Source organism: Vibrio viridaestus, from assembly GCF_003856525.1.
GTDB lineage: Bacteria > Pseudomonadota > Gammaproteobacteria > Enterobacterales > Vibrionaceae > Vibrio > Vibrio viridaestus.
Genome location: NZ_RJVQ01000009.1, coordinates 1 through 57,671, shown reverse-complemented (window position 1 = coordinate 57,671; position 57,671 = coordinate 1). Strand labels below are relative to the sequence as shown.

Annotated in this window: 57 protein-coding genes and 1 pseudogene (1 of these 58 running past the window's edge); 43 read left to right on the top strand and 15 right to left on the bottom strand. The window is 40.7% G+C overall.

The window, feature by feature from the left end; translation table 11 throughout:
- Positions 1-785: the 3' portion of a GGDEF domain-containing protein gene (locus EES38_RS17140; RefSeq protein WP_124938444.1), read on the top strand. Its footprint begins 499 nt before the window's first position; the window shows 785 of its 1,284 coding nt (coding positions 500-1,284); the start codon falls outside the window, past its left edge; the stop codon is at positions 783-785.
- A gap of 30 nt (positions 786-815) precedes the next feature.
- Here the strand turns inward: EES38_RS17140 and EES38_RS17135 are convergent, their stop codons facing one another.
- The 3 genes from EES38_RS17135 to EES38_RS17125 all read right to left on the bottom strand — a co-directional run bounded on the left by EES38_RS17135 (position 816) and on the right by EES38_RS17125 (position 4,302).
- Positions 816-2,354: a methyl-accepting chemotaxis protein gene (locus EES38_RS17135; RefSeq protein ID WP_124938443.1), complete on the bottom strand. Its 1,539-nt coding sequence runs from the start codon at positions 2,352-2,354 to the stop codon at positions 816-818.
- 205 nt (positions 2,355-2,559) lie between these two features.
- Positions 2,560-3,339 carry an EAL domain-containing protein gene (locus EES38_RS17130; RefSeq protein ID WP_124938442.1) on the bottom strand — a complete coding sequence of 260 codons (780 nt, stop codon included), beginning with the start codon at positions 3,337-3,339 and terminating at the stop codon, positions 2,560-2,562.
- Between the two features lie 327 nt (positions 3,340-3,666).
- Complete coding sequence (locus EES38_RS17125; RefSeq protein WP_124938441.1) at positions 3,667-4,302, bottom strand: hypothetical protein; 636 nt, start codon at positions 4,300-4,302, stop codon at positions 3,667-3,669.
- Positions 4,303-4,558: 256 nt separating this feature from the next.
- Between EES38_RS17125 and EES38_RS17120 the strand changes: the two genes are divergently transcribed.
- Positions 4,559-5,098 (top strand): cytochrome b, encoded by a 540-nt coding sequence (locus EES38_RS17120; protein ID WP_124938440.1) that lies wholly within the window; start codon positions 4,559-4,561, stop codon positions 5,096-5,098.
- On the top strand, positions 5,095-5,664 hold the full coding sequence (locus tag EES38_RS17115) for a YceI family protein (protein ID WP_124938439.1): 570 nt from the start codon (positions 5,095-5,097) through the stop codon (positions 5,662-5,664). The genes EES38_RS17120 and EES38_RS17115 overlap by 4 nt, the downstream gene beginning before the upstream one ends.
- 137 nt (positions 5,665-5,801) lie before the next feature.
- On the opposite strand, the pseudogene focA reads toward EES38_RS17115, so the two are convergent.
- A pseudogene (gene focA, locus EES38_RS17110) lies at positions 5,802-6,650 on the bottom strand (formate transporter FocA); the annotation flags it as partial.
- Positions 6,651-6,834: 184 nt separating this feature from the next.
- Here focA and EES38_RS17105 point away from each other — a divergent pair.
- The gene (locus tag EES38_RS17105; protein WP_124938437.1) at positions 6,835-7,740 is read left to right on the top strand and encodes a LysR substrate-binding domain-containing protein; all 906 of its coding nucleotides are present in this window, start codon (positions 6,835-6,837) and stop codon (positions 7,738-7,740) included.
- Positions 7,741-7,747: 7 nt separating this feature from the next.
- Here EES38_RS17105 and EES38_RS17100 read toward each other — a convergent pair whose 3' ends face one another.
- Entirely contained in the window at positions 7,748-9,385 is a 1,638-nt protein-coding gene (locus tag EES38_RS17100; RefSeq protein ID WP_124938436.1) for an ATP-dependent endonuclease, read from the bottom strand.
- A gap of 224 nt (positions 9,386-9,609) precedes the next feature.
- On the opposite strand from EES38_RS17100, the gene EES38_RS17095 reads away from it, so the two are divergent.
- The 4 genes from EES38_RS17095 (at position 9,610) to EES38_RS17080 (ending at position 14,994) form a co-directional block, all read left to right on the top strand.
- Positions 9,610-11,343, top strand: a complete 1,734-nt coding sequence (locus EES38_RS17095; protein ID WP_124938435.1) for a bifunctional metallophosphatase/5'-nucleotidase — start codon at positions 9,610-9,612, stop codon at positions 11,341-11,343.
- Positions 11,344-11,617: 274 nt separating this feature from the next.
- Positions 11,618-12,862 carry a sensor domain-containing diguanylate cyclase gene (locus EES38_RS17090; RefSeq protein WP_166434299.1) on the top strand — a complete coding sequence of 415 codons (1,245 nt, stop codon included), beginning with the start codon at positions 11,618-11,620 and terminating at the stop codon, positions 12,860-12,862.
- 106 nt (positions 12,863-12,968) lie between these two features.
- Positions 12,969-14,609 carry a SulP family inorganic anion transporter gene (locus EES38_RS17085; RefSeq protein ID WP_124938433.1) on the top strand — a complete coding sequence of 547 codons (1,641 nt, stop codon included), beginning with the start codon at positions 12,969-12,971 and terminating at the stop codon, positions 14,607-14,609.
- A 37-nt stretch (positions 14,610-14,646) separates the two neighbouring features.
- Positions 14,647-14,994 carry an ATP-binding cassette domain-containing protein gene (locus tag EES38_RS17080; protein ID WP_124938432.1) on the top strand — a complete coding sequence of 116 codons (348 nt, stop codon included), beginning with the start codon at positions 14,647-14,649 and terminating at the stop codon, positions 14,992-14,994.
- Positions 14,995-15,028: 34 nt separating this feature from the next.
- Here the strand turns inward: EES38_RS17080 and EES38_RS17075 are convergent, their stop codons facing one another.
- Positions 15,029-16,066, bottom strand: a complete 1,038-nt coding sequence (locus tag EES38_RS17075) for an oxidoreductase (RefSeq protein ID WP_124938431.1) — start codon at positions 16,064-16,066, stop codon at positions 15,029-15,031.
- Between the two features lie 144 nt (positions 16,067-16,210).
- Entirely contained in the window at positions 16,211-17,158 is a 948-nt protein-coding gene (locus tag EES38_RS17070; RefSeq protein ID WP_124938430.1) for a DMT family transporter, read from the bottom strand.
- A gap of 134 nt (positions 17,159-17,292) precedes the next feature.
- Between EES38_RS17070 and EES38_RS17065 the strand changes: the two genes are divergently transcribed.
- Positions 17,293-17,781, top strand: a complete 489-nt coding sequence (locus tag EES38_RS17065) for an Lrp/AsnC family transcriptional regulator (RefSeq protein WP_124938429.1) — start codon at positions 17,293-17,295, stop codon at positions 17,779-17,781.
- Between the two features lie 42 nt (positions 17,782-17,823).
- Here EES38_RS17065 and EES38_RS17060 read toward each other — a convergent pair whose 3' ends face one another.
- Positions 17,824-18,645, bottom strand: a complete 822-nt coding sequence (locus EES38_RS17060; protein WP_124938428.1) for a shikimate 5-dehydrogenase — start codon at positions 18,643-18,645, stop codon at positions 17,824-17,826.
- 278 nt (positions 18,646-18,923) lie between these two features.
- Here EES38_RS17060 and EES38_RS17055 point away from each other — a divergent pair, with 278 nt between their 5' ends.
- Entirely contained in the window at positions 18,924-19,727 is an 804-nt protein-coding gene (locus EES38_RS17055; RefSeq protein ID WP_124938427.1) for a DUF5718 family protein, read from the top strand.
- Between the two features lie 43 nt (positions 19,728-19,770).
- Here EES38_RS17055 and EES38_RS17050 read toward each other — a convergent pair whose 3' ends face one another.
- On the bottom strand, positions 19,771-21,000 hold the full coding sequence (locus tag EES38_RS17050) for an aminotransferase class V-fold PLP-dependent enzyme (RefSeq protein ID WP_124938426.1): 1,230 nt from the start codon (positions 20,998-21,000) through the stop codon (positions 19,771-19,773).
- 189 nt (positions 21,001-21,189) lie between these two features.
- Here EES38_RS17050 and EES38_RS17045 point away from each other — a divergent pair, with 189 nt between their 5' ends.
- From EES38_RS17045 to EES38_RS17035, 3 genes are read left to right on the top strand one after another with little or no spacing between them, the layout of a single operon-like run.
- Entirely contained in the window at positions 21,190-21,405 is a 216-nt protein-coding gene (locus EES38_RS17045; protein WP_124938425.1) for a DUF4177 domain-containing protein, read from the top strand.
- A complete protein-coding gene (gene yidD / locus EES38_RS17040; protein WP_124938424.1) occupies positions 21,405-21,629 on the top strand; it encodes a membrane protein insertion efficiency factor YidD in 225 nt (74 codons plus the stop codon). The genes EES38_RS17045 and yidD overlap by 1 nt, the downstream gene beginning before the upstream one ends.
- Entirely contained in the window at positions 21,626-22,015 is a 390-nt protein-coding gene (locus EES38_RS17035) for a hypothetical protein (protein WP_124938423.1), read from the top strand. The genes yidD and EES38_RS17035 overlap by 4 nt, the downstream gene beginning before the upstream one ends.
- Before the next feature lie 5 nt (positions 22,016-22,020).
- Here the strand turns inward: EES38_RS17035 and EES38_RS17030 are convergent, their stop codons facing one another.
- Complete coding sequence (locus tag EES38_RS17030; RefSeq protein ID WP_124938422.1) at positions 22,021-23,187, bottom strand: MFS transporter; 1,167 nt, start codon at positions 23,185-23,187, stop codon at positions 22,021-22,023.
- A 446-nt stretch (positions 23,188-23,633) separates the two neighbouring features.
- On the opposite strand from EES38_RS17030, the gene EES38_RS17025 reads away from it, so the two are divergent.
- The 4 genes from EES38_RS17025 to EES38_RS17010 all read left to right on the top strand — a co-directional run bounded on the left by EES38_RS17025 (position 23,634) and on the right by EES38_RS17010 (position 26,588).
- Positions 23,634-24,122: a TIGR00645 family protein gene (locus tag EES38_RS17025; RefSeq protein ID WP_124938421.1), complete on the top strand. Its 489-nt coding sequence runs from the start codon at positions 23,634-23,636 to the stop codon at positions 24,120-24,122.
- Between the two features lie 98 nt (positions 24,123-24,220).
- Entirely contained in the window at positions 24,221-25,111 is an 891-nt protein-coding gene (locus EES38_RS17020; RefSeq protein WP_208020474.1) for a DUF3825 domain-containing protein, read from the top strand.
- 201 nt (positions 25,112-25,312) lie between these two features.
- Positions 25,313-25,642, top strand: a complete 330-nt coding sequence (locus EES38_RS17015; protein ID WP_208020473.1) for a hypothetical protein — start codon at positions 25,313-25,315, stop codon at positions 25,640-25,642.
- A gap of 88 nt (positions 25,643-25,730) precedes the next feature.
- Entirely contained in the window at positions 25,731-26,588 is an 858-nt protein-coding gene (locus tag EES38_RS17010) for an SDR family oxidoreductase (protein ID WP_124938419.1), read from the top strand.
- A 52-nt stretch (positions 26,589-26,640) separates the two neighbouring features.
- Here EES38_RS17010 and EES38_RS17005 read toward each other — a convergent pair whose 3' ends face one another.
- On the bottom strand, positions 26,641-27,048 hold the full coding sequence (locus EES38_RS17005) for a winged helix-turn-helix transcriptional regulator (protein WP_124938418.1): 408 nt from the start codon (positions 27,046-27,048) through the stop codon (positions 26,641-26,643).
- Positions 27,049-27,189: 141 nt separating this feature from the next.
- Here EES38_RS17005 and EES38_RS17000 point away from each other — a divergent pair, with 141 nt between their 5' ends.
- The 14 genes from EES38_RS17000 (at position 27,190) to EES38_RS16935 (ending at position 40,765) form a co-directional block, all read left to right on the top strand.
- The gene (locus EES38_RS17000) at positions 27,190-27,867 is read left to right on the top strand and encodes an NAD-dependent epimerase/dehydratase family protein (RefSeq protein ID WP_166434298.1); all 678 of its coding nucleotides are present in this window, start codon (positions 27,190-27,192) and stop codon (positions 27,865-27,867) included.
- A 514-nt stretch (positions 27,868-28,381) separates the two neighbouring features.
- Positions 28,382-29,155 carry an ABC transporter substrate-binding protein gene (locus EES38_RS16995; RefSeq protein WP_124938416.1) on the top strand — a complete coding sequence of 258 codons (774 nt, stop codon included), beginning with the start codon at positions 28,382-28,384 and terminating at the stop codon, positions 29,153-29,155.
- 55 nt (positions 29,156-29,210) lie between these two features.
- Entirely contained in the window at positions 29,211-29,897 is a 687-nt protein-coding gene (locus tag EES38_RS16990) for an ABC transporter permease (RefSeq protein WP_124938415.1), read from the top strand.
- Positions 29,891-30,613: an ABC transporter permease gene (locus EES38_RS16985; RefSeq protein ID WP_124938414.1), complete on the top strand. Its 723-nt coding sequence runs from the start codon at positions 29,891-29,893 to the stop codon at positions 30,611-30,613. Before EES38_RS16990 ends, EES38_RS16985 begins: the two co-directional genes overlap by 7 nt.
- Positions 30,614-30,624: 11 nt before the next feature.
- Positions 30,625-31,398, top strand: coding sequence for a histidine ABC transporter ATP-binding protein HisP (gene hisP / locus EES38_RS16980; protein WP_124938413.1), 774 nt, complete (start codon positions 30,625-30,627; stop codon positions 31,396-31,398).
- A gap of 2 nt (positions 31,399-31,400) precedes the next feature.
- Positions 31,401-32,375, top strand: a complete 975-nt coding sequence (locus EES38_RS16975) for a GlxA family transcriptional regulator (RefSeq protein ID WP_124938412.1) — start codon at positions 31,401-31,403, stop codon at positions 32,373-32,375.
- Positions 32,376-32,470: 95 nt separating this feature from the next.
- On the top strand, positions 32,471-33,691 hold the full coding sequence (locus EES38_RS16970; RefSeq protein ID WP_439333272.1) for a bifunctional succinylornithine transaminase/acetylornithine transaminase: 1,221 nt from the start codon (positions 32,471-32,473) through the stop codon (positions 33,689-33,691).
- A gap of 2 nt (positions 33,692-33,693) precedes the next feature.
- The gene (locus tag EES38_RS16965) at positions 33,694-34,707 is read left to right on the top strand and encodes an arginine N-succinyltransferase (RefSeq protein WP_124938410.1); all 1,014 of its coding nucleotides are present in this window, start codon (positions 33,694-33,696) and stop codon (positions 34,705-34,707) included.
- 28 nt (positions 34,708-34,735) lie between these two features.
- Positions 34,736-35,773, top strand: coding sequence for an arginine N-succinyltransferase (gene astA / locus EES38_RS16960; protein ID WP_124938409.1), 1,038 nt, complete (start codon positions 34,736-34,738; stop codon positions 35,771-35,773).
- Positions 35,766-37,235 (top strand): succinylglutamate-semialdehyde dehydrogenase, encoded by a 1,470-nt coding sequence (astD, locus tag EES38_RS16955; protein ID WP_124938408.1) that lies wholly within the window; start codon positions 35,766-35,768, stop codon positions 37,233-37,235. Before astA ends, astD begins: the two co-directional genes overlap by 8 nt.
- Positions 37,236-37,254: 19 nt before the next feature.
- Positions 37,255-38,595 (top strand): N-succinylarginine dihydrolase, encoded by a 1,341-nt coding sequence (gene astB, locus EES38_RS16950; protein WP_124938512.1) that lies wholly within the window; start codon positions 37,255-37,257, stop codon positions 38,593-38,595.
- Positions 38,596-38,608: 13 nt separating this feature from the next.
- Positions 38,609-39,619, top strand: coding sequence for a succinylglutamate desuccinylase (astE, locus tag EES38_RS16945; protein ID WP_124938407.1), 1,011 nt, complete (start codon positions 38,609-38,611; stop codon positions 39,617-39,619).
- Between the two features lie 70 nt (positions 39,620-39,689).
- The gene (locus EES38_RS16940; RefSeq protein ID WP_124938406.1) at positions 39,690-40,025 is read left to right on the top strand and encodes a DUF4144 family protein; all 336 of its coding nucleotides are present in this window, start codon (positions 39,690-39,692) and stop codon (positions 40,023-40,025) included.
- Between the two features lie 182 nt (positions 40,026-40,207).
- A complete protein-coding gene (locus EES38_RS16935; protein WP_124938405.1) occupies positions 40,208-40,765 on the top strand; it encodes a DJ-1/PfpI family protein in 558 nt (185 codons plus the stop codon).
- Between the two features lie 44 nt (positions 40,766-40,809).
- On the opposite strand, the gene EES38_RS16930 is transcribed toward EES38_RS16935, so the two are convergent.
- Complete coding sequence (locus tag EES38_RS16930) at positions 40,810-41,505, bottom strand: pirin family protein (protein WP_124938404.1); 696 nt, start codon at positions 41,503-41,505, stop codon at positions 40,810-40,812.
- Positions 41,506-41,733: 228 nt separating this feature from the next.
- Between EES38_RS16930 and EES38_RS16925 the strand changes: the two genes are divergently transcribed.
- Together EES38_RS16925 and EES38_RS16920 are read left to right on the top strand one after the other, a co-directional pair.
- Positions 41,734-42,273, top strand: a complete 540-nt coding sequence (locus EES38_RS16925) for an NUDIX hydrolase (protein ID WP_124938403.1) — start codon at positions 41,734-41,736, stop codon at positions 42,271-42,273.
- 236 nt (positions 42,274-42,509) lie between these two features.
- Positions 42,510-43,694, top strand: a complete 1,185-nt coding sequence (locus EES38_RS16920) for a class I SAM-dependent methyltransferase (RefSeq protein ID WP_124938402.1) — start codon at positions 42,510-42,512, stop codon at positions 43,692-43,694.
- A 58-nt stretch (positions 43,695-43,752) separates the two neighbouring features.
- Here EES38_RS16920 and EES38_RS16915 read toward each other — a convergent pair whose 3' ends face one another.
- Positions 43,753-44,142, bottom strand: a complete 390-nt coding sequence (locus EES38_RS16915) for a hypothetical protein (protein ID WP_243694220.1) — start codon at positions 44,140-44,142, stop codon at positions 43,753-43,755.
- Positions 44,143-44,233: 91 nt separating this feature from the next.
- Entirely contained in the window at positions 44,234-45,400 is a 1,167-nt protein-coding gene (locus EES38_RS16910) for an aminotransferase-like domain-containing protein (protein WP_124938401.1), read from the bottom strand.
- Between the two features lie 123 nt (positions 45,401-45,523).
- On the opposite strand from EES38_RS16910, the gene EES38_RS16905 reads away from it, so the two are divergent.
- Positions 45,524-46,402: an AraC family transcriptional regulator gene (locus EES38_RS16905; protein WP_124938400.1), complete on the top strand. Its 879-nt coding sequence runs from the start codon at positions 45,524-45,526 to the stop codon at positions 46,400-46,402.
- Between the two features lie 249 nt (positions 46,403-46,651).
- On the opposite strand, the gene EES38_RS16900 is transcribed toward EES38_RS16905, so the two are convergent.
- Positions 46,652-47,881 (bottom strand): GGDEF domain-containing protein, encoded by a 1,230-nt coding sequence (locus tag EES38_RS16900; RefSeq protein ID WP_124938399.1) that lies wholly within the window; start codon positions 47,879-47,881, stop codon positions 46,652-46,654.
- A 230-nt stretch (positions 47,882-48,111) separates the two neighbouring features.
- On the opposite strand from EES38_RS16900, the gene EES38_RS16895 reads away from it, so the two are divergent.
- The 9 genes from EES38_RS16895 (at position 48,112) to EES38_RS16855 (ending at position 56,546) form a co-directional block, all read left to right on the top strand.
- The gene (locus EES38_RS16895; RefSeq protein ID WP_124938398.1) at positions 48,112-48,486 is read left to right on the top strand and encodes a late competence development ComFB family protein; all 375 of its coding nucleotides are present in this window, start codon (positions 48,112-48,114) and stop codon (positions 48,484-48,486) included.
- Positions 48,487-48,504: 18 nt separating this feature from the next.
- Positions 48,505-48,792 (top strand): HlyU family transcriptional regulator, encoded by a 288-nt coding sequence (locus tag EES38_RS16890; protein ID WP_124938397.1) that lies wholly within the window; start codon positions 48,505-48,507, stop codon positions 48,790-48,792.
- 299 nt (positions 48,793-49,091) lie between these two features.
- Positions 49,092-50,627 carry a Re/Si-specific NAD(P)(+) transhydrogenase subunit alpha gene (gene pntA, locus EES38_RS16885; RefSeq protein ID WP_124938396.1) on the top strand — a complete coding sequence of 512 codons (1,536 nt, stop codon included), beginning with the start codon at positions 49,092-49,094 and terminating at the stop codon, positions 50,625-50,627.
- A gap of 11 nt (positions 50,628-50,638) precedes the next feature.
- Complete coding sequence (gene pntB / locus EES38_RS16880; protein ID WP_124938395.1) at positions 50,639-52,015, top strand: Re/Si-specific NAD(P)(+) transhydrogenase subunit beta; 1,377 nt, start codon at positions 50,639-50,641, stop codon at positions 52,013-52,015.
- 165 nt (positions 52,016-52,180) lie between these two features.
- A complete protein-coding gene (gene vxrA, locus EES38_RS16875; protein ID WP_124938394.1) occupies positions 52,181-53,626 on the top strand; it encodes a sensor histidine kinase VxrA in 1,446 nt (481 codons plus the stop codon).
- Positions 53,601-54,263 (top strand): response regulator transcription factor VxrB, encoded by a 663-nt coding sequence (vxrB, locus tag EES38_RS16870; RefSeq protein ID WP_124938393.1) that lies wholly within the window; start codon positions 53,601-53,603, stop codon positions 54,261-54,263. The genes vxrA and vxrB overlap by 26 nt, the downstream gene beginning before the upstream one ends.
- 8 nt (positions 54,264-54,271) lie before the next feature.
- On the top strand, positions 54,272-55,150 hold the full coding sequence (locus EES38_RS16865; RefSeq protein ID WP_124938392.1) for a DUF2861 family protein: 879 nt from the start codon (positions 54,272-54,274) through the stop codon (positions 55,148-55,150).
- 60 nt (positions 55,151-55,210) lie between these two features.
- On the top strand, positions 55,211-56,359 hold the full coding sequence (locus EES38_RS16860) for a conjugal transfer protein TraF (protein ID WP_124938391.1): 1,149 nt from the start codon (positions 55,211-55,213) through the stop codon (positions 56,357-56,359).
- Between the two features lie 43 nt (positions 56,360-56,402).
- The gene (locus tag EES38_RS16855) at positions 56,403-56,546 is read left to right on the top strand and encodes a YoaH family protein (RefSeq protein ID WP_124938390.1); all 144 of its coding nucleotides are present in this window, start codon (positions 56,403-56,405) and stop codon (positions 56,544-56,546) included.
- Positions 56,547-57,671 lie beyond the last annotated feature (1,125 nt).

Sequence of the window (57,671 nt, the reverse complement as noted above, 5' to 3'; positions counted from 1 at the left end):
TGGGTATCAAACTTGTGGTATTTACTCTGGTGGTATTTATAGTTAGCTGGCTAATTTACGTTAGATTTTTGCGCGGTTCAAAGACGCTCAAATACGCATTTTTTAATTTGGCCCGCGGTCGGTTTGATCATGAAATTAGTGCGACAGGTAAGCTCGATAGCGAATTTATGTCATTGATTCATATGTGTAATCAAATGCGAGAGTCAATTACCAAGATAACGGTTAAAAGAGATGAGCTTCAATCGGCGGTAGACAAACAAACCGAAGAGCTTCTTAGCCAGCGAGAGGAACTTTTCCACCTCGCTAATCATGATGATTTAACCAGTTTATTGAATCGGCGAGCTTTTGAACTAAAGAGCAAGCAACTACTGTCTAATGTTGTAGAAGAGAACCATCAACTTGCTGTTTTGTTTGTGGACATAGATGAGTTTAAAGCGATCAATGATACCTACGGACACGACGCGGGTGACGAAGTCATCCGTGTAGTGGCTACTAGGCTTCTTGAGCAATGCAGGCATTGTAATTGTGTCGGGCGGCTTGGTGGTGATGAATTTGTAGCTTGTGTCGATTTGAATGAAGTCGATGGGGTCTTTGAACAAAAGCTGATGGCACTGAAGAGCCGCTTAGAACAAGATGTGTTATTTGAAGATATCTCGATAGAGGTTCGTGTGAGTATAGGCATCGCTCTTTACCCTGAGCACGGCCAATCCATTGAAGAGTTGATAAAAATTGCTGACAAGAGTATGTATAGCGAAAAAAAGTTAATTAGAAATGCCCTCAGCTAACACTATTAACTTCCAAGGGCATTTCGGTAACTATTTAAATGAACGACTCAATGAAGATAGATTAGCTGACCTTTCTTGAATATCGCCAGACAGCGAAGATACCAGTTTTGCCCCTCGTAAGTTGTCTTGAGATGCATCCCGAATTGAAGACAAGTTGACATTAATTTCCTTAGCGACTGCAGACTGCTGTTCAGTGGCCGTTGAAATTTGCATAGACGCATCGGATATCGTCAACATAATATCTTGTAGCTGATTAATAGATTGCGTTATTTCTTCGGCATTTTCGACCGCGACTTTAGCGGATGACTGTCCTTTTTCCATCGTTGATACTAGCTTGGTTAGCGCGGTAGATACTTGTCCCATAGTTTCTTGAATGTTTTCCGTTGTTGTATGGGTTCTTTGGCTTAAGGCTCTCACTTCGTCTGCCACCACGGCAAATCCGCGTCCTTGTTCGCCAGCTCTCGCAGCTTCTATTGCAGCATTTAGTGCCAACAAGTTGGTTTGCTCCGCGATTCCTTGGATTTCGTTCATTAAAGAGCCAACAGAGTCGAGCTTCGTTGATAGTGCTAAGGTTGACTGCGTAGATTCATCGACATCATGTACTAACGATTCGATCTTGCTTCTGGCAGAATTCATCTGTTTGACAGAGTTGTCACACTGTACTGAAGCTTTGCTTACTTGGTCTGAACTGGTTGCACTATTTTTTGCAACTTCATCGATAGTCGCGACCATTTCTTCCATTGCTGTGGCGACGCTTTCAAGTTCAATCGCTTCTTGCTCCACATTTTTCATAGAGTTCATGGCTTCAGTATCCAAAGCTTGAGCTTTCGTTTTCATTACTTGTGCACTGTCAATCACTCTACCCAAAATCGTTTTGACTTTGCCATCGTAAATTTTCATATGGAAGTCAGCGATATCTGTTGGATCTTGGTTATACACGTAACGAGAAACACTATCGTACTGTGATTTCATTTTTTGTTCCTGAACTGGCTTTTTAAACAGCTCAACCCAGAATACAAGAATTGCCAGCAGTGGAGTTAATACATAAAAGTAGGGTGAAATATGAGTGGCGCCCAAGCCTGCAACAACTGAGAGCAAAATAAATACCGCAATTTTGAAAGGAACAGTCTTTAATGAAGCGAACCTATCAACCTTTGCACCTCGATTTATTGCTGCGTAAAATGCCTCAGCACGTTCGCGAACTTCTTTACTTAATTTCCGTCGAACAGATTGATAGCCGATCAGTTGGCCATTTTCATAAATTGGAGTGACGTAGGCATCAACCCAGTAATAGCGGCCGTCTTTACATCGATTTTTTACGGCACCACGCCAGTTTTCACCTCGTTTGAGATGATCCCACATATCTTTGAAGGCTGCGCTGGGCATATCTGGATGGCGAACAATATTGTGATTTTTATTGGTAAGTTCTTCTAAAGTAAAACCGGCAATGTCACAAAATTTTTCGTTTGCGTAACTTATTACTCCCCTTAAATCCGTTGTTGAGACAAGTTCCTCATTTTCACCAAAAGTAACTTCTTCATCAATAACTGACTGGTTTCGCTTTCCCATTTTTTATATTCCGCTCTAACGTCGTTGATTATATTATTCAGAGTGCATAAGCCTCTAAAAGAAAGATAGGTTACGTAGCGGCTGAATGTGAAAAAAATTTATGTAGAATATGCCAAACTTGTGCGCAACTGCTCGAATATTAATCATGAAGCATGATAAGTGGGGATTTATCAATCAGTTTAGCTTGCAACAATCGTTGAATAGACTAGTGAAGGGAATTAATAAATTGAGGAGTTCCTAAATAAAATCCTTGGTGCATATCGATATCAAGTTCACTCATTGCTTTAAATTGAGCTTCGCTTTCTATTCCTTCTATGACTGTTAGGGCGTTTTTGTGTTTGGCAAATGCTAAACCTTGTAAAAGTGGAATTTGATTACCCGCCATGTAAGCGGTCAGCAATGAACGGTCCATTTTGATGATATCGGGTAGAAGAATATTGACGCGCTCTTTTGTTGAAGCATGGGAACCAAAATCATCGACTGCAATACGGAATCCACTGCGTGCTAACTCTTTAGTCGATGAAAACAAAAGTTGTTCGTTATCATATTCAATTTCCATTATTTCTAATACGACTAAATTACGGTCAATTTCTAATTGGGCTAAACGGTCGGATAATGAGCCGTCAAAATAGACAGATGTCTCTAAAAGATGGCTAGAGTTGGGAAGTACGTTGAGAAACAATTTTAGATTCTTAAAGTGCGATATTGAGTAATTACGAATGTGAATCGAGCGACTCAAATGCTCAACATTACTTTTATCTAGATCGCTGACGAATTTTGAATGGAAAAATTCCTCAGGATTGATTGCGCTATTTTGCGCGTTATTAATTCTAACTAACGCTTCAACGCCAACAATCTTCTGCTCGCGCGAGAATATCGGTTGAAACACGCTTCTTAGTGTCAGATGCTTGTAATGAGCAATAAAACCTCCATCCTGGAGCTTTATGATTGCATCATCTAGAACTGAATTTTTTTTAAATTTCATCTGCTGCACTTTTTCCTCACGAAATACTTTTCTGGAGGGCTTTGTTATACTCATTTAATAATATTGACAATTATCTGACATTGTCAATATTTTGAACTAAGCTTTTTAGTATAAATTTACTCGATATGAGACCTTAGCTCAGATAACTATTGCTAGGAGATGTGAAATAAAAAAATCATTTGAGAAAATAGATGAAATCATTGATTAAATATTAATCAATATATCTATCAATAAAGCTATAGTTATTTAATAGTTAAATATTAAAATGAAAATAACCTGATTATTTGGACAACTTTAAAGGTATTTTTGACTAATCGTTCAAATTAATTATGCCCATTGTAGAACAGCGTACAGATGAACGTATTTTTTAAAACTTAGATTGTCTCTATTTCGAAGTAAAGGGTGTGAATATTTTATAAAACAGGGAGATGCCTGAAAATATTCATCTAAAGATTGAGTGAGTTGAGAATCACATTCTTTCAAAGTAATACCTTGGGAAAGATAGTCCTCAATATGATCCGGTAAAGATCCCATCCACCAGTGAAGTAAGTTCCTACTCTGAGTCTGACGATTAATCCAATGATCGGATACTAACAGTAACAAATCGTTAGGTTGAATCGCATAACCATATTCTTCTCGCCATATCGCGATTTTTTTGAGTATTTGATTACGGTATGTTTGACTTGCATTAACGAAATGATGAGTAATAACCCAAACGGTACCAATATCTGAAGTAACGCGATAGTGGGGCGCTTTATCACCATTTCTGTTGATATCGAGTGGTTGGTAATCACATCCGTGTCCGAACTCAATAAGTGTACGAGCCATACGTCTGGCCAGAGCAAGCCCTAAATGGTGCTCTGTCATTCCCTGATTATGAATTGCAGGATAGTGTTTATCGCAAAGTTGACGAAAATCCACTTGAAACTCATTCACACTCTGGACCAATACATCCAATAACAACGTCTAGCACTCCTGCAAAAATTTTTTACTTTTTGTATTTTACCTGACTAAATTCTGATTATGTGTGAATTGTTTAATGCTTGTAAATATTAATAATCTGAATTCGGTTCAATATCTATGCAAAACCTTCAAAAATTTTGAATAAGATCGTCAAATTAGAATACTATTCCTTTATGTGATAATGATAAATACTTGTATCCATAATACTTATATATCCATGGATGCACTTTGGCATCAATAGAGAAAGGAGTCAGTCATGGGACAAGCAGTTACCACGTATAATAGAACAGCCCGGATCATTCACTGGCTGACTGCGATTTTTGTTATTGGCATGTTTGCTGTTGGTTTGTGGATGGTTGATTTGTCCTATTACAGCCAGTGGTATCACACGGCCCCTCATTGGCATAAATCAATCGGCATTCTGTTAACGTTTTTAACTATCTTCCGTGTTATTTGGAAGCTGAAAACATCATCACCAAAGGTTGAAGGCAAGCGATACGAACAGATACTTGCGCATGCTGTACACCACTTTATCTATGTGGATCTGTTTTTAATTTTTGTGTCAGGGTATCTCATTTCGACTGAGGACGGTCGTCCAATCGAGGTATTTAACTGGTTCAATATTCCTGGAGCAGGTCAACTATTCCAAGAGCAGGCTGATATTGCGGGTGTTATACATACGTATGCAGCATGGACTCTGATCATCATGGTTTCATTACATGCTTTAGCTGCGTTAAAGCATCACTTTATTTCCAAGGACAACACCCTCAATAAAATGTTAGGAGTTACAAAATGAAGAAGTCTCTTTTAGTCTTAGGCCTAGCTCTGGCTTCAGCGACCCCATTTGCAGCAAGTGCTGCAGATTATGTTATCGATACTCAAGGTGCTCACGCATCAATTAACTTTAAAGTAAGTCACTTGGGTTATAGCTACACCATCGGTCGTTTTAATACGTTTGAGGGCACATTCTCTTACGATCCTGAAGCAATAGATTCATCGAAGGTTTCTGTTAAGGTTGATACAACCAGTTTAGATTCAAACCATGCTGAACGTGATAAGCACTTGAGAAGTGCCGATTTCATCGATGCAAGTAAATACCCTACAGCGACATTTGTCAGTAAAAAAGTAGAAGACAAGGGTGACGGTGATATCGCGATTACTGGTGATTTAACTCTTCATGGCAAAACTAAGCCTGTTACAATCGATGCTGAATTTATCGGCGCTGGTGATGACCCATGGGGCGGTAAGCGTGCAGGTTTCCAAGGTGAAACAACGTTGAATCTTGCTGATTTTGACATTAAAGCAATGGGACTTGTCGACAAAGTCGAAATGCATTTGTATGTTGAAGGTATTCAGCAATAATAAAAATTGAATACAAAAAGGCGCCCGCAGCATCAGTGTTGCGGGCGCCTTTATTTTATCTATCAAGATGTTGATTAATGTTCAGTAACGGACGAACCTTCGGCTGGTTTTTCATCATGATGAGGTTTGTTTTTATATGGAAGACTAAACACACACCAGTTAGACATACCGACTAAAATAGCTCCGCCAACAATGTTACCTAGAGTGACAGGAATGAGGTTCTTAAAGATAAAGTTAGCAATCGTTAGGTCAGCATAATGGGCAGCGTCGACACCAACAGTGGACCAGAAGGTCTCCGGTGCAAAAGCATGGATTGTAATGCCGAGTGGTATCATAAACATATTAGCAACACAGTGCTCAAAACCTGAAGATACAAATAGCGCGACCGGAAGAATAGTCATAAATGCTTTCGTAAATGCATTGTGTGAACTGAATGTTAACCATACAGCGAGACAAACTAATAAATTACACAAAATACCCAGAGTAAAAGCTTCGATAAAAGTGTGGTGTAGCTTATGTTGTGCAATATTTAACGCGTTTAATCCCCATTGTCCGCCTCCTGTCTGGTACAAACCGGCACCAGTCACTAGGAGCAGGAGAAGCATCGCACCTAAGAAGTTACCGAAGTATACTTTGCCCCAAATACCGAACATTTTAGCACCGCTAATTTCTTTGTTTGCCCATGCAAGAATGGTTAACACTGAACTGGTGAACAACTCTGCGCCGCAAATTACAACTAAAATAAGCCCCAAGCTGAATACAACGCCACCAACAAACTTGGACATCCCCCAGGCAACGCCTGCGGAAGAAGAGCCCGTCGTTACCGTGATGTAGAAAACAAAAGCCAAGCCAATGAATAACCCAGCCATTGCAGCCAAACCAAGAATGGTGCTGGTAGACTTCTTAGTTTTGCCGCTGGCGTATTTTTCCGCTTCGACCATCATTTCTGCTGGGGTGAAGAAATCTGTATTTTTACCCATTCGCATTCTCCAAAAATAATAAAAAATTTTAAAATCTGTGTGCTGAGGCACATTACTGAGCGTAGATTACCGAATTTATGACGGTTAGATAAATCTGTAATTTTGAATAACCATATCAAAATTATTGATACTAATAAAATACTAAGTAAAATAAGACCTTGTAAGCCCAATAAATCTAACTGGTGATCCTTTGAAGTTTTCCTTAAAGCAGCTTGCAGTGTTTGAAGCGATATGTGAAACGGGAAGTGTAAGCTTGGCCGCTGAAAAGTTATCGTTAACTCAGTCTGCAACAAGTATGTCGCTAGCGCAGCTCGAAAAAGTACTTGGTAGACCTTTATTCGAACGGCATGGAAAGCGTTTGTCGTTAACTTATTGGGGAATGTGGCTAAGACCCAGAGTTAAACAACTACTTCAGGATGCGAAACATATAGAACTCGGGTTTCTTGATCAACAATTAGTTAGTGGATTACTTCGAGTTTGTGCCAGCCAAACACCAGCGGAGCATTTAATGCCAGAGCTAATCGCTTCGTTGGATACTAAGTTTCCGGAATTAAGACTCGACTTTGTGGTCCAGAGTACACACGGTGTTATAAACGACCTGCTCAATTTTCAATGCGATTTGGGGGTAGTTGAAGGTCGTTGTGATGATCAAAGGTTGATGCAAACAGAATGGTGTAAGGATAACCTTGTCATCGTTGCTTCGCCATCACACCCATTTGCATTTGAGTCTGAAGTTACCTTCTCAATGTTAGAGAGTGCGCAATGGGTACTACGTGAGCCGGGATCGGGTACACGTGCGGTATTCGATAGCGCTATCTATCCGCACATTAGACATCTCAATGTGTGGAGGGAATACGATTTTGTGCCGGTAATAAAAAGTGTTGTCAATAATAGTCTTTCTATATCTTGTTTGCCCTGGCTTGAAGTGAAAGACTCTGTGAACGCGGGCCAATTAGCCGTGCTTAATACACCAGAGCTAAACATCGAACGTACGTTATCTTTCATCTGGAGAGCTGACAGTAAAGATAACCCCCTCATCGATTGTGTGAAGAGAGAAGGCCTGGCTATGATGCAAGGCCGTTCTTTAATTAAATGATATGTGGCTAAGTATTCCCATTCGCCATTGTTACCACACGTTTTAGTGTCCAGCGTAAAAGGACAGGAATGCGCTCGATACCGCCATCTTCACAGTGCGAAACAATGGCTAACGCTAAATCGGGCTTTGCATGTTTTTTAAGGACTTTCGCAACGACTTTTTTAGCTGGAATAGGATGTTCGAGAGGAATTTTTACCATTTCTTTAAAGAAAGCTTCAAAGCCATGCGAATAAAGAAAATGCTCGATATCCCTGTCTGGTAACTCAGTAAGTCGGTGACGTGGTTGCTCTTCTTTTAGTAAAGAGTGTACTGTATCGGCGTATTTTTTTCCTGCAGCATCACCATCCACGACAACGTGCCAGTCTATACCAAAAGCTCGGGCAACTTTGATTAACGACTTCAGGCCTGACTGTGCAAACTCAATGATTTGTACACCCTCAGCGATAAGGTTATAACCGCACTGTCTCGCCAATTCACTAAACAGCCATACTTCTGTTTCTCCTTCGACCAATAGCCAGCAGCGAGCGAAAAGGGCGCTAGAGCGATGGAAGCGTATATGAAAGCCAACCTTACGCAAGTCGTCTCGCGATAAACTGGTGCTATTTATGGATAGCGCTATCGTTTTATCAGAAGTTCTGATGAGTCGTCTAATTGAATGTATGGGAACTGAACCCAACAGATCGCCACTATTGGTCGTCAGGATTTTTTGCATAGGCAGTAGTGATAATAGGTTCCAGGCACGCGCAAGGTGCGTTGGGTGTAATCGGCCTTCAGGGTCTTCTATTATCAATATAGGTCTAGCGCAACGTCTTAATTCATGCGGCCCCTTAGCTTGCAAATACGCATTGAGCAATCCCATAAAAAGTAATCTGGTTTGCTTGTTGTTCGTTTCTGCTAAAAACTCACTGAAGCTTTTTTCTGTTGACGGACTCGCATAGACGATGCTGTCTCGTTCCACTCTTGGGTTTTTACGATGATGACTTTTGAACGAAAAATAATGGTCGACCAGGGCGTTCATTGCGTTGAGACTACTTTTCATCTCTCCCTTATTAACGTGGCCTGGTATCTCCATTAAGCGACGGCAGGTATTGTTTATTCTTTTTTCTACGTTGGGATGGTAGCCCTGCGGTTGGTCTTTATCAAACGGTCGATTAAAGCGTCTGGAATCCTGAAGACGAATGACAGGATGTAGGCTCATTAATTCACGCGCAAATTTGTCTGAAGCCGAAAGCGTAATGGGCTTGCCCTGAAGATCGAGAAACGTGTATTTTGTGGTGATATCGTATTGCTCTCTCGAACCACTAATACGATAAATAATTTTTTGGTTACCCTCAGTATCGCGTCGCCATAAAGGTTTTAATTTACGATATCGTCCTGCTTTCACTTCTTTAGGATCATTGGCGACGAAGCTCATTATAATTTGGATATTTTGTGTCTGAGGTTGGGAAATAGCGTAATCGACATGGAAATCTTCCAATGTAAACTGATAAGGAAGACCATTTGCTGGTAGTGCGATTGAAAGCGCGTCGAGTAGAGAAGATTTACCCCATGTATTTTCGCCGATGAGTGTCGTTAGCTCATCAAAGGAAAGAGAAAGACGGCGTATACCTCGAAAGCCAGATATTTCAATTCTATCTAATTTCATATATCACCTTTGCGGACATCCTTTTATCCGATTATTGGTGAGGTAAAGATTTATTTCCATAAGCTTGTTTAAAATTCATGAACTTGCGCGCTTTTGTTCCACATTGAAATTGCATAAGAATGATTATTATCAGGATCTAGAGTACAATCACGTTTTGGTAATCCTATGCATTTTCTAAACGAGCCTCTCGTTGGTAAAGCAGTTATACAGAGGTAGTTATTCTTATGACAAAACCAGCACTCTCTTTAACTATCGCGCACATAAACGATACCCATTCCTACTTTGAACCGATTTCGTTGCCCTTGTCGATTGAAATAGATGGCGAGCACCTAACGCCGTATGTAAGTGCTGGTGGCTTTTCTCGTATCAAAACGAAAGTTGAAGAGATGAGAGAAGAGGCTATTTTGCGAGAGCGAAATTTCTTATTTCTTCATGCTGGAGACTGTTTTCAGGGAACATTGTTTTTCTCTTTGTTCAAGGGAAGTGCTAATGCGCATATGCTTAACGAACTCGGCATTGAAGCGATGACCGTTGGTAATCATGAACTAGACGTTGGTAATGATTTGTTCGCCGCATTTGCAGAGCAGGCTAATTTCCCTATTTTGGCCGGAAACTGGGATCTTTCAAACGAGATTGAAAGTAAGGATTTACGTTTATCAACAAATCCTAGAGTGCATAGTTATAATCCTGATAGGGCGATTGCATCGTCAATTATTAAAGACATTGAAGGTGAAAAATTAGCAATATTCGGTTTATCACTCGATCGTATGGCTGATATTTCAAATCCCGATCCGGATACCCCTTTTGTCGATTCTTCTCATGTCGCAAAAAATACTGTTTCTTATCTGAATTCGCTCGGTATTAATAAGATCATATTGCTTAGTCATCTTGGATATGAGGCTGATAAAGAATTAGCTGCAGAGGTGGATGGTATTAGCTTGATCATTGGCGGGCACAGTCATGTACTTCAAGGCGACTATTCAGCCATTGGTCTCGAAAAGTTGGACGATTATGGCGTAAAAATCAATAACACTTATATCGTTCAGTCTGGGTTTTATGGTCAGGCTGTGGGGCATTGTGATATCGACTTTTCAGACAATGGTGAGGTCATTTCTTTTAATGGTAAAAACCAACTATTGCTTGGTCGTAGATTGTTTATTGATGCCGATAGAGAAGAAGAGTCGCAGACAAAACTCTATCATAAAGTGTGCGATTTGATCGATGGGCATCCTTTGATTTCGGTATGTAGGAAAGATCTTAATATACAGAAGATATTAAGGGAAAATTACTTACCGCAAGTCCAAGCTTTAGATGAAGACAAACTTGCAGTATTAGACCAAAAATTACGTCACGTGCGTATTGCTGATGAAAAAGGGCCTAGTGATGTGGCTCCGCTTGTTGCCAAGTCCTTTTACCTTGCTACTAGGCGCCGCGGCTTTCCGGTGCAGTTTGGGTTACATAATGCCGGTGGAGTCAGGTGTTCGTTGCAGCCTGGGGATATTACCGCTGCTGACATAGCCGGAAAACTCTTGCCGTTTGCTATACCAATTGGCGTTTATTTTATTACCGGGAGTTCATTAAGGTCTACGTTAGAGGGCGCGATTAATAATGCTCTGAGTAATGGTGTAGAAGGTACAGGTACCGGGAGTTTTCCTTATTGCTATGGGTTAGAGTTTGAATATGTGGCGCAGAATGCTTTTAATGATCGTATTCGGGAGCTGAAAATCTGGATTGATAATGCTTGGGTAAATATTGATGATGAAAAGATTTATTGCGGCACATCAACGGCTTATACCATGAAAGGTAAAGAAGGATATGACGCCATTATGAATGTGGTTACGCCGTCACAAATGACCAGTGTTACCATGGCAGACGCATTTATTGAATCAATGAAATTGGATAAAGGATTTCTTAAAAATACATTTTTAAGACCTAAGCACGTACCTGTCCTTAAATAGTGGCGCGATTATTGCTCTTAAGCCTGTGTCTCTTTCCATTTATGGGAGTAATGCTTATGTGGCGCAAAGATTGGTTCGATACATTGGTTATCGTGAGTTGGGTGGGTGTATGGTCATTGCTCGTCTATATTTTGCCTTATATTTCTAGTTGATTTTAAAAAAGCAGCTGGGTTTAAAAGCTGCTTTTTTCTATTAATCGTAACTAACATTGTTTTCCTTTAACTATACTTAGTTATCTCGTACTACATTGTGAGTACTATTGTGGATAATGAGAATGGAAATTACGCGCAAACAATATCTTACCGAACTCATGAGAGAGCATTTGAATGATGTAAGTGACCCCAATTGCCAGATAGACTTGCTTGACACTGACACATTCGATGAGTTTGAGATACAGATATGCCAGGTTCTAAAACAGTTCGCTCTTTGTAAACGCCACAACGCACTAGTTCGAGATATCTCAAATAGTGTTAACAAAGGGATGGGGTTTGATGAGGTGCTTCACAACATCTACGAGTCATTCAAGGAAGTCATTCATTATGAGCGTATGAGTTGTCTCCTGATTAATGAGAAAAGAGAGCTTGAGATCGCTTGGTTTAGAACTGAATATACCGATAACGTTCAACTTAACCGTGGATTTTCTCTTAAGCTCGAAGACACAAGTATTGAAGAGATGTTTAGCAATTCCGAACCCCGCATTATCAACGATCTCCGTGCATACTATGCAAAAAATCCTGACTCTATTTCTACTCGTCTAGCTATTAAAGAAGGCATTGCAAGCAACTTTTCTTGGCCGCTAGTCGCAGGGGATAATCCGGTGGGTTTTCTCATATTTTCTTCTAGAAAAGTAAATCAGTTTAGTCGAGAAAATATGCATATTTTTAGAGATTTAGCCTCTCATGTTGCTTATGTGGTCGAAAAAAGTCGCTTATACAATCAAATAGAGAGACTGAATACAGAGCTTACTGCAGCACTCACATCAGTAAAAGAGCAAGCATGTATCGATTCGTTGACACAAATTTATCATCGTGGAACCATTCTTGAATTTCTAGAACATGCTATTGCACAATCTCACCGAACATTTAAACCATTCTGTATCATCATGTTAGATATCGACTACTTTAAAGTGGTTAATGATACCTACGGACATCTGGTCGGAGACGATGTTTTACTTACTGTCGCGAAAACGATCAAAAAAGGACTCAGGAAATACGACAGTGTTGGTCGTTATGGAGGGGAAGAGTTCTTAATTGTGTTGAATGAAACTGATTATGTTGCTGCATTTGTTATTGCTGAGCGCATTCGTCGTTCTATTATGAGGCTAGAGTTTAGTGCTAACGACCAAGTTTTCAACGTTACAGTAAGTTTAGGGATAGCGACAAGTGAAAGCTGTATCGATGTGAGATGCGATCAAGATAAGTTATTATTAAAGGCCGATAACGCATTGTATAGAGCTAAGAATCAGGGACGAAATCGAGTTATCGTTGACCAGCCGACATCCTTTCTAAAACCTAATTAAAATCAATCTTTACGCTGATTTCATGACTCTCACTAGAGTTTAAAATTTACAAGACTAAAGATAAGAGTAACATTCAAGCCCTTTCTAATAATAAGGCTATGTATTTATGTTTGCGGTTGTCGAAGCCTATAAAGTGGGGCTGTTAAACAAAACACATTGGAGTCGTAATATCATAGCAGGCGTCATTGTGGGTGTGGTGGCACTACCTTTAGCGATGGCGTTCGCAATAGCTTCTGGAGTTGCACCCGAACAGGGGATTTATACTTCAATCATCGCGGGTTTCTGTGTATCTCTATTCGGTGGTTCGAGGATTCAAATTGCCGGCCCTACTGGAGCGTTTATCGTTATACTATCGGGTATCGTCCAGCAGCACGGTATTGGAGGATTGCAAGTCGCAACAGTCATGGCTGGGTGCATTTTATTTGCTTTGGGTATGAGTAAAATGGGGAGCATCATTCGTTACATTCCTGACCCGGTCATCATCGGTTTTACCAGTGGGATTGCAATTATTATCTGGGTAGGTCAGTGGCGAGAGTTTTTTGGCCTCAACGTTGAAGTTCATGGACATTTTCATGAAAAGCTTTACCAGTTATTCGGTGCCTTCCCCGAGCTCCACTGGCCAACACTAATCGTCGGTTTCTGTTCATTAATTTTGGTCTTGCTTCCTAACTATATTCCGCGTTTATCAAAGATACCCGGGCCCTTAATATCGCTTGTCGTTATGACTGTAATCGTAAGCGCGGGACATATCGAAGGTATTCGAACCATTGGGTCTGCTTTTGGTGGGATACCAAGAGAATTACCCGCGTTTGCCATTCCTGATTTTTCAATTTCACACATTTTGACACTGATCGGGCCAGCTTTTGCTATCGCGATGTTAGGCGCGATTGAATCGCTCTTATCTGCCGTTGTAGCGGACGGAATGGCAGAGACGAAACATAATTCAAATCAAGAGCTAGTTGGGCAGGGAATCGCCAATGTTGTCGCCCCTTTCTTTGGGGGAATTGCCGCAACAGGTGCTATTGCAAGAACAGCAACAAACATTCGTAATGGTGGAACAAGTCCACTTTCTGGAATCGTGCACTCGATAACACTGGTTATCATCTTATTAGCATTAGCGCCTCTCGCGTCGTCTATTCCTCTTGCAACCTTAAGCGCGATTCTCTTCGTTGTTGCATGGAATATGAGTGAAGCTAGACATTTTCTCAAAGTCTGTCGACGAGCACCTCGTGCCGATGTCGTTATACTGCTGGTTACGTTTATATTGACGGTTTTTGCGGATTTAGTCGTGGCCGTTAATATTGGTGTGATCATTTCCATACTAAACTTTGTCAGACGGATGGCTAGTAGTGTTGAAGTCAAAGCCGATACATGTGCTGACTTAAATGAAGAACTGGGTCGCCTTGGTTATCAAGAATTACCTCATGATGTGCTCGTTTTTGCACTAGATGGGCCAGTTTTCTTTGCTGCTGTTGAGAATTTTGAACATACCATGCGTCAGATACAGGAATTTCCTCGTGTGGTTATACTGCGGTTAAAGTGGGTGCCTTTCATCGATGTAACGGGCCTCCAGGCATTAGAAGAAATTATCACCAATTTCCAAGCTCGCGGAATCAAAGTCATCGTTTCTGGACCGAATAGTGTTGTCACACGTAAGCTAGAGAGGGCGGGTATAGCAGAACTGCTTGGGACCGACGGAATCTATCACGAATTTAGTGACGCCCTAGCGTCTTATATAAAGCCCTAGCTTATACCAAGATCCGCCAACGTCTTTTGCTGCGTCAATGACAATAGAGCAGGGCATAGATGATTTGTGTAAGTTACACCACATTAGCAGAGCTGACGTCATCCCATTACTAGAAAAATTGTCTCTTGATAAAGCACTTTTGTCGCGGCTGCCAAGTGAAGTCTCAGGTGGGGAATTACAATGTTTCGCATTATTAAAAGCGCTGTTATTAAAGCCAAAGCTAATTATTGCTGATGAGCCTACGACGCGTTTAGATCCGATCATTGCGATGAAAACAATGACACTTTTAGTGACAATGTCACAAGCGGTTGGTTGTTCTGTTCTCTTGGTGAGTCATGAAAAACAGTTGCTTGATAAGGTTTGCCATAAAGTTATAAAACTCTAATAGAAGGCTGGTAGTTTATCAGCCTATATTGTAACTATACCAAGTCGACAGTACGTTTTTCTTGACTACTTAGTCTTGCCAGTTCTATCAACTTAATAGCGCACAGTGATTCTTCGCCTGTTGCGGGCACGGTGCCGTTATTTCTGATAGCATCTGCTAATTTAAGATAAAAGTTCTCATAGCCGCCTTCTGTTGGCTCTACTTTATACTCTTCGTTTTGATCAGAATAGATTCCCCACTTTTCTTCAGTGTCTACAGACCATTTAGGTAGGAGATAGCCACTACCTGCAACCAGTTTATCTTCTTGGGGATCCAGCCCGATTTTTACAAACTGAGCTTTATCACCCATCACTTTATAGCGAAGGGTTTCTCCTGCACAGTATGGAGTTGAATGTACTTGAACATAATGTGTAGGGTATTTTAGGAGAATATTAAAGAAATCATCTGACCCGTTGTCTTCACGGAGACACTCAACCTGAGCTGTTATTGCGATTGGCATACCAAACAACTGAACGACTTGGTCTAAAAGGTGAGGCCCAAGGTCAAATAGGATTCCTGCTCCATCAACTGTTGGGTCTTCTCTCCAGCGTTTTTGCACATCAGGTCTGAATCGATCAAAGTGAGTTTCAAACCAGCGGATATTCCCCAGTTGACCTGATTCAATCAGGGATTTTACCGTTCTAAAGTCACTATCCCAGCGACGGTTGTGATAAACAGCAAGTGATAAGCCTTTGTCTTTGGCTAATTCGACGAGCTCTTGCCCATCCTTGCTGTGAGTAACAAACGGCTTTTCAACCAGTACATGTTTGCCATGATTAAGAGCGTGTTTAGCTAGCGGGTAATGAGTATCATTGGGTGATGTAATGATGATCAATTCTGCATCAGTTTGCTCGATAAGCTCGATGGGAGATGGATAACAAACAACGTCTGGAAAGTCCTTTTTAACCTCATCTGCTTTACTCGAAGATATTGCGACAAACTCAAAAGAAGAAAGGTTAGTAATAAAGGGAATATGAAACGTTTTTGCTGAATAGCCATAACCGACGATGGCGGTTTTGATTGAAGTTGACATAGTAAGGCGTTCCCTTTTGTTATAAGTTAAATGATATAAAAGCCTATGCTTTGATGTAAACGATTTGATGTAAACTAACCAAAAGAAAGTATAGGGACATCACGACTATAGGAAAAAAGGGAACTATATGCAACGAGCAAAGTTTTACTTTGCAAATTTGGTTGAAATAACAGCGCAGATTCCGCCAACAATAAATAGTGTTCCTATTACTAGGTTGAATGAAAGTGACTCTCCCAAGGTAATCGTTGAAAAAATAAGCCCGAGCACAGGAACACCTAACATAGCGCAAGACATAGTCGCTCCAGACAGAGCTCGACTGGCACTATTTACAGCGCAAAAACAAAATGCCGTTGCTAATGGGCCCAAGTAGAGACATATGTGCCAAAATTCAGTGGAGTCGTCACCTGTAAATGGTCCCTCGAATATATAAGATATTGGGATTAAAACCACTGTTGCGACGAGCATTTGCCAGGGTGCTAATTGGAACGCGTTGACTTTATTTTTAGTATATCTCAAGTGGAGAATGCACATACTCCAACAAAACGATGCAAGTAGCAGTAGACCGTTTGCGAAAAGAGCTTGTGAGTCATTCCAATTAAATACTAATGGGTTAAACAGTACAACAACACCAATGATGCCTAAGAGTGTACCTACGACCTGCCTACGACTAATATGCTCTTTGAATAACAGAACTGAAAATGGAATGACCCAAAGAGGTGTTGTATAAGCAAGAACAGCAGAACGTCCAGCGGGAACGACGGTCATTGCTATGGATCCTAAAGCAGTAAATATCAGCATCTGTACCAAGCCAATACTTAAGATTAGAGGCAAGTCTTTCTTTTTAGGAAGGTAAAGATTTTTTGCAACAATTTGCACAATAAAAAGTGTCGCAGCTCCAAGAGCAAAACGGACCATTGAAAACCAGAGAGGAGTAATGTGATTTAATCCCTCTTTCATTACTGGCCAATTACCACCCCAAATGAAAATAGCAGTAATGAGCACTACTAGTGCTACCGTGTTGGATTTTAGTTTGATGCCTGAGAAGTATTTCTGTCCCTGAATACCAATTCTCAGTTCTTTATGTCCCGACATGAGATTATTCCCTAATCGTAAAATAGAACTCCAGTTTATGTCATATTAGAGAAAATCGGTTTCTTATTTATATTGATAAAATCAACTAAACAGTATAATTTATCTCTTAAAATGGATTTATATGGAAATTGTTTATGGTTAAGTTGGATAAGGTAGATATCGCGATTCTCAGTCAACTCCAAAGTAATGCGGATGTGACCAATGCTGAGTTAGCAAAACGGGTGAACTTGTCACCAACACCATGTTTTAACCGCGTTAAGCGCTTAGAAGAAGTTGGTATTTTAAACGGTAAGGTTTCTCTGGTTTCTGCAGATAAACTCGGTCTGAATGTGAATGTATTTATCCACGTCAGTTTAGAGAGGCAAGATGAAGAAGCGTTGGCGCGTTTTGAAACGGCTGTTGCAGAGCGCCCCGAAGTCATGGAGTGCTATTTGATGACTGGTGAAGAAGATTACCTGCTTAGAGTACTTGTTCCCGATATCAAAGCGCTTGAAACACTTATCTTGACTCATTTGACAAAGATTCAGGGAATATCAAATATTCGGTCTAGTTTTGCACTTAAACAGGTTATGTACAAAACATCTCTTCCGTTGCCAGAGAAAGGGCTATTAATCGAAGATTAATTAGACCCAGGGCAGTTATGAAACTGCCCTGAAAGTATCATATTATTCGGAACGAGAATAAACGGACGCTTTTGCGAACTGATCTTTATCGGGTTTGACACCGGTATATAACTTAAATTGTTCTAGAGCTTGAATGGCAAAAACGTCGCTACCTCGAATATTGATTTTTTCGAGCTCTATTGCCTTCTTAATTAATGGCGTGTGAGATGGTTTAGCGACGACATCAAATATGATTTCAGCACTCATAATTTGTTCTTCACTAAAAGACAGTTGCTCAGCGAGTTTGGTGTCTTTCATGCCGACTGGTGTTGCATTTATCAGCATTTGAATGTCTGTATCGCACAATTCACTACACCACTCAAACCCTGATACTTCGGCTAATGCTTTACCTTTTTTATCGTTACGCGCAACGATAAAGCCTTTTTTAAAACCAAGATCCCTTAGGGCGCATGCAACCGCTTTAGCCATACCACCACTGCCTTTGAGAGCAAAAGTGGTATCAGGAGAAATTTCATTTCTTTTTAATAGCTGGTAGATAGCAATATAATCGGTGTTATAGGCCTTTAAATAACCATTGTCATTGACAATGGTATTAATTGAATCAATAGCTTTTGCAGATTCTGTTATTTCATCAACGTAAGGGATACAGGCTTCTTTGAATGGCATTGAGACACCACATCCGCGTATGCCTAAGGCACGTATACCTTTTACTGCCGATTCAATATCATCAGTCGTAAACGCTTTATAGATAAAGTTAAGTCCCAGTTCTTTATATAGAAAGTTATGAAATCTCGTACCAAAATTACTTGGATTCCCCGCGAGCGAAATGCATAACGTTGTTTCTTTATTAATTGGTAATTCCATCTTAGTGGCTCCTTTATAATGTTGAGTTCTCTTAATGAGAGCATCGACATCATCCTACCAATATAACGTGTGATTGCATATAAACTGTCGAAAATTTTACCGGTAACATTTATTGAGGAAAACATGAAACTTCTAGCGTTGTTTTCTAAGTTCTAAAAAGCATCGGACCAAGATGTGGTGGATCAAATTCCGTATAGAAAATATGATCTTTCGCTTCTCTAATTTATAAAATTGCTTATCATGGATTTTTGATTAATTGATTAGTGAAGATATTAGATATGGACTTAAAACAATGTATTGGCCTTGGTGTCGCTGGAAATTTTGCAAAGCACCTTGAGCAAGCTGGTGAAATGAAGGATTTTTTGAATGTTCAGGCCAAAGAAGGCGCGCCTAAAGGCATATTTCCATTCTATCTTCCGAAATCTGAATCATTTCTAAACGTATACCCGTTATCGAGCGATACCCAAGTTGCATCAGGTATGGAAAACCCACAACTTGAGCCAGAAGTCGCTCTTTATTGTGAGCTTGAATATCAAGCAGGTAAAGTCATTGGTATCTACCCAAGAAAATTTGCAGCTTTCAATGATTGTACGGTTCGTAAAGAGGGGGCTACAAAGATCTCTCAGAAGAAAAACTGGGGCGAGTTTAGTAAAGGCGTCAGCGATATTTGGGTTGATCTCGATAAATTCAGTCTTGGTGGAACGCTAGATGGCTACAAACTTGCTTCATTTGCTAAAAGAGATGGAGTGCTTCATCCATACGGTGTAGATACTGAAGTGCTCGGTTATAGCTATTTTTACGAGATTCTAATCGAATGGCTACTTGAGAAAATGAATACTCAGGAAGACACTGGTCCGCTTGAAAACATCTCAGAAATTCTATCAGCGAATGGGAATCCCGAGTACGCGGTAATTTCTGTAGGTGCAACAGCTTATGAACCGTTTGGTGAACAAAACTACTTACAAAGTGGCGATGAGATTTTTGTAGCTGTTTATCCTAAAGACATTGTTGATATAACGGAATGGCTTGAAAGAGGTGAATGTCCAGAAAACGCATCTATCCTCAAACAAAAAGTTATCTAGTTTTTGATTATCAATAAAAAGCCGGTTTTAAACCGGCTTTTTACTATTTCTCATTTATAGCGTAGTCAATTGCTTTGATAGCGTTATCGACCTCGCTAGACGTATTGTAGTGTACGAGAGAAAATCTAAGAACGCCTGTCTGAGGTGAAACTCCCATTGCTTCGAGTAGTCGAACTGAATAGAAATGTCCTGCTCCACACAGTACATTTAATTCTCCAAGTTTTTTGGCTAACTCAAAGGGTATTTTGTTTTTAACCATAATAGAAATTGTCGGTGCTCTATTGTTGGGACTTTGAGGGCCAATAATTGTAACGCTTTTATGGTTGACGAAGTAATCTAGTAACTTGGTTAGAGGTTCCTTTTCGGCGTTTTTAAACAGTGCTTTTAGAGCTTCCGCATCGAATGGTGCCTCGCCAAAGTGATGTCTAAATACATCCTCGAAATAATGAATGACACCCTTAACGGCCGCGATTTGAGCATGGTCTGGCCCCGAGGGCATGAGCCGCTTTTCCCTTAACGCCGCATTGAAATAATGACCTTGATTACTCAGAATACTCGCGATGTCTGACTGAATGACCATAACACCCAAATGAGGTCCAAACACCTTATACAGTGAGAACAGATAAACATCACACCCAAGGTCTGATACATTTGGCAGACCATGCCCAGCGTAAGAAACGCCATCGACGACAGTGTAAATATCATTTAGCTTAGCTAAAACACATATTTCTTTAACTGGATTTACTTCTCCCAGTATATTTGAGCAGTGAGGAAAAGTAAGAAGTTTCGTTCTCTCAGTTATCAGGCTTTTTAGATCATCGATATCGAGCGAACCGCTAGCTCGATTAACTTGCCACTCTTTAACAATAATTCCTTGTTTAGACAGTTTACGCCATACACCAGAATTCGATTCATGGTCTTGGTTAGTAACAATGATTTCATCCCCTCTATTCAACCATTCACTCATCGCATTTGCCAGGACGTAAGTGTTTTGCGATGTAGATGGACCGAAATAGACAGTAGATGAAGGGGAACCTAGCCACAAGGCCAGTGAAGAGTAAGCTTCATCCATCATTTTTCCGGCAGAAAGAGAGACTTCGTTAGGGTAGTAGGGTTGAATTCGGAAGTTATGATAGTAAGTGTTAAGCCTGTCTATGACCTGGTGGCACATATGAGAGCCACCCGCATTTTCAAAAAATATCTTATCACGATGAAGATCTGACTTAAAAGCGGGGAACTGTTGACGGACGTAGTCAATATCTAAGCTAACCATATGAATTCCTCTTAGTTTCTTGATTAACTATAGGAGAATTATTTGGCTTAGCAATTCTGATGGGGTGAAATGTATGAGTATTGAAAGTGAGTATTGGGGATAGATGTTGATTATTAAACAGTAGGTTACAGATTTTTTGCTACTGGTTTGCTATATTGCTGCTCAAGTTAAACAAGCTAGGTAGTTGAAATGAGTCAATACAAAGAATACAAAGTCGTTCATGTCGTCGAAGGTGGATGTGGAACAATCCTATTAGGGTCAAGTGGTTTGCCTTTACAACGTTTAGAGTCTGATTTAAATAAATACGCTCAGGATGGTTGGCAAGTCGTGTTCCAGGTCATTGAAAGAAAGCGCTTCATGTTATTCTGGCAGCGTGAAGCCGTGATTCTCACCTTGGGCAGATAATGCTCAAGATTCTGTCGCTTAGGTTGATTGAAAAGTATCAGAGCAAAGGTGGTTCAAAAAAACTACTCTCAATAGAGTGTAATTTTGAGCCCTCATGCTCTGAATATACTCGTTTATGCATTGAAAAATATGGCTTTTATCGAGGTTGGAAATTAGGTTTACAACGTATTAGAAAATGCAACCAACCTGATATGATTGAAAAGATCGTGGATGACATACCATGAAAGATCTATTTATACCATTCGAAGAAATTGAAGAAAGAGAAGAGAAGCTGAGGCACGATGTTGGTGAGTTATCGCCGGAAAAGCGCAAGCAATACTACCATGTAGTTTCTATGCAGCTCAAAGACCCTGATACTTATGCTGCACTTGCATGGTCATCTGTCGGTGGATTTCATCACTTGTATCTCAAGCGCTACATTCAGTTCTTAGTCGAGATTGTATTGGTAATTACGTGCGTTGTACTTATGATTTGCGGAATACCATTGGCGATATGGGGAATTGTTGTATTAGCAATTTTCGAACTACCTCAGCTGTTTTATTCGCAAAAGATAGCTCGTTTGTATAATTACCGTCTTTCTAAATCGATTTTTGACGCTCTGAGTAAATAGAGTGCTTATTTATGGATAACAACTCGGCTGACGCTTTTAAGAGCAACGAACAGCATGTAAATACAGGTTGTTATTAACACGATAAAGAAGAATCCAAACAGACCAGTCTGAGTGTCCATGAAATATTGCGCACCAATTGGACCTACAATTGAACCAAAACTGTAGATTAAAATCATTTGTTGTGATGCGCTTACCATGTGCTCTTCAGGGATAGATGAGCTACCTAAGTTAATAGCAATTGGGTAAAACGCAAATATCGCCATACCGAGGAGGAACATGCTGATAGTCTGTTCACCTAACATTTGCTCAAATACACCGATACTCATTGCGCCTAAAAGAGCAAACATACTCATAAGAAGTGTGCGACCAACTTTTTTAGAAAGTGCACTGATCACCGGTTGAACCAACATAGCGCCGATAATAATCACTGCCATTAATGAGCCAATTTGTTCCTGGGACATACCTGAGCGACTAAGTTGCAACGGCATCATACCGTAAACTGAGCCCAACAAAATACCAGAGACCAAACAGCCTATTAGGGCAGGAATTTTAACCCATCTGTTGCCAATAGGAGCAGCAGTTGGTGTGACAACAGAAATTTCTGGTTCTGAGACGTAGTTTGGTAAAACAGCAAGTAATACCGCCGCCAAAACGAGCATGACAGAAGAAAGAACAAAAGGTGTTGCGCCATTTGCCCCAAACCATGTTAATGCCAACTGTCCAAGAGCAGAACCCGCGTACAACATACTCATGTACACGCTAAGACGTTTGCGACGACCTTCAGCCGATCCTTTTAGAAGCCAAGACTCGATTACAACAAAAATACCACCAACGATTATGCCGCCGACAAAACGGTCGAAAAGCCAGAAGTACTGATTCTGCCATGTAGGCAGACCGAGTAAACAAAGTGCAAACGCTATTTGTAAAATGATAAAGCTGACTTTGTGACCAAAAATACGGATAAAGTGTTTAGAAGTTAACGTACCAGTCAGCAGTCCAGCGTAAAAAGAAGATGTTAGCCAACTCGTCAAAACCGAAACCGATAAATCACCTTGAGGTAATAATAGAGGCAAAGCACTCATAGAGTAGCCCGCTGCAATAGCATAAACGAACAGCGCCAACACAGGGGAAGGAACGGTATTGGTTAATTTACGAACAAGGAGACGAGTCACGGCTATATTCCTAAAAATTAAGAGAGAAACAGGAATTTTCGCGGCGAATATCGTCCTATTTATGACTGGCGTAAAGTGAAGAATTTTGAACCTGACGACAAAGAAAATTTATCGAAGTGTAACGTTTCATTAAACAGATTTTACGTGGTAGAAGCGGAGCGGAAAATACTGCCATTTACAGAATGACTAATGGTTAATACTGATCATGCACTGTTTTAGTGGAGATAAATAAACGCTTTTATATAAGAGTCGGAACATTTGTAACACATAGATTTTGTTACAATTATTTAACCTTGAAACCTTTTGGTTACACGGCAGAACACGCAGGAGAATATCACTTCATTTAGATTTGAAAACTGTTTTTTGTTTTTTATTCTTACTGATAGTATCTGCCGTCTAGAACTGACTTATTTAAATAGCAAATTTTAATAGTGAAAGGTAGTTAAATGGAAAAATGGATTGAAAAGATTTTGTACTCAGCTCGCTGGATTATGGCTCCAATGTATCTTGGATTGAGCCTTGTCCTTATTGTACTGACCATTAAATTTTTTCAAGAGGTATACCATGCGTTGAGTATGGTATTTACAGCAAGTGAAACTGACTTAGTGCTTATCTCGTTATCTCTAATTGATATTTCTCTGGTCGGTGGTCTCATCATCATGGTGATGTTTTCGGGATATGAAAATTTCGTGTCTAAAATTGATGTTGAAGAAGATGGGGAAAAACTGGTTTGGCTTGGTAAGTTGGATACGGGGTCGCTAAAAAATAAAGTGGCAGCTTCGATAGTGGCGATTTCTTCTATTCACTTATTAAAAGTATTTATGAATATACAAAATATCGCTGATGATAAAATCAAATGGTACCTTTTGCTTCATATCACATTTGTCTTATCCGCATTTGTAATGGGATATTTGGATAAAATTACGAAGAAATAACCCTTTAAGGAAGCTTCATTAGTTTCGTGAAGCTTCCCTGTTGAATCTAATAGTTATCACACATTTTGTTGAAATCTCAGTGCAATTGATTTGACTTAATGAAACTAATTCTGCTTGGCGTATTGTCGGATATCAGAGTTGGACAATTAGGTTTGTATATGTACGAAGATTTACTTAAACGCTATCGAGATGAAGACCCTCGTAGTGTCTTTGCTTATTTTGGATTCAGAACCGATCTTGGTGAAACATGGGAAGCGCCTTTTGCCAAACTTGCCGATATGGCCAAGCCTGAAGATTGGAACTTTTCTCAAGAGCAATACCGGAAGGAATATACTCAGTTTCCCATTCTTATCAGTTACCTAAACTTCACTTTTTTGCGTCTACAGCAGCAAGACAAAATTAAAGTCACATCTGATGGAACAAGAGCTTGTTTTAACACTGGTCTACAGACACGCTCTGGTAAAGACATCTTCGCTACATTTTTTCGCAATAATAACGCAAGTGATAATAATCAGTCCGACTGGAAGTGGTATGGCTTCTTCGATGGTTATTCAGCGAAAATGAAAGATTTTGAACCCTTACCTGATATTGCGACTTATATAGATGACCCGAGTTTACTGGTATTCGATTATCGATATGAATTGGAGATCGATTTTAATCATATTCTTAATGATAACAGAGAGCGTTTGCCTGAAATCCTACAGAGTAATCCAGTACTAGCGCGTAATGCCGTAGAAGGGGCAATTAATCAGCTTAAAGATAAGTTACGACGTAACTATAAAATGGCAATACCACATTGGTATGATGAGAGAATCCAGTTATTACTGCCTTTGTGCATAACCGATGATACTCAAGCAGATGTTGTTGTGGTTGCCGAAAAAAACAGTGAGCGCCGTAAATATATGGTTAGAACCGTATTAACCATGGATATGGCTTATCAAAATGCTCGAGTTATATGTGCACCAGATCGGCAATGGCTTAATCCCTAATGACGTTTACCTTGTAAAAAGATAACCAGAATTTGGCAATATTAAATTTGTAATACGTAGCGTATAAGTTCTCTTAATAAAACAAGAAGGTGCAACATTATCGCTATTCAACGTTATTTTGCTAAGTTTTTTGCGTATATATTTTATTTCTTAGCTGCGCTAACCATTGTCTCTACCTTTGTTCATGAGGCTCATAGTTATATGCAGGGAGAAGAGTTAACCCAGGTCATCGTGAAAATTATTAACTCGAATATTATTGCGATCGCCGTCTTTGAGCTAGCGATTGTCATTCAGAAAGAGTATGGGACTAAGGGTGATGAGCACCACGTAATGGTGTTATTACGAAGAACGTTACCTAGATTTATCGGCACAGTGTCTGTCGCGTTAGCATTAGAAGGACTGATCATGGTGATTAAATACAGCCAGCTGGATATGGCTGGTAATTTATTTTATCCCGTCGGTATCGTGCTAAGCGCCGCTTTGTTGCTCATTGCTTTAGGCGTTTTTCTTAGACTATCGCCGAAAGAATAATTTATACTTACTTTTTTGTATGTACTTGCAAAAAGTTAGTGTAAGTGTAATTCTCTTTTACAACATAAACGTAATGAGGAATTTAACGATGATCGCAGTAACAGGTGCAACTGGTCAACTTGGTAAATTAGTAATCTCAAGCCTTATCAAAAAGGGTATTGCAGCAGAAGAAATTGTCGCTGTTGTAAGAGATCCACAAAAAGCAGGTATTCTAGCAGCACAAGGCGTAGAACTACGCCAAGCGGATTACAATAACCCAGCGGCATTTCAAAAAGCACTAAACGGCGTACAAAAGTTGCTTCTGATCTCTTCAAGCGAAGTCGGGCAACGCTATGAGCAACATACTAATGTTATCAATGCAGCAAAAGCGAATAATGTCGAACTTATTGCCTATACTAGCTTGCTTCATTGTGATCGCTCTCCATTGGGTTTGGCTGAGGAGCATAAAGCCACAGAAGCGTACCTTGCTGAACAGGGAGTACCTTATGTTTTACTTAGAAATGGTTGGTATACGGAAAATTATCTAGCCAGTGTCAGCCCTGCGATTGAAAATGGTGCATTTATTGGCTGTGCAGGCGATGGAAAAATCAGTTCAGCCACAAGACAAGATTACGCTGAAGCTGCAGCCAGTGTACTCGTCTCTGATGAAGAGCAATCCGGTAAAACATACGAATTAGCAGGCGATTCATCATATACGCTTTCTGAATTAGCACAGTTAATCTCCGAAGTGACTAGTAAAACAGTGCCTTACGTTAATATGGCAGAAGAGGAATATGAAGCGACACTCAAAGGTGCAGGTCTACCGGGACCAATTGCTAATTTATTAGCAAATTCTGATAGCGGTGCAGCACAGGGGGGACTCTATGATGACAGTGGTACTCTTAGCACTCTGATTGGAAGACCAACAACAACACTCAAAGCTGCATTAAGTGATTTTCTAAAATAGCCGTTAGTATTAATTACTGATGTTATGTTATTTGGAAATGGAGAATAGAAGACTATTCTCCATTTTTTTGTTTCTGATTGTCCAAAATTGTAGCAAGGTTATTTTCAATCCATGAAGTCAGTTGCTCAACTTTCTGTGCGGCCTCTTCACCCAACGGCGTTAATGTATACTCAACATGGGGGGGGAGGACTGGATAAGAAATACGGTCAACCAGCCCATCTTCTTCTAATGCCTGCAGAGTTTGCGAAAGCATCTTCTCACTGACACCACTTATTTTTCGTCTCAGCTCACTAAAACGGTAGGTATTATCTATTAGAGCTAACAGAACCAACGTCCCCCAGCGATTCGTAATATCTCGTAAGATCTTGCGTGAAGGGCAGTTTTTTTCGAGAACGTCTCCTCTGTTGAGTCGATCCTGTAGTGACGATTGATTAGTGATCTGATTATGTTGCTGAGTCATAGAGACATCCTAAATGAGCGACAACTAGAGTGTATCAATTCTCATTTATTAGGACTAGTCATTAAGATTTGTTTTAGATCCTTGTCATTCGCTCTTGTAAGGGTAATCATAGCGCTACTATACATAAATTTGATTTTATTAATGATTGATAAATCCTCACTGAGTACTTTTATTGTCGCAGGTGCGACTGGTTTGGTTGGTCGCTATGTGCTGAAACAACTCACAGACATGCACAGTGTCAGTCATATTTACGCACTATCAAGAAGAGAGAACGACATTAATAGTCCTAAACTCGATTGGATAATCCACCCAAGCTTGGTGATATCAGAGTGGCAGGTTCTCAATCCGTATCCTAAGTATGGTGCTATCTGCTTGGGAACTACGCGTCATGATGCTGGCTCAAAGGAAGGCTTAGAAGCTGTTGATGTTAACTTGGTCGTTTCTGTTGCCAAAGAAATGAGAGTGCAGGGAGTCACACATCTGGCTGTTATATCGAGTTATGGCGCAAATAAACGTTCTTTGTCTCATTACTTAAGATGTAAGGGAATGATGGAGAAGAAGCTAGAAGATCTTGGCTTTGAATCCTTAATTATTCTGAGACCAGGACCTTTAGTTGGTCAGCGCGCTAAATCGCGCCTGAGCGAAACAGTTGTTCAACGGATAATGCGAGTAGGCCAAATTTTTATGTTTGGTCCTTTGAAAAATTTCATTCCCGTTAAAGCAGAAGATGTTGCCGCAAAAATGATTAAAGAATTAGTCACGGAGGATAATGCGGCAATTAAAATAATTAATTCTATGGATATTTGGCGGAATATTTAACAGCGCTGAAACATCGCATAAATAAAACACCTATGTAATCGTTTGTATTGTATTTTTATGCTGATTACTAATATATAAATTCATTTTAATGGAAATTTAGTTAACATCTGTAATACATAATATATAGAGTTAATGATTGTATTGTCGCTTTTATGTATGAATTCGTCGCAATGATAGTTTATTTTTTAGTAGTGGTGATTCCTTATTATGGTGCAACACCTAAAGGCTGGCTTGATTAAAATTAACATAAAACTAGGATTTGCGCACTATGGTGGTGCTAATGATCCATTTTGGTGCTTTTGTGTGTTTAATTGGTGCGTTATGAAATTTTAATAATGAAGTTCCAATTAACTATTATTTTTGTTTTCTTTGAATTCTTTTTCATTAAAATTACGCTATCACGAATATTTACTCAATATAATAGTGAGTTTATTAATTGGTGGTTTATTACTCGGGTAACTGGCACGCTTTGTGCTCTTAAAACAACCATTCTTTAAATGAGAAGAGTTAAAAAATGAAAAAGACAATTTTATCATTACTTATTGCAGGGATGTCATTCACATCGCTTAGTTATGCTGCGGAAACAGTTAGACTTGGTGTAGAACCAGGCTATGCTCCATTCGAAATAAAAAAACCAGATGGCACTTTAGCTGGGTTTGATATCGATTTAGGTGCGGAGATATGTAAGCGTATTGAAGCTGAATGTAAATGGGTTGAAAGTGACTTCGACGGTCTGATTCCTTCTCTTAAAGCAAAAAAAATAGATGCGATTTTATCCTCAATGTCTATCACGCCAGCACGTGAAAAAGAAATTGCATTCTCAGACAAGCTTTACGGAACGCCTGCTCGTCTAGTAACAGCAAAATCGATAACATTAGAACCAACTCCAGATTCTCTTGGCGGTAAACGTGTGGGCGTTTTCCAGGGAACAACGGCTGAAACGTTTGCGAAAGAACAGTGGGCTCCAAAAGGTGTTGATGTCGTTACGTATCAAAACCAAGACCTCGTTTATGCTGATTTAGTTAATGGCCGTCTAGACGCAGCATTCCAAGATGCTGTTGCAGCGAGTGATGGTTTCCTTAATCGTCCAATTGGTAAGAGCTTCCACTTCAGCGGTCCAGAAGTCAATGATGAAAAATACTTCGGTGTTGGCGCTGGTATTGGTCTTCGTAAAGAAGATGCAGCTCTTAAGGAAAAAATCAATCAGGCAATCAAATCTATGCTTGAAGATGGCACTTATGACGCTATCGCTAAGAAGTATTTCGACTTCGATATCTACGGAAAGTAAAACCTACCTCAATAGCAGGGCTTAGGCCCTGCTCAATCTAGCAAGGATTGTTACCATGTTATATGGCTACGGCGACCTGATTTTTCAGGGGGCCTGGATGACTATTAAACTCGCTTTATTCAGTGCACTATTGGCTATGGCTCTCGGGCTCATCGGCGCTACAGCAAAATTGTTCGGTTCACGTGTATCCTCCTCGTTTGCGACTCTGTATTCAACGATCATCCGAGGCATCCCTGATTTAGTGTTAATGATGCTGATATTTTATGGATTGCAGATCGTCGTTAATCAGATAACCGAATCGTTCGGCTGGTCGCAACTCAATATTGATCCATTTATCGCAGGGACATTAACAATAGGGTTCATATACGGAGCATACCTCACCGAAACGTTTCGTGGTGCCTTCCTTGCGGTATCAAAAGGTCAAATTGAAGCGAGTACGGCGTATGGAATGACATCATGGCAAACGTTTATTTATGTTCTATTCCCACAGATGATGCGTCACGCGTTACCGGGTATGGAAAATAATTGGTTAGTTATTCTCAAATCGACTGCGCTTGTGTCGATCATTGGATTAGCCGATTTAGTGAAAGCAACTCAGATGGCGGGTAAAGGCACCTACCAGTTTTTTATGTTCACAATCGTTGCCGCTATTATTTATTTGGTGTTTACAACACTGTCCAACTTGATTTTCGTGTGGCTTGGGAAACGATATGAATTTGAAAGGGGGGCTGCAAGATGTTAGATCTGCTTCAGCAATATGGTATGCAGTACTTGTGGACTGATGGTTATCATTTTACTGGTGTTGCTGTCACATTATGGTTACTCGTTATTTCTGTGCTGCTAGGATTTGTTGTTTCGATACCTTTGGCAGTTATGCGCGTATCTGATAAGAAGCGTTATGCGTTACCAGTATGGCTCTTTTCATATATCTTCCGCGGAACACCCTTGTATGTACAGTTACTGGTATTTTATACAGGTGTGTATACATTGGAGTTTGTCAGAAGTACTGAATTCCTCAATTGGTTCTTTAGAAGTGGATACTATTGCACTCTGTTAGCGCTTGTTCTCAATACATGTGCCTATACAACCGAAATATTTGCAGGTGCGATCCGAGAGACTAATAGAGGTGAAATTGAAGCAGCGCGAGCGTACGGTTTTTCAACCTGGCATTTATATGCGACTGTTATTATTCCATCCGCGCTAAGACGAGCCATGCCGGCCTATAGCAATGAAGTGATTCTCATGCTTCATGCCACTTCATTAGCGTTTACGGCTACCGTTCCAGATTTATTAAAAGTGGCTCGAGATGTGAACTCTGCGACCTATCAATCGTTTTACGCTTTTGGCATAGCAGCGATGTTATATCTGTTGATCTCTTTTATTTTGGTCGGGTTATTTCGCATTGCCGAACGGAAATGGCTCAAGCACCTTAAACCAGTATCTAGTCAGCCTGCATAGAGAATATAAAAATGGAAAACTCAACACTTGCCGTACGGCAACTGCATAAGAAATATGGAACCCATGAAGTAATCAAAGGCATAACGTTAGAAGCGAAAGCCGGCGATGTCATTAGTATTATCGGATCGTCTGGCTCCGGGAAAAGTACATTTTTACGTTGTTTGAATTTCTTAGAGAAGCCTTGTGAAGGTGATATTTATGTGAATGGTAAAGCCATTAAGATGGTTCGCGAAAATGATGGTGAGCTTAGGGTCTTTGACAAAAAGCAACTGCAATTACTGCGTACGAAACTTACGATGGTTTTCCAACATTTTAATCTCTGGAGCCATATGACAGTTCTAGAAAACGTCATGATTTCACCAATAAAGGTGCTTGGGATATCTCGGTCGGAAGCCCAAGTCAGAGCTGAATTATACTTGGAAAAAGTTGGTATTGATGCCGCCGCTCGTAAACGGTATCCATCTCAGTTGTCAGGTGGTCAACAGCAACGTGTTTCCATAGCACGAGCACTAGCTATGGAGCCAGAAGTATTATTATTCGACGAACCAACTTCAGCCCTGGATCCCGAGCTAGTTGGTGAAGTATTGAAAATAATGCAAAAGCTAGCTGAAGAAGGTAAGACAATGATCGTTGTCACGCATGAAATGGGCTTTGCTCGCCACATATCAAATCATGTCGTATTCTTGCATCAAGGTAAGATCGAAGAACAGGGGCATCCTGATGTTGTGTTCGAAAACCCAAAAAGTGAACGTTTGAAACAATTCCTCGCTGGAGCACTTAAATAATAATGTTGAAAGTCGATACTGCAGTGTGTCAGCCCTCTAAAACAATAGGTATTCATCTTCCAGCGGATATTCCTTTTATAGAGCTTAGTTTTGTTGTTGACGCTTTCAAACTGCTAAATCGGCTTAGCAATGATACATGCTATGAATTGTTCTTGTTGACATCAGATGAGCAGAATCCCCATACCATCTTATGCAAAACGTTCGATTTACCATTGTGGGAAGAGTCCAAACCTGTCGATAGCATCTGGGTATTAAGTGCGACGTTACCACCTAAAGCTCATATTAAAAGTCCGCCATTTATTCAACATCAACTCAATACTAATCAAGTTAATGTTGTCGGTGTAAATGCTGGTAGTGTTTGGCTCCACGCCTATGGGGTTAATTTCCAGGAGCCTGTGGTTGCGCACTGGAATTTGTGGGATGACATCAATGAGAAATTTCCTGCACTCGTGCTGACTCCCGAGTTATATCAAATTGGGGATAATGTCAGCAGTGGTTGTGGTCAAATGGCGACGAGTGACCTCATTATCGCTTGGCTAACTAATTTAGAAACCCAAGATACGATTAATTCGCTGGCAGATTTACTGTGCGTTGATCGGCTTAGGCATAAGGAAGAAAAACAGCGCCTCCCATCATTAAGTTTAGGTGGGGAAGATATCCAACCAAGACTGACGATGGCTATTGAGTTAATGGAAAACAATATTGAAGAGCCGCTTTCTACAGACGAAATTGCTGTATTAGTGCATATATCACGGCGTCAGTTAGAGCGCTTATTTAAACGTTACACGGGAACATTGCCGGCACGATACTATATGCAAATCCGGCTAAAGAAGGCAAAACACTTAGTTCTGACAACGGGAAAGTCGATTGTACAAATAGGGCTAATATGTGGCTTCTCAAGCGGTCCTCATTTTTCTTCTAGCTACAAGGCCTATTTTGGCGTTACTCCGAGAGAGGAAAGAGCCAAGCGACTATGACTTATTTATATAAATTTAGGTCGCATATTTAGACGCGAACATTGTCGCAGGCATCGTAATCTATTAGTCACGTAAAGGAATAAATTAATTAGGTAATAGCTATGGACTACACACCAGTGCGCGACGATTTCGATAAGTACATGATCCCGATGTTTTCTCCAGCTCCTTTCATTCCAGTAAAAGGGCACGGCTCGGTAGTAATTGATCAAACTGGCAAAGATTACATTGATTTCGTTGGAGGAATTGCGGTGAATTCTCTAGGGCATGCTAACGAGGAATTGGTATCGAATCTCGCCGCACAGCTCAATAAAATAAGTCATCTTGGCAATGGATATACTAACGAGCCGGTTTTAAAACTGGCCAAAACGTTATGTGAGTTTACTTTCGCAGAGAAAGTATTTTTCTGTAACTCCGGCGCAGAAGCAAACGAAGCGGCATTAAAACTAGCCAGAAAATATGCGTTGGAAAATTATAGTGCTGAAAAAAATGAAATTCTGGCTTTTAACAGCGCATTTCATGGTCGAACCTTATTTACAGTTTCTGCTGGTGGCCAGCCGAAATACTCGCAGGATTTTGGACCTTTACCTGGGGCAATAAAGCATCAAGATTTTAATGATATCGATGCCGCTATCAATGCTATCACTGATAAAACTTGTGCAGTTATTGTGGAACCAATCCAAGGTGAAGGAGGGGTAATTCCAGCAAACAAAGAATTTTTATTAGCACTACGTGAAGCGTGCGATCGCCATGCTGCCATCTTGATTTTCGACGAAGTACAAACCGGTGTGGGTCGAACGGGTCAACTTTATGCTTACATGCACTATGGTGTTGTACCTGACGTATTATCAACGGCTAAAGCGTTGGGTGGTGGTTTTCCTATCGGTGCCATATTAACGACAGATAAATTCGCATCGGCTTTATCTGTTGGTAGCCACGGCACGACATATGGAGGAAACCCTCTTGCTGCAACGGCTGCAAATACTGTGCTTTCAATCGTCAGCCAAATTGAGTTTCTTGACGATGTAAAAAACAAGCACCAACTTATTACGCAAGGCCTGAGTGAGATGAATGCTAGGCATGATATCTTTCAAGATATCAGAGGAATGGGTTTGCTTATAGGTTGTGAGCTGAAGGAACATTTCAAGGGAAAGGCTAAAGCGTTAAGTAATATCTGTGCTGAGAATGGTGTTATGGTATTGATTGCTGGGCCGAATGTTGTTCGTTTTGCACCGGCCTTAAACATCACCCAAGAGGAAATAGAAATGGGACTAATGCGCTTTGAACAGGCATTAGAAGTGTTTATTAATAAGGAATAGTTATGATCATATTACGTCCTGCTCGGTTAAGTGATATCAATCAGGTTGAAAGACTTGCGGATGAAAGTGGTACGTTGGTATGCACCTTGCCCGCGATGAGAGAGCTATTGGTTAAAAAAATCGAGCGTTCAAATCTTTCATTTGAGCAGGATGTTTTAAGCCCCGGTGAAGAGTTCTACTTTTTTGTATTAGAAGAGATCGACACAGGACAAATACTGGGTACTGGTGCAATCAACGCATTGGCAGGATTCAGAGAACCGTTTTATTCGTTTCGAAACGATACGATGATCCACTCTTCAAGAGAATTAAACGTCCACAGCCGGATACATGCACTAAAGCTTAACCATGACTTGAGTGATCATTCTCAGTTAAGCACGTTTTACGTCGTTCCATCGTTAAAAGAAACTCTTTATCCATCTTTAGTGACTCTCGGTCGGTTGTTATTTATGACAATATCACCGGAGCGGTTTACCAATGAGTGGATTGCTGTTTTACCTGGAATTGCTGACGGAAATGGCCGAGCTCCTTTTTGGGAGCATGTTGGACGCAAGTTCTTCGATATTGATTATAGTCAGGTTGAGTATTATCACGGTACGTTGGAAAAGACGTTTATCGCCGAGCTTATGCCTCATTACCCACTCTATGTACCGTTGATTGAAGAAGAAGCACAGTCTGTAATGGGACAGGTCCATCCTGATGCTGAGTTACAATGTAACTTATTGAGCGATGCCGGTTTCGAGCCCGATAAATATATCGAAATTTTCGATGGGGGACCTATTTTAACGAGTCCACGCAGTAATATTTTTGCAGGTGATTACGTAAAACAAGCCATTGTTACCCATAAAATAACAGATAATCCAACCGTAGCTTGTTTAGTTGCCTATTTTGCCGAAGATGGCTTTAGAGCGTTCATCACAGAGGCAAGTTTTGAGGCAGAAAAAATCTATATTTCTGTCGATGTAATGAAGACATTTAGTATTAAAGAAGGTGAACAAGTGTGGTTTATCGCACTGTAATTCTTCGGTTGTAAAAAGGAAATTTACCATGATGGTTATTCGCCCTGTTAGTCAGGATGATAAACACGCATTACTGGAATTAGCGAGTAAAACAGGTGTTGGGTTTACATCGTTACCTCACGATGAAGTGATGCTTGAAGCTCGTATTCAAAGAATGTTGGATACGTGGGAAGGAACAAATACTCGGGGAGAACAAGGGTATCTTTTCGTATTAGAAGACACGCTGACGGGAAAAGTCGTTGGCCTGAGCGGTATTGAGGTCGCGATCGGACTATCGGAGCCTTGGTATGATTTTCGAGTGGGGACCTTAGTACATGCGTCTAAAGAACTGAACGTGTATACGCAAATGCCGACTCTATTTTTAAGTAACGATCATACCGGGCACAGCGAACTTTGTACTTTATTTCTCGATCCTGAATATCGTAAGGATAAGAACGGTCATTTACTTTCAAAAAGCCGAATGCTCTTTATGGCGGCATTTCAGGATCAATTCTCAGATAAAGTTATCGCAGAAATGCGCGGCGTTTCTGATGAAAAAGGCAGTTCACCGTTTTGGGAGAGTTTGGGGCGACATTTTTTCGCGATTGATTTTCACGAAGCTGATCAGTTGACGGGAAAGGGACAAAAGTCCTTTATCGCTGAGTTGATGCCTAAACACCCCCTTTACGTTGACTTTCTGACTGAAGAAGCAAAATCCGTCATAGCACAGGTTCATCCTAAAACCTTACCTGCACGTAAGATCCTGGAGAGTGAAGGCATGCGGTATGAAGGATACATTGATATCTTTGACGCGGGACCAACCCTTGAGGCTTATACTCAGGATCTTCGTATCATACGCGACAGCGAACTGAGAAAAGTTGTTATCTCAGCGACAATGAATCAGGGCGATAAACCACTTCTGATTGGCAACGATAGCTATAAAAACTACCGCGCTATTATCGGTACACAACGTGTGACCGGAACTGAAATCTATCTCACTCCCATGCAAGCCGAAGCCCTCAATATATCTGAGGGAGAGAAAGTTCGTGTGGTTGCACTTTTTGCGTTGGAGAAACATTATGTCTAACACTTTGTATATTGATGGTCATTGGCTTGAAGGCGAAGACGTCTATTTCTCTAAATCAGAACCCGTTTCTAATGATGTTATATGGCAGGGAAAAAGCGCGAGTAAGCAACAAGTTAATCTTGCTGTTGAAGCAGCGCGAGCATCATTTGAGCTATGGTCAATGCTTTCGTTTGAACGACGCTGTGAGTATGTCGCTCGTTTCGTTGAATTACTCGAAGTTAACAAGCAAGAGCTCGCTGACACCATCTCTCGAGAAACTGGGAAGCCATCTTGGGAATCTAAGACCGAAGTTCAGTCTATGATCAATAAGTACGCAATTTCAGTCTCATCATACAATGAGCGTACGGGGACCAAAGTGACGGAAATGGCCGATGGTCGAGCAATATTAAGACACCGTCCACATGGCATTTTAGCTGTGTTTGGGCCTTATAATTTTCCCGGTCATCTACCCAATGGTCATATTATTCCCGCGTTGATCGCAGGTAACACCGTGGTATTTAAGCCAAGTGAATTGACGCCGTTAACTGCCCAAAAGACCGTTGAATTATGGCAAAAAGCAGGTCTTCCCAAAGGTGTACTCAATCTCGTTCAAGGTGGAAAAGATACCGGCATTGCGTTGTCGGAAAACCCATACATCGATGGATTACTATTTACTGGAAGCGCGAACACGGGTTATCAACTTCATAAACAGATGGGGGGGCAGCCTGAGAAGATCCTTGCCTTAGAAATGGGTGGGAACAACGCGATGATTGCTCACTCATACAAACAACTCGATGCAGCAGCCAATGTCATTATTCAATCTGCGTTCATTTCTGCTGGGCAGCGCTGCACATGTGCGAGACGCTTACTTATCCCACGTAATGCAGACGGAGATGCATTATTGGCTCGAGTTTGTGAAGTCACTGAGTCCTTAGTCGTCGGTGAATGGAATAGCGATCCTATTCCATTTATGGGCAGTGTTATTTCCAAAGAGGCTGCTGTCCATCTTTTAGATGCACAGAAACACTTAATTGACTTGGGTGCTAAAGCACTCGTAGAGATGAAACGAGCAAAAGAGGGGACTGCGTTACTTTCAGCGGGCATTATCGATGTCACTGATATCAATGAACTACCGGATGAAGAATATTTTGGTCCTTTACTGACCGTTGTGCGCTACAACGACTTAGATGAGGCAATCTCGATTGCTAATAACACGCGCTTTGGCCTGTCTGTTGGTTTGCTCTCGACTGATGAATCTGATTACGAGCTGCTGCTTCTAAAAGCGCGGGCTGGTATCGTGAACTGGAACAAACCGATTACTGGTGCGTCGAGTAACGCTCCATTTGGTGGTATCGGCGCATCAGGAAATCATCGTCCAAGCGCCTACTACGCAGCAGATTACTGCTCTTGGCCAATGGCTTCAGTAGAATCAAAAGAATTAACGTTGCCCGAATCAACGTTACCTGGCCTAAACTTTAAGTGAGTTGTAAAGGAGATTAATGATGTCAGCATATGAAGTAAATTTCGATGGGTTAGTCGGTCTCACTCACAACTATGCCGGATTGTCTTTTGGTAATGTCGCGTCAACGTCACATAAAAACTCTGTATCCAACCCGAAACTCGCAGCACTTCAGGGGCTAGAGAAAATGAAGGCGCTTGCAGATATGGGATTTAAACAAGGTGTTCTTCCTCCACAAGAAAGACCCTGCGTGACGACGTTAAGACAATTGGGGTTTTCTGGAAGTGACATCGACGTAATTCATAAAGCATCAAAGGCCAATCCTGCGATGTTTGCTGCAATGAGTTCTGCGTCTTCGATGTGGGTCGCCAATGCTGCGACCGTATCACCATCAGCCGACACCAGAGATGGTAAAGTCCACTTTACGGTAGCTAACCTCAATAGCAAAATACACAGAGCTATCGAGGAGCAAACCACAACAAATGCACTGTCTGCCATATTCAGTAACTCGGACCATTTCGCTATCCATAATGCACTCCCTCAACAAACTGTTTTTGGGGATGAAGGAGCGGCTAACCACAACCGACTATGTCGCGATTATGGGTATAAAGGCGTGGAAGTCTTTGTCTACGGTAAGAAAGTGTATGGTGGAGAATCAGAACCTGCTCGTTTCCCCGCTAGACAAACTTATGAGGCGAGTGAATCAATAGCTCGACTGCATCAGCTTTCCGATAGCAATACGGTATTTATTCAGCAAAACCCAGCGGTGATTGATCAAGGTGTTTTTCACAATGATGTGATATCCGTAAGTAATGGGCCTGTTTTATTTCACCATCAGGAAGCGTTTCTTAACACTGAAAGTAAGTTCGATGAGATTCGTTCTAAGTTGGCAGTGATGAATTGCGAGTTCTCTCCAATTGAAGTGAGAACAGCCGATGTTAGCGTAGAAGAGGCAGTTAACACTTATCTTTTCAATAGTCAGTTATTAACACAGCACGATGGCTCTATGCTATTAGTTGTTCCTGAAGAATGTCGGCGAAATCAACGGGTTTGGAATTACCTTTCTAATCTTTCTTCTGGTTCAGGACCTATAAGTGATGTTAAGGTTTTTGATCTCAGAGAGAGTATGAGAAACGGTGGCGGTCCGGCCTGTTTAAGATTGCGTGTCGTACTGAACCAACATGAATTAGCAGCGGTCAACCAAGGAGCGCTCATGGATGAATCGCTTTACCAAAAGCTATCGACTTGGGTAGAAACACACTATCGAGATCGTTTATATGAAGGGGATTTGCGCGATCCAGAACTGCTTATAGAAAGTCGTACGGCTCTTGACGAGCTGACAAGATTGATGAATTTAGGATCGATCTATCCATTCCAGAAATAGTAAGGGATTTGCTATGACAAATTTTCTGCATTCCACGCTCAATGATGTACCAATGGAAGGCAAGCATGGAGTAGTAGGCAATGTGAAATGGCATTGCCCTGCCCAGGGTATATTAGTTTTTGAGCCAGAGGTAGACGCTGAGGCAAGCGTTGTCATCTCTGCCGGGATTCATGGCAATGAAACAGCTCCGATAGAAATTGTCGACCAACTGATTTCGGATATCTTAAACGAGCGAGTCGCCCCTTTGACACGTACAATGTTTGTATTCGGTAACATTGAAGCAATGAAACAGGATAAACGTTACCTCGATGTCGATATGAATCGATTGTTTGGTGAGGAATCCGCTGTCCTTATGGACTATCCTGAAGCATTCAGAGCGCAGGTCATCGAATTTGTAACGGAAGACTTTTTCCGTCACGAAAAATCTAAATTTAAAATCCACCTCGATTTACACACTGCGATAAGACCCTCATTTCATGAAAGATTTGGATTACTGCCCTACGTGGAAAAGGGGAAATATCCACGGTCATTTATCTCATTCCTGTCCACTATAGACCTTGATGCGATGGTGATTAATCATGCTCCAAGTACTACCTATAGTTACTTTACCAGTCATGTCTGTAATGCTGATTCAGTGACGTTAGAGCTCGGTAAAGCATTGCCATTTGGTGAAAATGATTTAGGTAAATTTAAGGCAATTAAGGATGGAATGTACCGTTTGATAAGCAAAACCTACCCATCAAGCGATCATTCGTATGATAAATCGTTCCAACTGTACCGCGTCTCTCAGGTATTGATTAAAAAAAGTGATGCGTTTTTGCTTAACTTTGATGATGAGACTCCAAACTTTACATCATTTTCTCGAGGCGAATTACTGGCTACCGATAATAATTTTGAATACCGAGTTGAGCACGATAAAGAATGGGTTATTTTCCCAAATAATAATGTAAGAGTTGGGTTAAGAGGCGGACTTATGTTGGTACAAGATCTCATTGATGACTATTGTTTAAACGAGAACCCATGATTTTAGTCGAATTTCAAATTTCCTGTGCTACGATACTGGTTTCTCAGCGTCTAATGGGGTAGGTGTCAAGATGATTACATGGCCTGCAGTACTTAAGATGGAAGGCGATTCAGAGCTGATCTTTTATCGAAATGAAGACGAATGGTTAAAAGATGTGACAACCAACGGCTTTATTTTCTGCGAAACCGATGTTGTTATCGATTCCAATGGACACGAATACATTGTTTGTCACGATAATCAAGCGAAACCTCTCGATTTGATGGATCATCACCGAGTTCTATCCCTAGACGAACTGAGCCAGCTGGTTAGAGAGCACTTCTCTGCTGCTGGAGATTGTTGTGTCGCTAAGATTATGTTTAACGATTCAGAAGACGCGATATTGGCGTTATCTGAACAATCTGCATAACACTGCCATTTCCCTGATTTCTTAATATATTATCTCAGATCAATATTGAGTCCAATCAAGCAGTTTTATCTCTTTAGTTCTTGATATTGACTCAAATTTTTTCAATTTCCACACAAAGTCCCAAGCTATTTCATGTATAAAGAACCCCTCAGATACTGACTTTACTAACAAGGAGAATCTCAGTGGCTAAAGTTCTTATGATTACCGGTGATTTTGTTGAAGATTATGAAAATATGGTGCCATATCAGGCTTTGATTGCGATGGGGCATGAAGTGGATGCAGTTTGTCCTAAGAAAAAAGCGGGCGACGTTATCGCAACCGCTATTCATGACTTCGAGGGCGATCAAACCTATACAGAAAAGCGTGGCCATAACTTCGTGCTCAATGCAACGTTCGATGATATCAAAGTAGAAGATTATGATGCGCTGTACGTACCTGGTGGACGTGCACCAGAGTATTTACGTCTTGATGCGAAAGTGATTGCTATGGTCCAGCATTTCTTTGATGCTGACAAACCGGTTGCAGCAATTTGTCATGGTCCTCAGCTTCTTACAGCTGCGAAAGTTGTCGAGGGTAAAAAAGTCTCGGCATACCCAGCATGTCAGCCAGAAGTTGAGGCTGCTAACGGTACTTATGTTGATCTAGCAATGGATGACGCTATCACTGATGGAAAATTAGTAACAGGGCCGGCATGGCCAGCACATCCTGCCTTAATCAGACAGTTCGTTGCTTTGTTTTAAATAGCAAACTCTGCCCGACATTAGTACGATGTCGGGCCATTTGATTACTGCATTTCAAAAATAAGTGCGGTGAGTTCTTCATTTCCTGAATTCGTTAACATCAGTATTCCTTCATCAGAGATCATCGCACCATCACCTGGCTGGATTTTTGTATCATTGATTTCAAGTGATGAACTAATCAAATGGATATAAACGTTTTTTCCATAGTTAAATGTTGTCTCAACACTTTGATCCGGATCCATAATCAATTGGTGTAGCTTCATATCCTGACGAATTTTCAATGTGCCGTTTTCGCCATTAGGAGTGATAATGGTCGTAAGGCCTTTATTCGTCCCGAAGGCTTTTTGTTGATATCCAGGCTCGGTATTGTGCTCATTGGGCATAATCCAAATTTGTAGAAACTTAAGTGTTTCATTGTCAGACGCATTAAATTCGCTGTGATAAATACCTTTGCCTGCTGACATTAACTGAAACTCGCCTTTGGGCAGGGTTTTTATATTGCCGGCACTGTCCTTATGAGCAATTCTTCCCTGGAGTACATAGCTTATTATTTCCATGTTCTTGTGGCCGTGTGTATCAAATCCTGCAGAAGGGGCAACTTGGTCATCATTGATTACTCTCAACGATGAAAATCCCATGAAATTAGGATCGTAGTACTGACCAAATGAGAATGTATGTTTGCTAAACAGCCAACCAAAATCTGCGACTCCTCGTTCGTCGCCATGTCTTACATTAATCATGAATAATCTCGCTTAAAGTAACATATGGCATTAGTGTAAAAGAGAGCATGGGAAAATATAATCGATGCTTCTTGGTGATGATGGTCAGAAATTTTGAATAAGCGAACCAGCGTCAGAGCTGTGTCATAAAAGTAAGATAGCCTCAACCATCTAGTCGTTACACTTCTTTATCTTCCGCTTTTTTGTTAGCTTGGGGATAAGTAGAAACGTCACCGATAAAGGAAAGGTATGAAAGAAATCGAAACGCTAGACAGTAAAGTCGTATATCAGAACAAGTGGATGTCTGTTCGTGAAGATAAGATTAAAAGACCGAGCGGCGCCGAAGGGATTTATGGTGTTGTCGATAAGCCAGACTTTGCTGTAATACTCCCTTATCAGGATGGCTATGTCTATTTAGTCGAACAATATCGCTATGCAGTAGATAGTCGCTTCGCTGAGTTTCCTCAAGGAACTTGGGAAAGCAATCCCGAAGCTGACCACTTGTTACTTGCGGCGGGAGAGTTACAGGAGGAAACAGGGTTAGCTGCAGATCGAATGGAATACATCGGTTTTCAATATCTCGCTTATGGTTTCTGTAGTCAGGGATATCATATTTACTTTGCTACAGACCTTACTCAAGGAGAGACTAACCTCGATCCGGAAGAAGAGGGATTAGTCACTCAAAAAGTCCTTTTAGAAGACTTTGAAAAGATGATTCTTAGTGGTGAAATAAAAGATTCTACAACGATAAATACCTTTTCATTGGCTCGCATGAAGGGTTTGATTTAAATATAAAAAAGGGGGCTCTTCGGTTATAGCTCCCCATTTTTCTCCTAAAAACAATCCATCAACTTCGTCAATATCTGTTATTACTTTCACGAATAAATGCACAATTAATGTTAATAAAATGTGATTTGTGTTTTCTTTTGATCGGAGTAGCATGGTTTTTTAACGACAAATTTATGAGTTAACACTCATTTTCTACACAACTCATTAATTATTTTAAGTGATTACGGGAGGTCGTTATGCTTTTCGAAAGGAAGCTAGAAAAAATCATCGATGATCTAAGTTCTCATTACTCAGTGCCTATGAGCCTGCGTTTGTGGAATGGGAAATTGGTCAAATTTTCTGATGAAGAAAAAATTGTTGTAGATATTCCTAATATGAGTTCCTTAAAGCATTTTATTAACCCAACTCTCGATAAGTTGGGAGAAGCCTATGTCGAGGGGAAACTGGATGTTCAGGGTAAAGTAACTGACGTTATTAACGTAGCTACCCAACTGGTACAAGAAGGTCAAACGGTTAAACACGGATCTTCTCGACGTCATAAGCACACCAAACAAGTTGATAAAAACTCAATATCCTATCATTACGACGTTTCAAATGAGTTTTATAGTCAATGGCTAGACAAAAATATGGTGTACTCTTGTGGATACTTTCGTGATGAGAATGACTCTCTGGATTTAGCTCAAGAACAAAAGTTAGACCATATATTGAATAAAATTAACCTACAACCGGGACAAACATTACTCGATGTCGGTTGTGGCTGGGGCGCTTTGGTTATTCGTGCCGCACAAAAGTACGGTGCAATCTGTACAGGCATTACGTTGTCAGAAGAACAACTCAAAGAAGCAGAAAAACGCATAAAGGCGCTTGGCTTGGAGGATAGATGTAAAGTTAAGCTGGTAGACTATCGTGATATGGAAGGCTCATTCGATCGTATCACTAGTGTTGGTATGTTTGAGCATGTTGGTCTCGATAACCTACCGACCTACTTCAGAAAGTTAAATAGCCTACTTGCCGATGATGGCGTCATTATGAATCATGGAATAACGACAAGTGACCCTAACTCAGGTTCTGCGCCAGCGGGAGCAGGTGAGTTTATCGATCGTTATGTCTTTCCAAATGGCGAGCTGCCACACATCAGTTTGGTATTATTTGAAATGGCTAATGCCGGATTAGAAGCAACAGACATTGAAAATCTTCGCGTGCACTATGCTAAAACGCTAGATCATTGGGCTGAAAGGTTCGAAGAAAAATCGGAGGTTTTACAATCAATGGTGGACGACAAACATTTTCGTATTTGGCGAGTGTATTTAGCTGGATGCGCGCATGCATTCTACCAAAACTGGGTAGCACTACATCAAGTGGTCGCCACAAAAGCAGGTAAACAGGTGTTGCCCCTTACCAGAGAATACATGTACAAGTAAGGTTTATCCCATTCATTGCGTCAGACGGGAAATACATAAGTATTTCCCGTCTGTCGCGTTACAAGTGGCAGTTAAACCTTATTTGCGCTGTGCTTAAACGTGAGTGCAGGGCTAGTAATTTTTCGTGACCATAAGAGAATGCATGATAGAAGCGTTTTAAACACATAAGCGGTATATAGATGTTATCCAGGCAAACGCGTCTAAACGTCATACTGCGCTTTTCATCCTCAATGGCCGATAAAAGATCAAAAAACACTCGGCGCAAAAATAATTCCTGTAAAAGATTATTCTCGCTAGGGGAGCCTTCTCTGTGTACACAACCGATCATCTTACCCCAGTGAACATAATCTTGGATAACATCGATATCAAACTGAGAGTACTGGTTGGTATTAAAAGCATCTTGGGCTTTAAAAAAAGCGTTATAAATACGTTCTTGATTCAACATCATTAGTTACACCTCTTTTGTTAATGATAATTATTATCATTATATGTCAATGTTATCAAGTACTGTTTAAAAAGTGATAGCCCTAAACGTGAAACTAGACTGTCGTATTGATAAAGTTACTCTCAATTACCACACTTAATCGCTTAGCGGCGATTTCAACTTCATGCTCTTCGCAATTGGTGAAGTTGATTCTAATTCCAGCTTGAGCATCACGATTATTAGGGTAGAAAACGCAGCTTGGTACAATAGCAACTCCGTTATCTAATGATTCTTTTGCTAGCGCTAACGTATCGCACGGTGGGAGCGTAATCCAAATAAACATTCCTCCTTTAGTTTTATTGATCTGACAATAGTCGGGTAGATGGTGCTTAAGGCTCGAATACATTTGTTGGTATTTTTTTGAATATAACGTTCTAGTACGCTGTAAATGTGGTAGAAATTCAGGATGTGAGATTACTGAAAGAAAAAGCTGTTGTATTGGAAGACTGGAATGTAAGTCAGCAGCTTGCTTCACTTTAATCATTGGTTCAATTAACGCGCAGTGACCTGTTGCTAAACCTATTCTTAGTCCAGGTGAGACAATTTTAGAAAAAGATCGTAAAACGATACTGTTATCTGGACAATAATTAGACACCATTGGAAGCGTATTGTCTTCAAATGTAAGCTCACGGTATGGCGCGTCTTCGATTAGAGTGACATTGTAACACAAACATAGGCTAGCCACCTTTTCACGTATATCCAATGACCACGATATACCTGTAGGGTTGTGAAAATCCGGAACGGCGTAGAATAATTTTGGTTTATGTAAACGAAAACATCGTTCGAGACATTCTATGTTAGGCCCTGAGCTGGTCTGTTCAACAGTATGTATCGTTGCTTGAGCTAACGAAAATACTTGTAGCGCACCAAGATAACTTGGCGCTTCCATTACGATATTGTCACCGGGATTAATAAATGCACGGGCAACGAGATCTATGCCTTGCTGAGAGCCTGTTGTAATTAGTGCCTTAAATGATGTGGGTAGAGCATACTGTCTGGCTAAATATGACAGGAGTGGTTGATATCCTGCGGTATTACCATACTGAAAAACACTATCATTACTACGAATTTCCTTTAACCCTAATTCGATTATCTCCATAGGAAATGTGGCTTTGTTTGGGAGTCCCCCAGCAAGAGAAATTACGTCAGATGAGCTTGCGGCGGCGAGAATTTCTCTAATGTAGGAAGAAGGGGTACTTTGGAGTGAATGTGCAACTTGCATGTGTAATTCCTTGTCTCAACGGGATGAGTTTGGCTATAACAATAACCAGTAGAATACAAATAGTTGCACATTAGTGATTGTCTGTTTATGCTAACTACTATGTCCATTTATGCGGTAATCTAAATGAAATCGGCTCAAGCTATTATTAATTCGCGCATTAATGACGTTCTTTACTACATACATCAGGATATTAGCCGCGAGTTGTTAGCGTCAGACTTGGCAAAAGTAGCTGCGTATTCTGAGCAGCATTTTCATCGCCTGTTTAAAGAGTTTGTAGGTGAAAGCGTACACCAATACATAAAACGAACGCGTATGGAATACGCAGCCAATCAACTGATGTTTGATCCACATACGACCATTCTTGATATCGCCAACCGTTCTGGATTTAATTCCTTATCATCATTCAATCGAGCATTTAAAAGTGTGTTTTCTGTTTCCCCTGGAGAATGGAAAAAAACAGTTATTTCTGATCATGACAAGCCTTACCTGAGTGATGCTGAAGTTGCGGAAAGCTACCAAAGAATCTCGACTACAGAAGTTCAAGAGCCTGAACTCATTCAACTGCCAGATAGGTATGTTGCTTACGTTAGACATATTGGCTATAACCGTTCAATAAAACGTGCATGGCAGTTATTAAAAGCGTGGGCAATGGTGGAAGGTCGCTCATACAGTATTCAATATGGACTTCATCATTCAAACCCAATCTGGGTCGATTTGGACAAATGTCGTTATGTTGCCTGCATTGAAATTTCGCAGCCAATTAAAAATAGAACGATAGTCAATCAAATGACCATTCCAGGCGGATTGTATGCAAAATTTAATTTAAGTGGTAAGTATGGAGAACTGTTACCTCAGATAAGTCTTATTCAAGACCACTGGCTACCAGCGTCTGGATTAAAAATGAAATCGACACCAGCTTATGTTCATTATCATAGAAATCATTTCCTTGAAAAAGATGAAATTTTTGAGTTGGATTTCTTTCTTCCAATCAGTATCTATTGATTAAAATCACCTCTTAATAAAAGCGATAGTGACATACTTTAACTATTCGTAAATTGTCATTTAATCGTTATGAAAAAATGTTGTGGTAACTGTCGCCAGTACGAGAGAAAGTCATCGACAAGTGGAGATATGTGCTTGGCATGGGGAAATCCGACTAAGCCTGAGCGTTATGCCTGTGATTATTGGATGGAAAAACTGACGAAAAAGAACGTCGACAGAAACAGAGGCATGTAAAATTAACAGGATTAGTTACGATGTAACGACCCTGTTTCGCCCTTGTTTTTTGGCTTTATACAGTGCCTTATCCGCTATTTTCAATACTTCAACGGCTGTTGTTGCATCACTATTGCTGTCAGAAACACCAATACTTACGGTGACGCTTACGGTCTCTGATTTATTACTTCCACGGCGTTTCAAAACACCCAGTTTATCGTTTTTTGGGCGGGTATCTGAGTTGCGAAGCGTCATTTCATACTCGGATAAAGATTCACGTATTTCATCGAGTAGGGGTTTGGTTTCGTCAGAAAGCATATTCTTGTATATAACAGTAAACTCCTCTCCACCGTACCGATAAATTCTGGCTTTTCGGCCGAGTTGTTTTAAGCGGGACCCAACTAACCTAAGAACATCATCTCCAGCATCATGTCCATATGTATCGTTAAATTTCTTAAAATGATCAACATCAATCATCGCTACACTGTAACGTTTTTTGAGGTGTTGGATATCAGAGTCCAATGCCCGACGATTAGATAGACCAGTTAAAGTGTCCTTGTAAGCCATCGCTCTAACGTAGGTAATAATTGAGACGATCAGGAGTAACGCGTCCATCGAGAATAATACGGAAGAAATCGAGGTGATGTCGAATAGGACCATTGTGGTAGTAAAGAGAACCAGACTGGTGAAAATCGAGTTATTGATCTGTTTGCCTGTATTGAGGTAGAGAATCGCGCTGATTCCAACCAAAACGAGTAAGTACAGTATGAGTATTACGGGTAATGTAGACAGATCCTGGTACGAATAAAGGAGGGTACTTACCGTGTGATTTAGACCAAGTTCGCTATAGTACTCAATTGTTAGGTAAGCCCAACTGGTGAGAAGCACCAGAAATGCGAGGTAATAGAGAGTCTGTTTACTGAATAAGGTGGAATTTTTAAATAAAAATATTAAGTTAAGTGCTACTGGGTACAAGAACGCAAGTAGGCAATATTGAATGAATGTATGCTGCTGCGACAGGGGCGTCTGTAAGCGAAACTGTATAATTGAATAGGCTAGTACGCTTGCGAATATCAGCATGACAAGTCGCGAACGCTTGAACATGATTCCAAGTGTTACCGCTATAGAATAAAAAACATATGGAGTGGTGTAGAACCAGTCTTGAGTGAACGGAAGGGGTGCGAATTGTTCCGCCAACATAACGCTGGCGAATAACGCCAATAACAGCGGCAAAAAGAATTTTATTTTTGAAACGAATACATCCATTTAATTTTAGTTATTTACCCATTACGCTAACTGCATTACTGTACTGTAAAAATGCACATAAAGAAACTGAATGTGTAGGGTTATTGTTAAATAAGTCAGTAGTGGTTTGGCAACTTGTATGATGAGAGTCTACGATTTAAATCATCGCTTTGATAAATCTTTGTCACTTAACCTAAAGTAGGTCTATTTTACATTTATATCCTTCGCTGATAATTAACGGAGAACGTAATATGAATATCAGTTCCGATGTACATAACTATATGGAAACCCTTGTCGGGCAGATTCTAGCCATCGACCACTATGTTGATAAGTATACAGACAGTCAGCTTGCAGACTTAGCGTGTATTGCTTTGTCTCAATTACGTCCGGTCTATATCCGTTATGACATAGACTTTCTTTCTGCGTTACCTGAAGAAAAAGCAGTACATTTACGTAAGTGTGCTCATGATGCAATTGAAGCTGCCGAAAGTATGATCGCGGATGATAGACGTAAGCATAGAGAGCAAGATGAAATTCCAGTTGTTATGTCGGGGGCTAGATATGAAGAAGACCTTGAGTTAGAGTGGTTTGAAAAACCAATCGTTTCAAAAGCACACAAAAATTAAAATTTAAAGGAGCATTCTGTGGGATTTTTCTCATCCTTGTTTGGTGGCGCTAAAACCGAACCTGTTCAGGAAACCGTTGAGCCAGTGGAATATAAAGAATTTCTTATTTATCCTGAAGCGAAAGCGGAAAGTGGGCAATTTAGGGTTGCAGGACGCATTTGTAAGCCAACAACAGATGATTCAGAAGACAAAGAACATTTGTTTATCCGGTCAGATGTTCTTATGACCAAAGATGACGCAAATGAACTAATGATTCGTAAGGCAAAAATGTTCATCGATCAGATGGGCGACAAAATCTTCTCTTAAGTCAATCTTGGCTTGATTCAAATCAAATCTAATGAACCACAGGCGCATATAAGCTTGTGGTTTCTATCGTTATAAAACATTATAGAAATCCATAGAGTTTTGTTAGCAAATGATGCTTTATGTTTGTTAAATTAATTTTTATTCAATCCCTTTAGCGTCTTGGTTACGCGTGCTAACATTCGATATGGTTATAAGTAATTATAATTTCTATTTTTATTATAAATGACTTGAGGTTAATCTTCTCGTTCAATAAAAACATTAAAACACATATTCATTGTGCCAATAGTCAAGGAAAAACTATGCAAATTGGTGTGCCAAAAGAACTGCTCGCTGGAGAAACGCGAGTTGCTGCGTCACCGACTTCGGTAGCGCAGTTAATCAAGCTGGGGTTTGATGTGGCAGTCGAAACATCAGCAGGGGAAAAAGCAAGTTTTGATGATTCTGCTTTTGAAGCGGCTGGAGCCTCAATCGCGACTAAGGAAGAGATTTGGCAGAACAGTCTTATTCTGAAAGTGAACGCTCCAACAGATGAAGAAATCGAGATAATTAAAGAAGGGACGACGCTCGTTAGCTTTATTTGGCCAGCTCAAAATCCAGAGTTGATGGAAAAACTGACAACGAAAAAAATCAACGTACTAGCAATGGATGCTGTGCCGCGAATTTCTCGTGCACAGGCTTTAGATGCTCTTTCATCTATGGCAAACATCGCTGGTTATCGTGCCGTGGTAGAAGCGGCTCATGAATTTGGTCGTTTCTTTACTGGTCAAATCACTGCTGCAGGTAAAGTGCCGCCTGCGAAAGTGTTCGTTGCAGGTGCTGGTGTTGCTGGTTTGGCAGCGATTGGTGCTGCTGGTAGCTTGGGTGCGATTGTACGTGCATTTGACGTTCGACCTGAAGTAAAAGAGCAGGTTCAGTCAATGGGTGCTGAATTCCTTGAAGTCGATTTTAAGGAAAATTCTGGCTCAGGCGACGGTTATGCGAAAGAAATGTCTGATGATTTCAACAAGAAAGCAGCAGAACTTTATGCAGAACAAGCCAAAGACGTTGATATCATTATCACAACCGCGCTTATTCCTGGTCGTCCCGCGCCAAAACTAGTGACCAAAGAAATGGTTGATAGTATGAAGCCGGGTAGTGTGATTGTTGACTTAGCTGCGGCGAATGGTGGCAACTGTGAATATACCGTTGCTGACAAAGTCATCACGACAGCGAATGGCGTGAAAATTATTGGTTATACCGATATGGTGGGACGCCTTCCTACCCAATCTTCTCAGCTTTACGCGACAAACCTTGTCAACTTAATGAAGCTATTGTGTAAAGAAAAAGATGGCACCATCAACATCGATTTTGAAGACGTTGTACTACGTGGCGTCACTGTTGTAAAAGAGGGTGAAGTTACTTGGCCTGCACCACCGATTAAAGTATCGGCGCAACCTCAGGCGAAGGCAGCACCTGTCAGAAAAGCAGAACCAAAAGTTGAAAAACCAGTATCACCAACGAAGAAAATCGCAGGATTAGTCGTTGCAGTTGGTTTATTCGCATGGATTGCTTCGGTAGCACCAGCCGCATTTCTTGGCCACTTTACTGTTTTCGTTCTTTCATGCGTTGTTGGTTACTACGTCGTATGGAACGTAACGCATTCTTTGCATACACCGCTCATGTCAGTAACCAATGCTATCTCAGGTATCATTGTTGTTGGAGCATTATTGCAAATTGGGCAGGGGCATGGTTTTGTCTCGTTTTTAGCATTCCTCGCTATATTGATTGCGAGTATCAACATCTTCGGTGGTTTCACCGTGACCAAGCGTATGCTTGAGATGTTCCGTAAAGACTAAGGGAGTAACGTATGTCTGCAGGATTAGTACAAGCAGCTTATATCGTTGCTGCATTATTCTTTATCATGAGTTTGGCCGGATTATCGAAACAGACCTCAGCACGTGCTGGTAACTATTACGGTATCGCAGGTATGACTATTGCTTTGATAGCCACTATTTTCAGCCCTTATGCTGAAGGTCTTGGGTGGGTTATTGTTGCGATGGTTATTGGTGGCGCAATCGGTATCCATTTAGCAAAAAAAGTTGAAATGACCGAAATGCCGGAGTTGGTTGCTATTCTACACAGTTTTGTTGGTATGGCAGCGGTTCTTGTCGGTTATAACAGCTATCTGCACGCGGCCGAAACAGCCACACATGCTGAACACGTTATCCACCTGGTTGAAGTATTCATCGGTATCTTCATTGGTGCGGTAACATTCACTGGCTCCGTTGTTGCCTTTGGTAAGCTACGTGGTGTTATCAAGTCTTCACCGCTTAATCTGCCACACAAACACAAGCTAAATTTAGCGGCTATCATCGTTTCATTGTTACTGCTTAACTACTACCTCAATGTTGACGGTAGCGTATTTGCCTTGATCGTCATGACGCTAATTGCATTTGCATTTGGTTATCACCTTGTTGCTTCTATCGGTGGTGCTGATATGCCGGTTGTTGTTTCAATGCTTAACTCTTATTCAGGTTGGGCTGCAGCGGCAGCAGGCTTCATGCTAGCGAATGATCTGTTAATCGTAACCGGTGCCTTGGTGGGTTCTTCTGGTGCGATCCTTTCTTACATTATGTGTAAGGCAATGAACCGTTCATTCGTCAGCGTTATCGCCGGTGGTTTTGGACAGGAAATTGTGATCTCTGAGGATGCTGAGCAAGGTGAACACAGAGAAACAACGGCTGAAGAAGTGGCTGAAATGCTGAAAAATTCAAAATCAGTTATCATCACTCCTGGATATGGTATGGCTGTGGCTCAGGCGCAATACCCAGTTTACGAAATCACAGAGAAACTACGTGGTATGGGCGTTGAAGTGCGTTTCGGTATTCACCCAGTAGCAGGGCGCTTACCAGGACACATGAACGTACTCCTTGCTGAAGCGAAAGTACCTTACGACATTGTGTTAGAAATGGACGAAATTAATGACGATTTCCCCGAAACTGATACTGTATTAGTAATTGGTGCAAACGATACGGTTAACCCAGCAGCGCTAGAAGATCCAAACAGTCCAATTGCAGGCATGCCTGTACTGGAAGTTTGGAACGCTCAAAATGTTATCGTGTTCAAACGCTCTATGAATACTGGATATGCAGGTGTGCAAAATCCACTCTTCTTTAAAGAGAACACTCAAATGCTATTTGGGGACGCAAAAGAGAGTGTAGACGCAATTTCACGTGCGCTATAATATAAGTTGCTTATTATATTGTATTAAAAGCCAGCAATTGCTGGCTTTTATTTTATATAGCTTTAAATATTATTGACATCCATATAACATGAGCGTTTTACTAATTGATAATAATAACGATCATATTCATTGAACTTGTACAATGTTTCTGAGTCTAAAGGAACAATGATAATAAAACGTTTTGTGCTAGCGGTGGCGCTATTTACATCGTCAGTATATGCAGACTCTTTGCCGAGCAAAATAGATAAATTTGTTTCTACATTCAAATTTTCAGATGCTACGGTTTCTTATGATATAAGAAAGATAGAATCTGAATATCCTAATCGACTTTTGACTCCTGATGCCATGTTGCCTCAGACATCGAAATATCCGTTGAAAGACATTCAACAGTTATATCATTTGTCGCAAACATGTACGGGAGCCCTGCCGTTAAGCCCTTTAATCACTGAACCTTTAGTCTTTACGCGGTCAATGTGTAAAGGGACTCAGTTGGCGAAAAGATGGTTCGCCCGCAGTTCTTTGATTCATCCAGGTGGCGGTACGTATGCTGCTAGGTATGTAGAAAAATACCCGGATCGTTATGAAGCTTTAAAACAGTACATGCATATTCAGGAGCGTCCAAGAGCACCATCAGACAGTCTATTGGGTCGTCTACAAAATATGGATGGTGAGTCGGTTACAGCATTAATATCCGGCGCTAGCATGTTCAGCGAAAAAGACGAACTGTGGTTACGTAAAGGCGACCGCTATTATATTTTCCCCTCTGGTGTATGGCATACTAACGCCGAACAGTCGGGGTTGGAATTTCACATGGCCGGTTATGCTGAAACCTGTTTTGTGCAGAGAGGCAATCTGTGTTGGTCAGAACGCGATCAATCAGAAGTTCTTCGATATATTCTCGTTGGCTTAATTACCGCGAACGTATTTTTGATTGTGGCTTGGTTTTTCTATCGTTGGAATTCAAAGCGCAGAGAATTAAAAAGCCGTATGTTAGTGTTACAGATATTAACGCACGAGCTAAGAACACCGATAGCGAGTTTATCGTTAACCGTGGAAGGGTTTAGACGCGAATTCGAAAAACTGCCTGAAACTGTATATGAAGAATTTAGACGATTATGCGAAGACTCGCGCCGATTAAGGCAGCTTGCAGAAGCAAGTAAAGATTATTTGCAGTCTGATACCAAACCGCTCGCAACTGAATGGGTAACATCCGTAGCTGAGTGGCTTGAATTTAAAGTAGAAGAAGAATTTGACGGAAACGTTAAGTTTTCAATTAATGAAGATGTTTCAGCCTCGCTCAATGTATATTGGCTTGGAACATGTATAGATAATTTATTACGAAATGCGCTCAAATATGGCGTTTCACCGGTAGAATTAAACGTTGAAACGTCAAGTGACAAGGTCACATTTAGAGTAATCGACCAAGGGCAATTATCGCACAAAGATTGGCGTCAATTGCGTAAACCATTCGTTAGTAAGAGTGGTCTTGGTCTTGGATTGACAATTGTTGAGTCAATGGTTGACCGAATGGGAGGCAAAATGTCTCTTGTCGGACCGCCAACAACATTTATTTTGGAGATACCCTGTGAAACAGACGTTGCTTCTCGTTGAAGATGATAAAAACTTAGCTGATGGATTACTCGTTAGTCTTGAACAAGCGGGATATAACTGTTTGCATGCGGAAAGAATAGCTGAAGTCAAAGCCCATTGGGAAGAAGCTGATCTAGTCATTTTGGATAGACAGTTACCTGATGGTGATTCAGTCGAACATTTAGCAGATTGGAAAGCGTTAAAAGACGTACCCGTTATTTTGCTGACTGCATTAGTAACAGTAAAAGACAAAGTCGCAGGCCTCGATTCTGGCGCAAACGACTATCTAACAAAGCCTTTTGCAGAAGCTGAACTATTTGCACGTATTCGAGCTCAACTTCGTGCACCTGAAGGTCAAGACGATGATGATGCGGCAAAAGTAGTAACAAAGAATCTTGTAATTGACAAAGCGACTCGTGAAGTATTTTATAACGACGAATCAATCACTTTGACACGTACAGAATTTGATCTTCTGCTCTTCCTAGCGAGTAACTTAGGACGTGTATTTACACGTGATGAATTACTGGATCACGTTTGGGGTTATAATCATTTCCCAACAACACGTACAGTAGACACACATGTGCTTCAACTTCGTCAGAAATTGCCTGGCCTTGAAATTGAAACGCTACGTGGTGTTGGATACAAAATGAAAGCTTAGTGCATTGCATGAAAAGTAAGTTAATTGCAGTCATATTAGGAGCGGCAGTGGTCGCTCCTTATGCAAACAGCGCATGGTTCGAGAAGAACACGCCGCTAACTCAAGCCCATCAACATCTGTTGAACAACCAGCTTCCAGCTATGTTTGATTCGCTTGTTGAAGTGTGGCAAAGCCAACATTCCGTTTCTCTTAATGATCATCTCAACAGTCTTTTACGCCAATCTCTTAACGTTGATTGTGGTAAAAGCTTATCTGAGCAACCTTTTCCTGATTGGGTTAAGTCCATTACCATAAGAGCAATAGAGATTCAGAGTCCTGGACGAGAAGCACATCAAGTTATCGTTGATACGGTTACTAACAATGAAATTAAAGATATCTCGTTAACAAAATGGGTTAACAGCTCAATTTCTCAGGATGCTTCATTCAACCAACTTAATAGTGATGGCGTTAATAAAGGCGAATTTGCCTACATTAAGCGATACAACTTAACATCTCCTCTCGATATTGGTTTGTATAGGCTAATCGTGACTAAAGACGACAGTACTTCTTGGAGTACATGGGTAATTCTTGATCAAACAAGCGATGAACATTCTGTACACTGGATTGCTAAAGACCAATGGAACGTAAAAAAAACCGCCATTCCTAACCCATATTGTCCATTACCTAAGCTTAATGTTTCTGTGTACCAATATGTTGATGGTAAATATCAGGAACGGTGGCATAAATCCTACGATTCTGATTATCCTTCGATTTTGGAGTCGAACAATCTACCACCTAATCGTTATGTCTTAGCTGTATCGATGAACCACCAACGTTGGCAAGGCCCAATTGCGATTGAACGTTCTCAGGTTATTAGCAAAACTTACGACATTTCTCCGGAAGAATAACTAAAGAAACCTTAATTCATGCCGTTATATATCTAAGCATTGTTTTGGATAGATAACGTCATGAATATTAAGTCTAAATTTATTGTAACGGCTATAGCTTCCGCTTGTTCATTAAGTGCTTATGCTGGCTCGTACTCTGTTGAGGCACGTGGTGATGCCATGGGGGGAGTCGGGGTTGTGTCCGCAACGTACCTTACTGCTCCATTTTATAATCCAGCATTAGTGGCTATATATCGTCGTAATGATGATGCCGGGATGATATTACCAGGCTTAGGACTTAACTATGATGACCAGGATAACATGGTCGATACAATGGACGGAGTTGCAGACCTCATTGATAAAATCAATGGCGGTGGCGGTTCGGCCAGTGATGAAGCAACATTACAATCCTATCTTGATGATCTTGATGGCAGTCAGCTAAAAGTTGAACTAGGTGCCGCCGCCGCAATTGGTATTCCAAACTCCTATCTTTCAATGAACATTTTTGGGAAGGCCTATGCGGAAACGTTTGTCACACCTGATGTTGATACGACCAGTGGTACAACATTAGAAAGAGCAGAAAACACCAAAATAAATGCTGTTTCAGTGGCTGTAACCGAGGCCGGCCTGAACATGGGTAAATACATAAACTTTCTCGGTCAGCATATGGCTGTAGGTATTTCGCCTAAGTTACAGCGCATCTACACTTATGTGTATCAGGCGAGTGTTGATAATTTCGACCTAGCTGACGTAGCAAAAAATAATAACGCCGTGAATACGTTTAACATTGATACTGGCGTTATTTGGTTTTACGGTCCGATGCGTGTAGGTTTATCTGGACGAAATCTAATATCTAAAACCATCGAGACGAATACGTTTGGCTCAGGGCAATCGTACGAGTATAAATTAGAACCACAATACACTCTAGGTGTTGGACTAGTCGCAGATTATGCGACTATCAGTGTGGATTATGACTTAAACGAATTAGACCGTTATGTTGGTTTTGATGATAATACCCAGATGTTACGTGTTGGTGCTGAGTTAGATATTCTTCGCCAGTTGAAACTTCGCGTTGGTTACATGAAAAACTTAGCTTATGAAGATAGTGAAGAGACGTTTACTGCAGGTATTGGCCTTGCGCCATTAGGCCTATTTGAAATTGATATTGCGGGTACGTATACCAACGAAGATGCAATGGGCGCGTACGTCAATTTCCTTGCAACGTATTAATGATATCGATATTCTTACGCTCCTCAAATGAGAAGCTTTTTTTATGTTTGATGATCTTTCCCTTTCACATGAAGAGCAACAGAAAGCTGTAGAAGAAATTCAAAAGCTGATGGCGCAAGGTATTAGTACCGCAGAAGCGATCAAAATTGTTGCTCAACAAATTCGCGAACAGTCCGAAAAAGAATAACCACCAAAAGTAGGGAAGGGCACATGTCCCTTCTTACTCACTCTCGATTGTTTTCTAACATTCCTGCTTTAGATTAAAACACTATTCTGCACCACAAAGAGTCTTAATTAATGGCTATAGTTTTAGCTACATTTAATAGTTAGTTTACCTAATAAATAAAGATTCTGATAACAACGATCTTTGTTTACGAATAGCTATTATCATTAATAACCAATAATTATCAATTAGTTAGAACAGGTTATTATATTGCAGCCAGATAGGTTAATGAGCACTAACTAACAAAATGATCCGCGTAAGATCAAAGTGAAAACCTTACTCTTATCGTCTAGCTTTTTACACGGCTACCTTTAAAGCACTATAACTAAAAAATTTGCAAGTAGACAAAACATAGATTAATCACACATAAAAAGCTTATGAATTAATTTTTACCCTCTAATTCTTTACGTAAACAGATTATTTATCACAAATGACAAATATATGAGAACCACAGGTAGTCACGAGTAATCTTGAAGGATTCTTCAATTATTGCTGTGTCACTTGTTAAGTCGGCATTCTGCCGCGCATCGGAGTGTACCTCCAGTATCTAACTAGTATTGGCTTTCCTCCGTCGTGATTGATTCCGTTTTTAATGTGGTTCAATTACGAAAAACGCTTAATCAAACTTAACTCCGCATTGGCTATAAAATAACTGAAACGAGGTTAGACCATGGCAGTATGCAACAAAAAGGCAACGATACGTAAGGAAAGTGTAGCTTTCAACAAAGCGTTTGCATTAATCTTTCAACAGTGCAAACGTGTCGAGTTCTGAGTGTAAACTATCGAACGTCGCGGCCACGTTACTCATAAATGTGAAAGCCAGACCACCTGATGTTATTGCGCAGGTAGTTAAGCGCTTTAATCACTTGTAACTGCTGATATATGGGGCCCGTATAATCGGTAACTAACAGAAACGTTCAAATGTTAAACCTCCACCCTTAAGTGCGCATTATCTATCAATGGGTAAATAAGACTATGCACGTTTGGATTCTTCTAAGACGTTGATTAGTCGGGGATTCATAGCCTTTTCGTGCATCAAACCATGTACGACATTTTCGTCGTCTTCGTGTAACAAATCACCAAGTTTAA

What these genes read in the sequence shown, in the direction of transcription:
- EES38_RS17095 (WP_124938435.1), top strand. Translation starts at nt 9,610, where the DNA reads ATGACAAAACCAGCACTCTCTTTAACTATCGCGCACATAAACGATACC.
- EES38_RS16915 (WP_243694220.1), bottom strand. Translation starts at nt 44,142, where the DNA reads ATGATGTTGAATCAAGAACGTATTTATAACGCTTTTTTTAAAGCCCAA.
- EES38_RS17015 (WP_208020473.1), top strand. Translation starts at nt 25,313, where the DNA reads ATGCAGGGAGAAGAGTTAACCCAGGTCATCGTGAAAATTATTAACTCG.
- EES38_RS16860 (WP_124938391.1), top strand. Translation starts at nt 55,211, where the DNA reads ATGAATATTAAGTCTAAATTTATTGTAACGGCTATAGCTTCCGCTTGT.
- yidD (WP_124938424.1), top strand. Translation starts at nt 21,405, where the DNA reads ATGCTCAAGATTCTGTCGCTTAGGTTGATTGAAAAGTATCAGAGCAAA.
- EES38_RS17100 (WP_124938436.1), bottom strand. Translation starts at nt 9,385, where the DNA reads ATGAAATTAGATAGAATTGAAATATCTGGCTTTCGAGGTATACGCCGT.
- EES38_RS17080 (WP_124938432.1), top strand. Translation starts at nt 14,647, where the DNA reads ATGACAATAGAGCAGGGCATAGATGATTTGTGTAAGTTACACCACATT.
- EES38_RS17090 (WP_166434299.1), top strand. Translation starts at nt 11,618, where the DNA reads ATGGAAATTACGCGCAAACAATATCTTACCGAACTCATGAGAGAGCAT.
- EES38_RS16905 (WP_124938400.1), top strand. Translation starts at nt 45,524, where the DNA reads ATGAAATCGGCTCAAGCTATTATTAATTCGCGCATTAATGACGTTCTT.
- EES38_RS17130 (WP_124938442.1), bottom strand. Translation starts at nt 3,339, where the DNA reads ATGAAATTTAAAAAAAATTCAGTTCTAGATGATGCAATCATAAAGCTC.
- EES38_RS16990 (WP_124938415.1), top strand. Translation starts at nt 29,211, where the DNA reads ATGTTATATGGCTACGGCGACCTGATTTTTCAGGGGGCCTGGATGACT.
- EES38_RS16995 (WP_124938416.1), top strand. Translation starts at nt 28,382, where the DNA reads ATGAAAAAGACAATTTTATCATTACTTATTGCAGGGATGTCATTCACA.
- EES38_RS17050 (WP_124938426.1), bottom strand. Translation starts at nt 21,000, where the DNA reads ATGGTTAGCTTAGATATTGACTACGTCCGTCAACAGTTCCCCGCTTTT.
- EES38_RS16930 (WP_124938404.1), bottom strand. Translation starts at nt 41,505, where the DNA reads ATGATTAATGTAAGACATGGCGACGAACGAGGAGTCGCAGATTTTGGT.
- EES38_RS17115 (WP_124938439.1), top strand. Translation starts at nt 5,095, where the DNA reads ATGAAGAAGTCTCTTTTAGTCTTAGGCCTAGCTCTGGCTTCAGCGACC.
- EES38_RS17120 (WP_124938440.1), top strand. Translation starts at nt 4,559, where the DNA reads ATGGGACAAGCAGTTACCACGTATAATAGAACAGCCCGGATCATTCAC.
- vxrA (WP_124938394.1), top strand. Translation starts at nt 52,181, where the DNA reads ATGATAATAAAACGTTTTGTGCTAGCGGTGGCGCTATTTACATCGTCA.
- EES38_RS16855 (WP_124938390.1), top strand. Translation starts at nt 56,403, where the DNA reads ATGTTTGATGATCTTTCCCTTTCACATGAAGAGCAACAGAAAGCTGTA.
- EES38_RS17020 (WP_208020474.1), top strand. Translation starts at nt 24,221, where the DNA reads ATGAAACTAATTCTGCTTGGCGTATTGTCGGATATCAGAGTTGGACAA.
- EES38_RS17025 (WP_124938421.1), top strand. Translation starts at nt 23,634, where the DNA reads ATGGAAAAATGGATTGAAAAGATTTTGTACTCAGCTCGCTGGATTATG.
- EES38_RS17010 (WP_124938419.1), top strand. Translation starts at nt 25,731, where the DNA reads ATGATCGCAGTAACAGGTGCAACTGGTCAACTTGGTAAATTAGTAATC.
- EES38_RS17045 (WP_124938425.1), top strand. Translation starts at nt 21,190, where the DNA reads ATGAGTCAATACAAAGAATACAAAGTCGTTCATGTCGTCGAAGGTGGA.
- EES38_RS16965 (WP_124938410.1), top strand. Translation starts at nt 33,694, where the DNA reads ATGATCATATTACGTCCTGCTCGGTTAAGTGATATCAATCAGGTTGAA.
- EES38_RS16910 (WP_124938401.1), bottom strand. Translation starts at nt 45,400, where the DNA reads ATGCAAGTTGCACATTCACTCCAAAGTACCCCTTCTTCCTACATTAGA.
- EES38_RS17005 (WP_124938418.1), bottom strand. Translation starts at nt 27,048, where the DNA reads ATGACTCAGCAACATAATCAGATCACTAATCAATCGTCACTACAGGAT.
- EES38_RS17055 (WP_124938427.1), top strand. Translation starts at nt 18,924, where the DNA reads ATGGACTTAAAACAATGTATTGGCCTTGGTGTCGCTGGAAATTTTGCA.
- EES38_RS16895 (WP_124938398.1), top strand. Translation starts at nt 48,112, where the DNA reads ATGAATATCAGTTCCGATGTACATAACTATATGGAAACCCTTGTCGGG.
- EES38_RS17070 (WP_124938430.1), bottom strand. Translation starts at nt 17,158, where the DNA reads ATGTCGGGACATAAAGAACTGAGAATTGGTATTCAGGGACAGAAATAC.
- EES38_RS16940 (WP_124938406.1), top strand. Translation starts at nt 39,690, where the DNA reads ATGATTACATGGCCTGCAGTACTTAAGATGGAAGGCGATTCAGAGCTG.
- hisP (WP_124938413.1), top strand. Translation starts at nt 30,625, where the DNA reads ATGGAAAACTCAACACTTGCCGTACGGCAACTGCATAAGAAATATGGA.
- EES38_RS16975 (WP_124938412.1), top strand. Translation starts at nt 31,401, where the DNA reads ATGTTGAAAGTCGATACTGCAGTGTGTCAGCCCTCTAAAACAATAGGT.
- EES38_RS17135 (WP_124938443.1), bottom strand. Translation starts at nt 2,354, where the DNA reads ATGGGAAAGCGAAACCAGTCAGTTATTGATGAAGAAGTTACTTTTGGT.
- astA (WP_124938409.1), top strand. Translation starts at nt 34,736, where the DNA reads ATGATGGTTATTCGCCCTGTTAGTCAGGATGATAAACACGCATTACTG.
- pntB (WP_124938395.1), top strand. Translation starts at nt 50,639, where the DNA reads ATGTCTGCAGGATTAGTACAAGCAGCTTATATCGTTGCTGCATTATTC.
- EES38_RS16925 (WP_124938403.1), top strand. Translation starts at nt 41,734, where the DNA reads ATGAAAGAAATCGAAACGCTAGACAGTAAAGTCGTATATCAGAACAAG.
- EES38_RS17065 (WP_124938429.1), top strand. Translation starts at nt 17,293, where the DNA reads ATGGTTAAGTTGGATAAGGTAGATATCGCGATTCTCAGTCAACTCCAA.
- EES38_RS16900 (WP_124938399.1), bottom strand. Translation starts at nt 47,881, where the DNA reads ATGGATGTATTCGTTTCAAAAATAAAATTCTTTTTGCCGCTGTTATTG.
- EES38_RS17075 (WP_124938431.1), bottom strand. Translation starts at nt 16,066, where the DNA reads ATGTCAACTTCAATCAAAACCGCCATCGTCGGTTATGGCTATTCAGCA.
- pntA (WP_124938396.1), top strand. Translation starts at nt 49,092, where the DNA reads ATGCAAATTGGTGTGCCAAAAGAACTGCTCGCTGGAGAAACGCGAGTT.
- EES38_RS16865 (WP_124938392.1), top strand. Translation starts at nt 54,272, where the DNA reads ATGAAAAGTAAGTTAATTGCAGTCATATTAGGAGCGGCAGTGGTCGCT.
- astB (WP_124938512.1), top strand. Translation starts at nt 37,255, where the DNA reads ATGTCAGCATATGAAGTAAATTTCGATGGGTTAGTCGGTCTCACTCAC.
- EES38_RS16985 (WP_124938414.1), top strand. Translation starts at nt 29,891, where the DNA reads ATGTTAGATCTGCTTCAGCAATATGGTATGCAGTACTTGTGGACTGAT.
- EES38_RS17000 (WP_166434298.1), top strand. Translation starts at nt 27,190, where the DNA reads ATGATTGATAAATCCTCACTGAGTACTTTTATTGTCGCAGGTGCGACT.
- astD (WP_124938408.1), top strand. Translation starts at nt 35,766, where the DNA reads ATGTCTAACACTTTGTATATTGATGGTCATTGGCTTGAAGGCGAAGAC.
- EES38_RS17035 (WP_124938423.1), top strand. Translation starts at nt 21,626, where the DNA reads ATGAAAGATCTATTTATACCATTCGAAGAAATTGAAGAAAGAGAAGAG.
- EES38_RS17060 (WP_124938428.1), bottom strand. Translation starts at nt 18,645, where the DNA reads ATGGAATTACCAATTAATAAAGAAACAACGTTATGCATTTCGCTCGCG.
- astE (WP_124938407.1), top strand. Translation starts at nt 38,609, where the DNA reads ATGACAAATTTTCTGCATTCCACGCTCAATGATGTACCAATGGAAGGC.
- EES38_RS16920 (WP_124938402.1), top strand. Translation starts at nt 42,510, where the DNA reads ATGCTTTTCGAAAGGAAGCTAGAAAAAATCATCGATGATCTAAGTTCT.
- EES38_RS17085 (WP_124938433.1), top strand. Translation starts at nt 12,969, where the DNA reads ATGTTTGCGGTTGTCGAAGCCTATAAAGTGGGGCTGTTAAACAAAACA.